Raw genomic sequence first — 57,671 nt, 5'->3', positions numbered from 1 at the left:
CGTCGTCCCAGCCACCCTGACCGGAGGTCTCGACGCGGTTGTCGACACGGACGGCCTGACTGTAGCCGAGGCTCTGAATCATGGTTTCGCCGTATCCCGGAGTGGCGTGGAACGTGACGGTACTCATGGCGCTCACTCACTCTCCAAGTTTGATTTCATGGTTGAATTCATGCGTGTAGTCACACTACCGCAACTTCACGCGTGAAGTCAGCGGCAGCGGCCCGTCACCCGATCGTGAGGTAGGACATGGCAGCCGAGAGGTCCGCGAACAGCGGAAGCGCTCACTGCGAAGGTGAAGAACTCCGATGGCTCGATGAGGACGAGAAAGAGGCGTGGACTGGCGCGGTCTCGCTAGCCATGCTGCTGCCGGGCAAGCTGGAGTCGCCGCTGCGCCAGAAGCACGGCCTCACACTGTTCGAGTACCTCGTGCTCAGCCACATGTCCGAGGCCCCGCAACGGCAACTTCGAATGGGAGAGCTCGCGTATCTCGCCGGTGGCTCGCCCTCGCGGCTGTCCAACGTGATGAAACGCTTCGAACAGCGTGGCTGGGTCGAGCGGTCACCCGATCCTGAGAACGGCCGCTACATCCTCGCCATGCTCACCGAAGAGGGATTCGCGGTCGTGCGTCAGGCAGCGCCCACCCATCTCCGCGCCGTACGCCGCATGGTCCTCGACCGGCTCAGCCCAGCCGACCAGAAGGCGCTGGCCCGTATCGCCGAGAAGCTTCAGATCCGCCCCGCCGACTTCACGTGAGGGGTAGCCGGGGTGTCGGTGGCGGCGCTACGGGCCGCCCGCGTATCGCACGCCATGGTGAACGGCGGTCATTGAGCCTCTTTCGAGCTGAACAGTCGCAGGTCAGCAGGGCGTGGATGGCTTGGACGGGCGCTGTCACGTTGTGGAGTGTGTGAGTGCCTGATGGCGCGTGGGTGTGGTGAGAGTCGGGCTCCGCGCCGGAGTTCAGGCCGCGACAGGCCGGCCGACGGCTCCGGTGATGTGGTCCCAGACGGCGAAGCGGGTGCTCATCTCGGTGCGGTATTCGGGGGCGGTCACCCGGTGCCGGCGTGGCCGGATGTGGGGTGAGAGGCCTCAACCTCGTTCGTCGGCCTTGGCGCCGGTCAGGACGAATACGACGGGCAGGCCCTGGAGGGTACACGCCAAGTGCAGCCGCATGCCCCAGAAGAAGCGGCTGTGACTGGCGCAGTACCCGTCCTCAGCCCGTCCAGCCAGGTCGGCGCGTTTGACGGTCTCGCGGGAGCGGCTGCATTCCACCGAGGTGGAGTCCACGATCCCCACGTCGTCGCTCCCCACCGAGGTATCGGCGGCCAGCAGCCGGGTGACCCGCCGCAGGTGACCGCGGGCGTGGCGGAGCCACCTGGCCTCGGAGGTGAAGCCGAGCATGGCCTGCATCATTGCCAGAATGACGAGTTCGGCGTCCGTGAGCTGCGGGGCCGATCCCGACGGCCGGACGCCATGGCGCTGATGCGGAGACGCTCTCAGCCGGTCGTCGGTCTTCACATAGAGTGCCGTCGCAAGGGTGTCCAGCTTGTTCGTCACATAACGATCGTGGACGCCCCCGTTTTCGTCTCCACCAGCACCCCTTGACCTTCATCACCCGGTGAGTCGTGTCCCGCCACCGGTACACAGGAAGGATCGTGGCATGTCCAGCGACCGTCTCATGCGCATCCGCAGCGCCGAGTTCCAGGCCATGGCCGAGAGGGTCCTGCGGGTCACCGAGCTCACCTCCCGCCTGAACGTCCTGCCTTTCGAAGACGAAGCGGGCAAGGCGGAACTGTTCGAGCAGATCCTCGGCAAGCCACTGCCGCCGAGAGTCACGATCTATCCGCCCTTCTATACGGACCATGGCCTGAACCTCGACCTCGCCGAGCGCGTCTTCATCAACCAGAACTGCACGTTCTTGGACTATGCCGGTATCCGGCTCGGCGAGCGCGTGATGATCGGACCGAAGGCCACGTTCATCACCAGCGGCCACCCGGTTGATCCCGAGGAGCGGCGGTCATACCTCACCGGCGCACCCATCGACGTGGCGGAGAATGTGTGGATCGGTGCCGGTGCCACGATCCTGCCCGGCGTCAGCATTGGCCGTGACGCCGTGGTTGCCTCTGGCGCGGTCGTGGCCGATGACGTTCCACCGGCAAGCTTGGTGACCGGCAGTAAGGCAACCGTGCACCGAAAGTGGTGACGGCCTCTTCGGGGCCACGCCGAGCCCAACTGTGGGCAGCCATAACCACATCGGAAGCCCGGAGTCTTCCCCGAAGCAACTGGCTCCAGTCCAAGGTGTGAGAGACCCTCCGCTCGCTCCCCGACCCCTTGGAATCGTGACCATCTAGGCACAGCGTCCAGTCCTTGAGCCAGTGGACGGGAAGGTGCTCCATCTCAGCGGCGGCGGGGCCGGGGTGAGCATCGTCTGGCACCCAGCTGTACTTGCCGACGACCAGATCGTTGGAGACCTCCCTCGAGTTGGGCCCGCTGTAGGCGGGCCGTCGCCCGAGCTGGGCAGCGCGCCGCACCGCCCGGGCCGTCGTGAAATGGCCGTGGGCCTGGCACCCCGCCCATCGCCTCAGCGTCCGCCGGAAGATAGGGATAGGCGCCGCGCAGCAGCGCCAGCACGTCCCGCTCGTCCGGCTCGGCGGTGCCCGCGACCAGTTCCGGTCCGAGGACGACCCGGTGCCGGTCGTCGCGGGTGTGGTCGGCGGCGTGCCGGGCGGCGAAGCGGGGAACGGCGAGCACGACAGCGTGGGCGGGTTCGACGCCGTCTCCGGCGCGGCGGCCACCGAACGGGACGGTGGGCCCGTGCTGCTCGAACCGGGCCAGATAGGCCAGTTCCGCATCCCGCTTGCTGTCAGCGGCCAGCCGCTCACCAGCAACAGCGGCCACCCGGCGCCGCCGTTGCCCGTGGCCGCCCTCAGGGCTTCCTTCAGCCGGACGCAACAGTCCAGCACGTAACTGCTGCCACCGGTGCTGGAACTCCGTATCAGCCCATTGCGCGGGAGAAGAGAACCCGGCACCCGTCACGAGGGCCGGCTTCGGCAGCGCCGTCACGTCACGCACCCGCAGCCCGCCCAAGCAGGCTTCCACCGCCCGCATGGCCGCCGTACGCGCCGCAGTCGCCTCGCCGCCCTGGGCCCCGGACGCTGCTCCACGCTCGCCGGACGGCCGCCCACACGTCGAACGGCTGCGCCTATGAGACCTGCAGTACCGTGGCCGTTAGTTGCAGCCCTTCCTGCTGCATGGTCCCGTCGGCGGCCACCGCATCGAACGCCCCGCTGACGGACGTCGCGGAGCGCGCAGCGGGCGCTGCCAGCCGGCCAGCACAGTCTCCGACCGCTCCAGCACTCCCGACCACTGCCTTTAGCATGCGCCGCGCGCCCGCACCAACCAAGGCGTCAGCCGTCCACGCCTAAGCCTGCGGCGAACCTCCGCATAGCGGTGCAGTGCCGCTTTCCACAGCACCCGCGCATAACTCTCCCAGGACCGCGGGCCCACCTCCTGCTCCTTCAGCTTGCGCGCCTTCGCCTTCGACGCCGGCCTCCCTGCCCTGAACTACCGACAGCTACGCGTCGTGGTGTACGAGGCCGCCGCCGCCCAGCTCGGACACGACCGGGCAGGCCTGGAGCACGCCGTCTGGTGCTCAAGGCGCAGGCCCACTAAGCAGGTTCTACACCGCGCTGGACCTTCTTCTTGATCGGATCACCAGTGTGCAGGACTGGCAGGTCAACCTGGGTCCGGATTACAAGGGGCAGCGCAGTTACTGAGCTGGTCGGCGTGATGTCGCGAGGCTGACAAGTGACGATTGTCGCGGCATGCCGGAACCACGAGGTATCCGCAAGGTGGGGGCCTGAGCGTCGAGCGGCGGGCGTTTCGCGAACGCATCCGTATGGAGGCGGCCGAGATGTTCGCTGAGGAACAGGACAATGCGGCGGTGCCGACAGACCCTGCACTCCAAGGGATCGGCTGCCCGTCCCAAGCTGGACGAGGCCTGTTCGTGGTTCTGGAGCAGGAGCTGGCCAAGGGGCCGGTCGCCCACGGCTGGCCGGACCAGACCTGGACCGCGGCCAGGATCAAGACGCTGATCGGGCGCCGGTTCCACGGGACCCTCACGCTCTCGGCCATCGCGAGGACGCTCCGGCGTCACGGGTGGAGCCACCAGGTTACGGCCCGACGGACGATCGAGCGTGACGAGGACGCGGTCACCGACTGGGTGAAGGAGACCTGGCCTCAGGTAAAAGGACCGGGGCGGCGCTCAGCGGCTGGATCGTCTTCGAGGGCGAAGCAGGCTTCTCGATGACGCCGCCCACCTCCCGCACCTGGGCAAGGCGCGGGCACAGGCCCGTGATCCGAGTACAGGGTCGGTCGCTCCCAGCGCCGGTTCTCGATCGCCGCCCTGGCCCGTTACAAGCAGGGCGAACGCTCACACCTGGTCTTCCGGCCCAAGCGGCACGTCGACCACAAGCGCGGTGGCCGGCGCAGCTTCACCTGGACCGACGACCGCGACCTGCTGAGCGCGGCCCACCAGCAACTCGGCGCCCCCTTCGTGCTCGTCTGGGACAGTCTCAACGTGCACTTGGACGCCCGGCTGCGGGCCTTCATCGGCACCCGCGACTGGATCACCGCCTACCGGCTACCGTCTTACGCACCCGACCTGAACCCGGTCGAAGGTATCTGGTCACTGGTCCGACGCCGGGGCCAGAACAACACCGCCTTCACCGACCCCGACCACCTGATGCACGTCCTGCGCCACACCCTCCGCGAACACCAATACCGCAGCGAAAACCATCGACGGATGCCTCGCCGCAACCGGTTGGTCAGCCGGCTCAGGGGGCCCCGCAGCCGCCGTACTCAAGGGAGCTCACTGCGTTGTCGAAGAGGAACAGAAGTTCCTGCTTCTCACCCGGCATTATGGTGTAGTGGTAGCCGCGGTAGTCGGCATCGGTATAGATGCAGACGGGCCCCACGGCACGGTTCCACACCGAGCTGGCTCGGTCGTTCCACGCCCAGCCGAGGTTGGGGATGTCCACCCGGTACTGGAGCTGCACGTTGCTCCCGGTGAGGTTGTGGCCGTCGTAGAGGCAGATCTGGCCTTCATCGCAGCGGGTCACCGGTTCATCAGCCGATGCGGTTCCCGGAGCTGCCAGTACGGCGGTGCAGGCGAGGACTGCTCCTACTACCGAGGTCTTAAAAGTCAGTTTCATGAGTACTTCTTCCCGTCGTTGCCCGTGGAAGCGCGGCCATGGTGCAGCCGCCTACCGCCCCTCTTCTTCAAGGGCATGCAGTCATAAACGGCTTGCGCACGCACACGGTTCAACCGCAAGCTGCCGGCCTGCGCAAGTTCGCCGAAACCCGGGACTGGCTGATCATCTCCTAACTGCCGCCCTGCGCACCCGACTTCAACCTCGGATCCGGTCGCTCCTGCGCCGCATCACCTTCGGTGTCGACGACATCCAGGACCCGCTGACCCTCCTCCGCTACATCAACATCCATCTCGCGGAGACCTGGCGCCGCACCGCTGGCTCAACCGGCTCAGCACCGAGGTGAGCGCCTCAGTTGGCGAGTACCGCCAAACTCTGGCGCTCACTGATCATTTCAAAATGAGTTCCGGAGGCGGCGGAGGCGTATGAGGCTGCAGGCCAGGTCGGGCAAGCCCTGGTGGAGATCGGCGCGCCGTTCGTAGCGAGCGAGTGCGGAGCCGTTTGAACTGGTGCAGCCAGGCGAATGGCGCTCAGCCACCCAGCGCACTTTGCCCAGTCCGGAGCCGTGGGCGACACCGCGTCGGGCGATCAGGGGTTTGATGCCGCGTTTCCGTAGCAGGCGGCGGTACTTGTCGAAGTCGTAGCCCCGGTCGGCATGCAGGCGCCGGGGTTTGCGGCGGGGGCGTCCCCGCAGTGCTCGGACCGGTGGGACGGCGTCGAGCAGCGGCAGGAGCTGGGTGACATCGTGCCGGTTGCCGCCGGTGAGCGTGACGGCGAGGGGGGTTCCATGGCGGTCGACGATCAGGTGGTGCTTGGAGCCGGGGCGGGCACGGTCGACGGGCGAGGGGCCGACGTGATCCCCGGGCCCGGACATGCGATCCGTCCCCAGAGCAGTCGTCCAGGTCGAGCAGGCCGGCGCGGCGAAGCTCGGCCAGCAGGGCGGTGTGCAGGCGTGGCCAGACGCCGCCCTCGGTCCAGTCCCGCAGCCGGCTCCAGGCCGTCACACCGGAACAGCCCACGGTTTCTGCGAGGAGATCGCGCCACGCGACACCGGTCCGCAGCACACACATGACGTCGGCGAGCGCTACTCGGTCGGGAACACGCAGTCGCCCGGGGTGGCGGCGGCGCCGTTCTGGAACGGGCGGCAGCAGTGGGGCCACCCGCTCCCACAGGTCATCTGGGACAAGATCAGCACGCACCTTGGACACCCTGCTGACCAAGATCGTCGAGCGCAAGACCACGGCTCATATCGCGCTCAGCCTGGCACAGCCTCCAGCGGGAGGTGGTCCCGGAAGTACTGCGACTCCAGCCACTCCTCCTTCACGAAGAGCGGGCGCGTGAGGCGAGCTTCCCCGACCAGCTGCGAACGCAGAAGAAGCCCGAGATCAGTCAGGGAAACCGAGTCGTCGGGCGTATAAAGCACCCAGTTTCCATGCTCCGCAGCGTGGTCCAGCAGGAACTGATGGCCCTGCTCGGGATCGCTCCCTGCCAGCGGGAAGCCTGACAGGAAGACTTGCGGACCGGTGACCGCATCCATCGCGACGCAGGCGAGCCTGCCCGCCTCGTAGAACGCCTTCAACCCATCTGGGAAGTCCTCCTGCTCATACGGACCACCGACCCGTTCCTGCGGTCCAGAGACACGCAGTGCCTTGGCAACCTCGGCTGGAGACATCCCGAAGCGCAACGGCCCCACACCTGCTCCGGGTCGCATTGCCCAGCACTCCCGCTCCACATCTACGCTCATCCACCCACTCCTACGTTCGACCGGATCTGCTGCTGCATGCGCAAGGCCAGGAGCCAAGGTTCCAAGTCGAATGCATAAGTGCCAACTGAAGCACTCGGTCAGGATCATTCTGAAACGATCAGTAAGACACACCGACACGGTCAGGAGCGCGCTCGCCTCTCCACCCATAGGCGGGCCGGCATCGGTACAAGTCAATCCATGAGCGGGGGAGGGCTTCCGGTCGGGGGTGTCCACACGTTCTGGGCGGGGCCGTGCTGTTCGAGGCCCTCGAGCACGGTGGCTCCCAGCGCCCCACCTCGCGGGCGAGCTCCGCGACCAGCGAGTGCTGGGCGGCCATCGCCTGCAGACTGCTGATCCTGCCTTGCAGCCGGGCTCCGCGGTGGCCCGCCGGCGCCGGCCAGCGGGCTGGGCCTCGTGCTGGTGCAGCCCCGCGTACCTGATCAATGTCACCGCCAAGCGCTCGGCGCTGATGATGGCGAGGTCGGCCTCCGTGAACGCGCGCAGCTTGCTGCGCTGTTTGCCGGTACAGAACGACGTTCGTTCAGAGCCGCCGCAAGCGATGCTGCGGCCAGCGAGTCAGCCGAACGTGCCTTCTGGGCCCCTGCAGCCAGCCTGGAGGACGGCACGCTAGGCCGGGCTTTCGACCACCGGGAAATCCTTACGGAAGCCCTGGAAGAGGTCCGCCGAAAGCTCGAGTACACCGCTGTGGCCACTGCCTTCTGCGGCGAGACATTCACGCTCACAGAGCTGCGGACGGTGTACCAAGTGATCTGGGGACAGACCCTCGACCCGAGCAACTTCCGCCGTAAGGTACTCAACACCACAGGGTTCGTACAGCCGACCGGACACCATCGGCTTCCTCCCACCGGGCGCCCGGCCGCTCTCTACCACCGCGGAGAAGCATGGCTGCTCAGCCCGCCCCTGCTGCGCGCCACCACGTCCGGTCGGTGAGACTGAGACGCTTCCGGACGTCGGCAGCGGTGAGCCATAGGCCAATTGCACGCGGATCCGGCCGCCCACCCGAGGGTAAGCGGCACCTCCTCCGCCTCGCAGTGGGTGCGCCTGTCGGACAGACCGGCCCCCGTGAGGTGTGCTGGCCGCGCGCCGCTGTCCCGTGAAGGCCAAGGGCGTCCGGAGCAAGGGCCGCCGCCGAGGGCAGGCCCGGGAGGACTTCGTGCTGGAGACCGTGTACTGGGACGCCGGCACCGCCCGGCTCCTGCTCCGGCTGCTGCGCGGCCATACGCGAGGGCCGGTGTTCGTCACCCCCCGCCGCCCGGGCCCGGGGGAAGGTGGTCAGCGCGTGCGATGTGCCCGGACACCGGTCTGGCCCGCCTCTCCTACGGGCAGGCCCGCGTCCTGCTGTACGAGCACACCGCGGTGCGCGGGCGGAGGACCGGCTGGGACCTGCACGAGTACCGCCACGCCACCCTGACGCATCTGGGTGACCAGGGCGCCTCCCTGCTGATGCTGATGGCGAGGTCGAGGCACAAGAAGCCGGAGTACGTCCGCCGCTGCTTCAAGCCGTCGCCGGAGTAGATCTCAGAGCTGACCAGTCTGCTCGCGCCGGGCAACGCGCACCGGTGAGCCGCTGTCGGGGCTGTTTTCCCGGGTCGGGGGGCACGCGGGTGGGCATGGTCAGGTGGATGCCGTCACTTCCCGGGCAGCGGCGGGCCGACGGGTGGCCGCCCGGCGGGATTCGGGGCGCCAGGTGACGACCAGGGCGACGGCCAGGAGCAGCTCGGCGATGTCACCGCCGTAGTACATGATCTCCGCGCCTGCCTGCACCTGGGGGATGGGGGCGTGGATGTCGACCCAGAAGCCACCGTACATCAGCTGGGAGATGACCGCGTGGGCTGCGATGGCGACGCCGAGGTAGACCAGTCGGGCGCGCACGGCCGGCCGGGAGGGGGCGGGGTCGGGGCCGGCGATGACGTAGGCGAACAGGCATCCCGACAGCAGGAAGTGTGCGTGCAGCAGCCAGTGCGCTGCCGGATTGCCCATGGTCGCGTTGTAGAGGGGGGTGAAGTAGAGGACCGCGAGGCTTCCCGTGGACAGGGCCAGTGCAACGGCTGGGTGGGCGATCACGCGGGCGGGCCGGCTGTGCAGCACGGCGGTCAGCTGCCGTCCCCGGGCCGCGGGCAGGGTGCGCAGCAGGAGGGTGACGGGGGCGGCCAGCACGAGCGCGAGCGGGGCGTACATGCCGATGAGCATGTGCTGGGTCATGTGGCCGCGGAAGTCCTCGTGGGCGAAGGGCGCCACGGGCGGCAGCAGCGCGACGGCGAGCAGGACGGTCCCGGCCAGGAACCATCCGGTCCGCCACCGGCTCCAACCCCGGGCGGGGTTGCGGCGACGGGCCCGGTGTACGAGCAGGAGGTAGGCGCCGGCAACGGCCGGCAGAACGAGTGCGGGCAGCAGCCACTGAAGGCTGCTGCCCGCACCGTGCCCGGGATCGTGCAGGTGGTGGTCCATCAGGCGCGCCGGGCCTCACGCCTAGTGGGGGCGGTCGGGTCGAAGGGCTGGCCGCTGCGCTGGAGGAGGTAGCCGCAGGCCACCAGCAGGGCGCCCAGGACGAGGAAGCCGATGTCCCACCAGAGCTGTCCCTCTCCGGCGTAGACGTGGTGGATGCCCAGGATGTGGTGGTCCAGGACGCCTTCGACCAGGTTGAACAGGCCCCAGCCGACCAGGACCCAGCCCCACAGCACCCGGGAGGTCCACACCCGGCGGCGGTTGTGGGTGACACGCGAGTACAGGATGGCCAGGCCGAGTAGGACGGCGATCCAGCACACGGTGTGGAAGATGCCGTCCCATACGGTGTTCATCTCCAGGCCGGACACCGTCTTCGGGTTGTAGTACTTCACCCCGATGTGGTCGTGGTTGGTGCTGGTGAGCATGTGGTGCCACTGCAGGAGCTGGTGCAGCAGAATGCCGTCGACGAACCCGCCGAGCCCCACGCCGAGCACGATGCCCGGCAACTGGATACTCGCCGGCTGTGCCGTGCCGGCACGGGCCTCGTCCGTCGTCGTGGCCATCACTCGTCTCCGCTCCTGTTTACGGGGTTCTGCTGAAAGAAGCCTCGGCCGCAGGTTCCCCTTTCTGCCGCGCTCACGCGCGCGTGCCCGCCATCCGGCCCAACCGGCCGCCTCCCAGGGAGGATGCCGTGTCGTGATCGTTCGGGGCACGCAGGGGCCGCAGCCCGCCGGGCAGGCCGGGCAGGCCGGGGAGCTGTAAGGAGTACCGGCCCAGCATGTTGATGTGGTGGCGCACGAACGGGGACAGGCGGGCGGCGTCCTCGTCACGGACCTCGAAGCCGTCGGCGCGCAGCTTGATCAGGGCGTCGTCCATGTAGCGGGTGTTGAACGGCACCAGGGCGTTGAGGACCAGACCCAGGGCGCCGATCTGGTCCTCCATGCCGCCCTGGTAGCGCTGGTGGAGCTGCCCGGCCCAGCCGTGGGAGATCTTCCGGGCGAGCGCGTGGGGGCCTTCCTGGAGGTTGGCCCGCACCTTGATCTGGCGGCGGTAGCCGGGCTCGTCGGCAAGGCGCACGATGTGCAGGGTCTTGGCGATCCGCCCGTAGGGGGCGATCGCGTCGCCCAGCGGGGTGGGCCGCCCGTCGCGCGACAGCATCCGGACGTCGTAGGCGCGGACGGCCCCGGTGTGGACGGAGCCGATGATCTGCGGGGTGTCCTCCTAGCGCCGCTCGATACGGGCGAGTCGATCCGGCCCCCGGGCCGCGTCCTGGATGGCGCCGTAGCCGGCCGTACGGTCGATGCGCACGTCTTCTGGTCGGGCAGGTCGGCGAGCTGCGGGGCGCAGGCGAACCCGGCCAGGATCAGCAGCCCGACACGATGTCGCTGTAGCAGGCGGTGTCGGTGACGATCATCTCCGGGCGGCGGCCGCCGTCACGGTCGTAGAGGACGTCCAGCACGTACAGCGAGTCGCGCGGAGTGCCGGCCACGACTTTTCCGCCCAGGCCCGCCCCCTGGTCGTTGGTCAAGTTCAGCCAGGTCGCGCCGCTCCGGCGCGCGAAGTACTTCGCGTTTGGCCGCGCATACACGGATGGCACGGGGACGACGAACCGCATCCCGTCCACCGAGGCGACCAGGCCCCCGCCCCAGCCTGTGCGAGGCCGATGGGCGCCTGGTGCTCGATGAAGGTCGCGTTCGCGGCCCGGTACGACGCCGCACGGCAGCCGCGGCCGGGTGGGTTCGGCGCGGGTGGCGACAGCGGCAGTGCTGGAAACTGACCCGCACCAAGACGGCGACGGTCAGACGCATGCTCCGCCGCCGGGGCCGGGTCGATTGCAGACGCTGCCGGTCTTCCGGGCGATTGCAGCGGTCACCTGTCGGTGATCACGTTGCCTTCCTCCTCCACGAGGAGCCCGGTCAGGCACAGGCGCTCGATCCTGGCCTATTGGACATCGGTCAGCACGCTCAACTCACGGCGGAGGAGGCCGAAGATCCAGGAGTCGGAGACATCGCCGTTGACGACGCAGTCCTCGCGGAGGGTGCCTTCGCGGACGAAGCCGAGTTTCTCCAGGACTCGGGCGGACGCCACGTTGCGGGTGTCGGTCTCGGCCTGGACGCGGTTGAGGTCCAGAGTGTCGAACGCCCACTCCAGGACGGCGTGTGCGGTCTCCGTGGCGTAGCCGCGGCCCCACGCGGCGGCGTCGAAGACGTAGCCCAGGGACGCGCTGCGAAAGTCAGGGTTCCAGTTGGTCAGGCCGCACCAGCCGATGAACACGCCGTCCAGGACCCGGTCGACGGCCACCCGCGCTCCCGTGCCTTCCTCCTCGATCGTCCGGCAGGTCGCGATGAAGCGCTGGGCGCGGGCCGGTTCGGTCCACGGTGGGGAGTCCCAGTAACGCAGCACGTGGGTGCTGCTGTGCAGCGCGTAGAGCGGCGCCGCGTCGGCGTCGGTGAACGGCCGCAGTCGCAGGCGGGCGGTGCGCAGCTCGGGGGTGGGCAATGTCATGCGGAGCATCCTGCCGCCTCACGCTCGCCCCCGACCATCGGTTTATCCGAACGGTCGGGGGGGTGCCTACGTCCCCGGTGACGCCGGACGCGCCGCATGGGCGGTGAGTCCGCGCAGACCCGTGCCGGCATGGCGAGCGAACGGCGGGCCGTACTGGCGCACCCTCGCGACGCCGACCCGCTTCCTCCTGTACCGGACCCCGGACGGATTCAGGTACGCCGTCCACTTCACCAGTCCGACTGGCATCGCCGACGGCCGCTCTCGCCGGTCCTCCGCCCTCGTCCGAGCCGGACACCATGCAGGCGGTCCTGGTTCACAAGGCGGAGGAACTCACCCGCCGCCTGGTTCGACCTCCTCTGGCACGCACGCGATCAACCGGACTGGTGGACGGCATGGTCACCGTCGCAGGGCCGCTCCACCTGCCTGAAGCCGGCGCACCGATGCGGTCGGGGCAGCAGGCCCCGACGTCGCCGGCCATTGCGCCCAGCAGCAACTTGTCCGTGCCCGTGCTGCTGTCGAAACCGGGCAAAATTTCGATTTCCTTTCGGGCGGCGGCTGCTTCCCGAACCGGTGTACATCCGCTGCCCGTTCTCGCGGCCGGAGCCCTCAGGGGTGTCCAAGGGTCATGTTGCCCGGATACGGCAGGGATCAGTGGCTTGCGACTGCCAGTCGGTCTCCTTGCCTGCTTGATCGGGGCTGGAGCAGGCTGGTGGCCTTTCGGTGGGGACTGCGGGAGGCGAGCGATGACCACGACGAGGAGCGGTACCGCATGGGAGGCGGACGGACAGCGGCCGCCTCAGCTGCGGGCCGGCCGGAACCTAGTGGTGGGTGCGGCACTGATCGTCGTGTCCGTGGCCGCCGTACTGACCTGCCATTTCGTCTTCACCAGCTGGCTGCCCAGCGATCGCGCCCAGTACCGGGATTACCACGCGGCCGAGGCGTGCCCCGCCCGCAGCGTGACACTGAGGGTGGAGGACTGCCTGCGGGATATCACCTTCACCGTTGAAGACACCTCGCTCGGCGCCAAGAGGACAACGGCGACCCTGCTCGGCCCGGAGCTCTTCCCGAGGATGGTCGTGCCGTTCGGCGACACGGAGCCGGTGCTGAGCGGGCTTCAGCGGGGGGACCGGGTCACGGGTACCGTGTGGCGCGGCGTCGTCGTGGTGGTTGCCGAGAGGGACGTCCGGCAGAACTCCAGCAACGCGCCCCGCGACGAGCCCCAGATGATCGTCGCCGTCGGCACGTTCGCGGGGCTGCTGGCAACGTGGGCGCTGATGTTCGGTGCGATGCATCTGGCCAGGCCGCGCGACCCCGGACTGTTCACCTGGCGCCCGTACGGCAAATGGCTGCTCATCGTCACGGGGGCAACCTGCGCCGTCGTGGGTCTGTCCGCCGTGTGGACGGGCCTGCCGTGGGTGCTCGTGCCCACGGTCTGCGGGGCGGTCGTCGCAGGCACGGCGTGGTTCCTCCACCGAGACCTGCGACTCGGACGGGTCGGCCGGTAGATCGGGCACGGCATGGCGAACGACAAACGTTCAGTACTTCGGCTCGTCATGGTGTCGCTGGTTCGTCGAGAGTCAGGCCGGTGCCGGCTATGAAGCTGTTCGCGGAACCCTGCCGTGCGGGCAGCTGCTACAGACACGGTGGCGTTGGACGGTGACGGGGCGGACATCGCCCGTGCCCGCCATAGGGCTGTCGGCTTCCTCGCCCGGGTGCAGACCGAGCTTGGCCCGGCCGTCTCCGCTCGCGCCTTGAACGTGACGCAGCTGGTGGTCAGCGAGCTGGTCTCCAACGCCCTTAAGTACGCGCCTGGTCCGGTCCTGCTGGACCTGCGTGTCATCGGGGGATTGGTCGAGGTGGCGGTAGGGGACTGCGCTCCGGCACTGCCGACGGCTTGGGCGGCGGATGCGGGCCGGGTCGGGCAGCACGGCCTGGAGATCGTCATGGCCGTCTGCCGGAGTTTCGAAACGCGGGGCGAGCCGGTCGGCAAGCGCATCACCGCCCGCCTCGCCCCTCTGCGACGACCCCGGCGGCCTCCCCTCGGGACGCCCCCTCTCGTGAAGGCCACAGAACAACAGGCACAGCACTTTCACACCCGTACCCCGTGGCCGGGCCGAGCACGGGCACCCGTTGGCGGAGCGCCGATCGTGAAGGGGGAGGAAAGTGCTTCTGATCGCGGGCCTGCTCCTGCCGGGCATCGCCGTACTGCTGTACCTCACAAGCCGCATCGAGGAATGGCTCGCCCGCACCACCGAACCGCCTCGCCACGCCCGTCGTCGGCACCTGCACCTGATTCCCGGAGGCAGGCAGCAGGCAAGCACGCACCGCACCCACTATCGGCGGCACCGGCGGCTCGACGCGGCCTGACCACTACCCCCGGCCGCGACCGCAGCATGAGGCCGGACAGGATGACCCCCTGGCCCCGGCCGTGACCGGTCAGCGCACCGGTGCCGTGTACGGACCGTCGCCGAGCGCGGTCCCCGCCCGTCATGACGGCCGTCTTGTGGCCACGGGTGATGTACCTCCAGCCGGGCCGGCTCCTGACCGGGAGGCGGTATCGGAGGTCATACCGGTGCAGCACGCAGGAAAGCGGGCGGGAGCTGCCTGGCAGCGGCGCGCAGGGCGTCTACGCGGTTGTTGGCTGCCTGTGGGGCCGGTGCCGTCGAGGACGAACAGTAGGCGGGGGAGGGGTTGTTGCCGCTGCCGCACGGCCGGTACGGGCGCGTAGTTGTGGCGGCGTGCGGAGCCGCCGAGTTCGGCGGCGAGGCGTTCGGGCCCCATGGTGCGCGGTCGACGTCGGCGAACGCTCACAGCATCACCCCGCCCCTGGCATCGGGTTCGTCTTCGTTGCCGCCGAGGCAGCACTTCGACACGGGTCTGGGAGGCGCTGAGCCGATGGCGTCGGAGCGGAATGTTCATGATCTTTGACGGCGCCCGCGTGCGGCGTGGGCTGGATCGCCGTGTGGTCAGCCCAGTGTCTGCACCGCGTAGAGCGAGCCTACGCCGGTCGCCAGGGCAGCCAGGAGGAGGCGAAGCGCGGTTTCGGGCAGACGGGGCTGGAGGTGGGCGCCGAGGTATCCGCCGAGGAGTCCGCCGGCCCCGCACGAGAGGCCCAGGAGCCAGGCGGGGGCGACGTCGCCCGTGGTGGTCAGGGCGAGCAGTGCGTAGGTGGCTGCGCCGACGATGGAGGTGACGAAGGTGGTGGCGAGAGCTGCGGGGGCGACGGTGACCACCGCAGTTCCGCGGCCGACGAGAACCGGGCCGAGCAGGGAGCCGCCGCCGATCCCGTAGATGCCCCCGACGACGCCGACGAGAAGGGCCAGCGTTCGTGTGACGCGTGGCGAGGGCGGCCGTGGGTCACGGGCCGGTGCCGGACGTACGGTTCGCAGCCCCAGCCACAGGCCGAGGGGCAACAGGAGGGCCGCGACGAGCAGGCGGAAGACGCGCGGCCCAGGGACGGCGAAGACGCGGATCAGGGCGCCCAGGACGACGCCGGGCAGGGTCCCGGCGATCAGCAGACGGGTCAGCGGCCCGCCGAGGCGACCGGCCCGCCAGTAGCGGAGGAGCGCACCGGGGCCGGCCACGACGTTGTAGAGCAGGTTCGTCGGTGTCACCGCCGGGCTCGGGACGCCCAGCACGCTCACCTGGACAGGCAGCAGGTAGACCGCTCCGGAGACGCCCACGGGCGCCGTGGCCATGGATATCAGCAGCCCCGAGGCGAAACCGAGCAGCGACATCGACCAGTCCACGACAGCCCCCTCCGGCGTTTCGCTCCCGGAGCGGGTGGAGGCTCCGGCTCAGGTGCCTCCCGTTTTCACGAACATCGGCCCCGCCCTGATCCAATCGCTTCCCGAAGCGGTGAACAACTGCTGTCCGAGCTCGTGAACAGAGCTGCGAGGTCGGAGGCCGGGTGGGTGGCGAGGTGGACGGCCTTGCGGGGTGGCTGTTGCAGGGCGGTGCGGATCTGCCTCTCCAGCAGGTCCATGTCGGGGCAGTCGTCCGGCCGGACGATGCCGGGGTCGGGGGTGGGCAGGCGGCTTTGTTCGCTCAGGTGGTCGGTGATCCGCCGGTGGCGTTCGAATGGCGGCTGTTCTGAGCCTGGCCCTGGCCCTGGCCGGTGAGAGCGGCGGAGACGGGAGACGGGGAAGGGCAAAGGCGGATGAGGGTGTGGATCGTGGCCATTGGAGGTAGCTGCCGGTGGCGAAGGGAATCGGATATCTGAGCCAGGGGTGACAACCCACCGTTCGGCCGGTCAGGGCCCTTCCATGCCGTCAGACTCCTGGGAGAGAACGCTGCGGTGGGGTGTGCGTATGGGGGATACGGGGTGGGCGTGACCGAGCGGGGCAGGGCCGACCACGCCGCTCCGGGCGAAACGGGGCCGGGTGTGACGGATCACGGCGTCCATCGCGCACGCACGGCAACAGGAGACGGGGCGGGTGGGCGACAGTACGGCAACGAGCAGCGGCGGGACGATGGGCCGGCGCGTGCGGTGCCGCGGCACGTAGCCTGCGTGATGGACGGCAACGGCCGCTGGGCTCAGCTGCGTTCCCTCCCACGAACGGCGGGCCATCGGGCTGCCGAAACCACCGTCATCGACATCATCGAGGCGGCCCGGGCGGCCGGAGTCGAGTGGCTCAGCCTGTACGCCTTCTCCACCGAAAACTGGAACCGCCCCGGCACCGAGGTCGACTACCTGATGCGCCTGGTCCGCCGGGTTGTGCGCAAGCACGCACCGCTGCTTCTCGCCCGCGGCATCCGCTGCCGCTTCCTCGGGGCCGCCGACCCGCGCATCCCCCGGGAACTGGCCCAGGACTTCGACGATCTGGCGACGCTGACCGCCGACAACCAGGGGATGACACTCACCGTCGCTTTCGACCACGGCGGACGCCGAGACATCGTCCAGGCCGCCAAGTCGCTGATTCGCAACGGGACACCCGCCGATGAGGTGACCGAGCGGCTCTTCGCAGACCACCTGCCGTTCCCCGACACCCCCGACGTTGACCTCGTCATCCGAACCTCCGGCGAGCAACGCATCTCCAACTTCATGCTCTGGCAGGTCGCCTACGCCGAGTGGGTCTTCCCCGACGTGCTCTGGCCAGACTTCCGGGCCCCCGACTTCCTCGCCTGCCTGCACACCTACCGGCGCCGTGACCGCCGCTTCGGCGGAGTGCCGCCCCAGACGAACGGAGACACGTCATGACGACCGGAACCACCGGGACGGCCGACCAGGCACCCCTGTTCCGCACGCAACCGCAGTTCCGCGCCTTCTTCGACGACCCGCGCTGGGCGCTCGCCATAATCCGCGCCACCGTGCTGGAGGCCGCCCACCCGCAGGTCGGCGCCGCCCTCGCCGAGAACTCCACCTTCGTCGCCCATCCCTGGCGCCGACTGCGCAACACCTTTCTCAGCATGCGGCGCATGTTCGACCCCGACCCGGCGGTACGCGAACGGGAGGCCGCCCGGCTCAACCGGCTGCACGCCCGCATGAGCGGCTCCGACTCCCGCGGCCGCGCCTACGACGCCATGGACCGCGCGGCCCGCGCCTGGGTGGTCGCCACCCTCTTCGAGAGCGCCGTCACCATGTGCCGGCTGAGCGGTCAGCCGCTCGACCAGGACACCATGGAGCGCATGTACGCCGAGTACCGCACCTTCCTCGCCGCGCTCGACGGCGACGCCGGCGAACTCCCCCTAGACCTGAACGACTTCTGGCGGTACTTCGACCGGGTTGTCGAGGACGAACTGGAGGACACCGAGGCGGCCCGCGTCATCCTCTTCCGGCTCTTCGACCACCTGCCCGCCCCGGCACTGCTCGACGGCGCGCCGACACTGTGGGCGGCCGGCCGGGCCCTCGTCGGCCCGCTCCTCGGCGCGATCACCGTCGCCTCACTCCCCGAGCCCTACCGGCGCAAGGCCGGCCTGCCCGAGACGCCCGGCGCCCCGACCCTCATGCAGGGCGCCTACCTCGCCGCCGGCCTCACCCGTTTCCTGCCCGAGGGCTGGATCGACGCCGAAAGCGTTATCGAGACCCTCTCCCTCCCGCCCGACAGCGACGACCCCCGCGCCCGGACCGTGAGCGCGCTGCGCGCCCGCGTGAAGCGGGCGTCGGCCCTGCTCCGCCTCGTCACACCACTGAGCGGTGACACCGGACCCGACCCGGCCCCGACCGCCACGGCGGCCACGGAAGGGGGCCGGCGCTCGGCGGAGGAGTTCTTCCACCAGGTGCTGGACCAGACCGGCGACGGCCACCTCGACTGGCCCGACCTCGCCGCCACGGCACGCGAACTGGCCACCCGCCTCGACCTGGACGAACCCGAGGAGACCCGGCTCTACGACGCCTTCGCCGCCTGGTGGCGCGAACTCCAGGCCGCCCTCGACACCGACGGCGACGGCCGTGTCAGCGCCGACGAGTACGCCGCCGCCGTACCCTCCCTCGCCGGTCCCGCGCTCATCCGCGTTGCCGAGGTGCTCTTCGACGCCACCGACAAGGACGGCAGCGGGACCATCAACGCGGACGAATACCGGGCGCTCTTCCGCACCGCCTTCCACCGTGACCTCACCACCACAGACGGCACCTACGGCCGCAGCGCCTTCGTGGGCGACTTCCTTTCCTTCATGTCCGGCCGCCGCAGGAACACCGCGTATGACCCCCTTCTCACCGACGCTTGACGAACTCGTGCATGTTGGCGGCCACGGCTGCATGCGCTTCATACCCACGTCCGGATTCATGGCTCAGGATTGTGGTGAAATCTCCTTGAGTGGCAGGATCTCCTAGGTGTTCTGTCTCGAGGTTGTGGCCGAGTGAGCCAGGTCTCGGCTGAGGGATCTTCAACAGGTGAGGGCCTTCCGGGTTCGGCGTGGATTGCGACGTCTACACCGACCAGAAAGGCCCTCGTGCCTCACCGTTAATGCACCCCTGACCGAGACCGAACGCCTGCGGCTGGCCCGCTGCGTCGTCGAGGACGGCTGGCCCCTGCGCCGGGCCGCCGAGCGTTTCCAGGTCTCACCGACCACCGCCCGGCGCAGGGCCGACCGCTACCGGGCCTTCGGCGAGGCCGGCATGCGCGCCCGCACCTCCCGCCCGCGCACCAGCCCACACCGGACCCCGACCCGCGCACCGGATCATCAAGGTCCGCGTCCTGCGCCGCTGGGGAGCGGCCCGCATCGCTCACGTGCCGCACCTGGTGCCCGCCACCGTGCACCGTGTCCTGACCCGCCTCGCCCTGGCCCGCCTCACACACCGGCGGTACGCAGGACGTGGCTGTGGCCGAGAGTCTCGATCAAGACCACAGCCCGGGCCAGGACGGCAGGGGAGGCAGCGGGACGCTGGCAGGCGAACCAGCGCCCCCCGAGGTGGCGCGGGTGAAGTGCGAGAGGGGCAGTGCGGTACCGGCAGGCGAACCGGCGCCGCACCCGGCGGCGCGGTGAAGAGCCGAGGGAAGGGGCTCAGGGGGCGACGTCGGCCGGGGTACGCGCGGCGGGGTGATGTCATCCGGTGGCCCGCCGCTGCTCCCAGCAGGCGGGCGGTCCGCCCGCCTGACCGGAGGCCGGGCCACCTGCGCTCACCCGGGCGGGCTGCGCCGCTGCGGGGCGGCGCAGTGAGTCGAGCGGGGCGTTGGTTTGCGCAGGGTGAGTGACTCGCCTGTGGGCGCGGGAGCCGGCGGGGCTGGCTTTCAGCGGGTGGTCAGGCGTGTCCGGAGCAGGTCGTGGGCGGCGGGCGTGAGGCGGGGCAGGTGCAGGCGGCTGGCGAGGTGGTGGACGAAGGCGGCCTGTTCGGCGCGTGGCAGGGGATAGGGGCAGGTGGTCGAGGGCCGCGGCGAGGATGACGGTTTCCGGGTAGGTGATCAGTTCCCGGCAGGTCAGGGCGGGGGACGCGGGCCCGGTGGGGATGTGGGGGTTGGCGGCGGTACGCCGGTTCAGGCGTGTGTGCCAGCGCTGGTGGGGGTCTTGATGTGGTCGTACCAGCGTGTGGTGATCGTTCATCTCCAGGAACAGCGTTTGTCGATGGGTTGCGGAGGCAGTTGGCGGTCAACCGGCTCGGGAATGTCGATGAGAGGTAACGGCACGTGTCCGGCCCCTGTGAAGGCTGGTCGATCTCGAGGAGTTGGCGATCGGTAGGTTGTGTCGTCGAAGGTTGAGTCGTCTGTCAGAAGGGGTGGGGCTGGGTTGGAAGAGCCAGAGGTCATCATCAAGCTCACCCGCGACGAAGCGACGATCCTGTCGGGCTGGTTGGAACGGTTGCAGATGACTGATCTCAGCAACACGGTCGACGATCCGGCGGCATGGGCACCAATCCATCGGATCGCCGGGCAGTTGGACAAGATGCTGCCCGCGCTGTTCTTCCCCGACTATGACGTGCGGCTGGAGGAGGCCCGGCGCTGCCTGCGTCCGCTCGATGACGACAGCCAAGACTGAGCGGATCGCATCGCGCGTGGTGCTTCGCGGTCTCGCGGCTGTCGTGGGGTGGTACATGCCCAGATGGTTCCCTGCTGGGAAGACGGCACACGGCACTTCACGACCGTCGGCACCGCCTCGCCGTCGACGGCGAGGCGCTCGCTGTGACCCCTTGGCGCGGGTCGGTCCACGCCTTCCCGCTCGACCCACTGAGACGTCTCTGGGGGATAACTGGGGGATAAGAAGTCACGTGGGACCACGAGTCTTGACCGCTGCCGAGGCCGCTGATGGGCTGGCCGACATGGATGATCTGGGACCTGTTGCGTGGCCGCCTGCACCGATCAAGACCGAGAGGCTCGTGCTGCGTGAGCCCGAGGCCCGGGACCGTGCGTCGTTCATCGAGCTGCACGCCTCGTCGGAGGTGCACAGCTATCTCGGCGGTCCCCGCCCGCGTGACGAGATTGAGCGTGAGTTGCCCGAGGTGCCCGGTTGGCGGCCTGGGAGTTTCGTCGTCGATCTCGACGGGTCGATGATCGGCCAGGTCCTGCTCAGGAGAGCAACGGAGCACCGATGCCCCGCTGCCGTGGGGAAGGTGGATCTCGGCTACCTGTTCCTGCCACGGGCGTGGGGATCCGGGTATGCCGCCGAGGCGTGCGCGGCGGCACTGGACTGGCTCGAAGACGTCCTTCCAGGTGAGCTGGTGGTGCTCGCCACTCAGACGGCCAACGTCCGTTCGATGCGTCTCGCTGCGAAGCTGGGGTTCACCGAAGTGGAACGGTTTCGGGCCTGGCACGCCGATCAGTGGCTCGGCCTGAGGTCTGCGGTGCCGGCCTCCGATTGAGCCCGACACCAGCCGGGATCATCTTTGAGCACCTGACGCTTCCGGAGACAGAGCCAGCGGCGCGAAGGCGAGTTGCTCGTCGAGTGGCTGCCAGGTCCGAAGGCAGTGGCGGAGGTGTCCGATCACCAGACGCCCCGGACATGGAATAGCGACCGAGAGCCATGAAGTTGACCCCAACATGTGGAGCAGCGAACACCTCGACCTCGACGCCTACCTCGCCCACCTCGGGTATGAGGGCGATCGGACGCCCACTCTCGAGACACTGCGCGCCCTGCAGCGTGCACACGTACTGACCGTGCGCTGGGACACCCTCGACAGTTTCCTGTACCGCCAGGTGCGGCTCGACGTTCCCTCGGTCCAGGACAAGCTGGTACGCCGGGGCCGGGGCGGCTATTGCTACGAGCACGTCGTGCTCTTCGCCGCCGCGCTGGAGAAGCTCGGGTTCCGCTTCACCGCCGTCTCCGGCCGGGTGCAGCTGGGCGCGGACTCCACCAACCCCCGCCCAGCGACCCACGCGATGCTGATCGTGGACCTGGACGGCACACGCTGGCTGAACGACATCGGCTTCGGCGACAGCCCTCTGGAGCCCATCGAACTGGTCGACGGCGGCCGCAGCCAAGCGGACCCGTGGCCGTACCTACTGCACTGGCAGGACATCACTCACGGCTCCCCAGGCTGGGCGGTGCACCATCGCAAGGACGATTCGAAAGGGCCAGAAGGATGGGTAGTGCGGCAGGTCTTCACCGAAACCCCCCAATACCCTGTCGACTACGCGGTCGGCAACCACTTCGTGGCCACGCATGACCGCTCCCCGTTCGTCACCCGCCCGTACATCCAGCGGCGGGGCACGGACCGGTACGACACGCTGGACGCGCTGGTCTGGACGACGGAACGCCCGGGCCGGGACCAGGTGACGGAAACCGTCAGGCCCCACGAGGTGCCCCAGCTGCTCGACGACGTCTTCGGGATCCGCACGGAACCTGAGGAAGCCGGCCTGCTGGTGACCCGGCTGAGGGAACTGGACTCCGTCCAGCACCGCCCCGAACGCACAGCCCGGTGAGGCGAATCCAATCAGCCGCCCAGCCGCCCAGGCGCTGCCACGGACGCAGCCGCCCGAGACGATAGCTCGCCGCGAGCGCGGCGACCCCGGTAACGACGACGCCCATCACTACCAGCGCATGCCGATGGCGGAGAGCTGTTCCACCCGATCCGGGGACAGGGCGGCGGTCCGGCTGCGCTGGTTGTTGATCCATGCCCCGGAGTCGGAGCTTCTGCTGTTCCTGGTCTTCGCCGACGCCGATCTGTCTGATTGGGGCTTGGGCGGGGTCTTGCTGGTTGTTGACGGGGGTGGGGGCTTCGAGGGCGAAGAGGACTGAGCGGCCGGGGCAGCCGGAAGGGTTGATCAGCCGCTGACCGTGCGCAGAAAGTGATCGGCGTCTTCCGGCTCGCCGAGTCGGCCCATCTCCAGCCAGGAACCGTCGGCGAACGCGAGCCGGAAGGTGGCGTACCCGCGCGGCTGGCCCGCCTCACTCTCGATCCGGGCTTGGCCGAGGGGGAACTCCGTGACGGTCCGGAAATCGTCGGCCTTGGTCGGCGACAGCCGACGGCGAGGGGACGCTGCCACGCAGATGCGGTCGCGGGTCAGCATGACCAGGCGCTTCGGGCTGGGCGAGTACCCGTACCAACGCAGCAGCAGCTGGCCCGCGGTCAAATTCCAGTCCCCGTCGAAGACCCCGTTGGTCGGGTCCTGCCCGCGATCCCTCTCACGAGAGCGGCCACGGCCGGAACGCTGTGTGTCGGGCGGAGTTCGCGGCTGTCCGGATTGTCCGCGACGGTTCCGTCCCGACAGCAGTTGGTCAAGTCTACGGCCGAGATGCCCCAACAAGATCATCGGTACGACCACGAAGAAGAACACCACAGCCCCGGCGTACCACAACCAGTGGTGGCGCGATTTCAGACGTCCTTTGCCTGCGGCACGGTGAACGTCCTTGGGCGGTACGGGGATGGGCTTGTGGATCTCACACCAGACCAAGGCCACGGGTTCCTCGCCCAGGATCTTCCGCGCCCGCCGCTGCACCTTGCCCTTCGCCATGCCGAAGATCCTAGTGCCGGCCTGCTACCAGTGGGCGGTGGGGCGGCAGTTGGTGGCTGAAGCCCCCCTCTCCCCGGCCAGTCCGGAGCCCTCATCGGGACCAGGCCGAAGACAGTTCCGCCGAAGCCTACGGACTACTCACTACCCAGATCGACGACCTCCGCGGCGACCTTCAAGTCGTCATCGACTACCTGGGCATCGTCGTCAACCTCTACGAATCCCGCCGCGGATACATCGCCGCGGACGGTCGAGTGCCGCATCTTGCCTGCTGCCCGTTCGGCGACGCGCTTGGGAATGATCGCGTCCTGCGCGACGATCTGGACCAGGGCCGGGCACGTGATGTTCCCGGCCCAACGCTGGGGGGAGTAGAAGCCGATCTGCAACGCGATGCGTGCTGCCACGGTGTGAGGGTAGGCGCCCTCCTTCAGCCCTGATTCACGCTGCACCCCGACGCCACCGGAGCCGACGGGGGCTTCATCTGCTCGGCTGCCACGGCGGCGGCTGGTACGACGTGATCACCCTCGGCGGCAGACGCACCGTCCTTGCCATTGGCGACGTCATGGGACGAGGCGTGCGGGCGGCGGCGGTCATGGGACAGCTCCGTACGGCCGTACGGGCCTACGCGCGCCTCGACCTCCCCCCGCACGACGTCCTCCGACTCCTCGACGGCCTCACCGCCGGGATTGATGCCGACCAGATCGCCACCTGCGTTTACGCCGTCCATCTGCCCATCCTCGTCCGCGACGAGCACGGCACCGTCCAGCGCGCCGACGAACCGACCGGACCCCCGCTCGGCACCGGCGGCTGGATGCACACATCCGGCTCGATCGCCCTGAGCCCCGGCTCCACCGCCGTCCTCTACACGGACGGCCTGGTCGCACGCCGCGATGAGGACTTGGAGGAGGGCATCGCATCCCTGGAGCGGGCGCTGGAGGACGCGACAGGCAGTCCCCAAGTGATCTGCGACCGACTGGTCCGCTCAGCAGGCGTCACGCCGGAATCCGACGACGATGTGGCCGTCCTGGTACTCCAGCACACGGGCACGGACAACTCCCGGTCAGCCCAATCGCGTTGAGGCGATCTTTCAGAAGCGAGGCCGCGACGAGAATCAACAGGCCCTAACACTCCGCTCAGTCAGTCCGGGTCGCGTGCCGCACACGACTAACTTCGCAGTTGAAGGACAGTGCCAGCCACCAGCCGGTAGCCGCCTGGAAACAACTGTTTCCAAGTCGTTCGATCCCCCTCGAACGCTGAGTGTCCCAGCCAGCAGCGGCCCGGACATTGAGCGCTGACACGTGGCCCCTACAGGCGCTGTCACGTTGGCTGACCGATGGGATGATCTTCGGGTTGATCGGGCTGGGAAGGATCGTCTGTGGGGAGTGCGTCGCTGTCGTACAAGGGGCACCGGTACCCGGTCGAGGTCATCTCCCACTGCGTGTGGTTGTACTTCCGCTTCCCGCTGTCGTTCCGCGAGGTCGAGGAGCTCATGCTTGAGCGCGGGATCGTCGTCTCCCACGAGACGATCCGCCGCTGGTGCGGCAAGTTCGGGCAGATTTACGCCAACGCCCTGCGCCGCCGGCAGCCCCAGCCCAGAGACAAGTGGCACCTCGACGAGGTCTTCATCAAGATCAACGGTCGGTCGCGGTATCTGTGGCGGGCCGTCAACCAGGACGGGCACGTCCTCGACATCCTCGTGCAGAACCGGCGGGACAAGGCCGCAGCCCGACGCTTCTTCCGCAGGCTCTTCAAGAAGACCCGCACGGTGCCCAGAGTGATCATCACCGACAATCTCCGCTCCTACACGGCGCCGCCCACCGTGAGGTCATGCCCTCCGTGGAGCACCGCTCACACAAGGGCCTGAACAACAGGGCGGAGAACAGCCACCAGCCAACGAGGCAGCGCGAACGGGCGGTGAAAAACTACCGCTCCGTGGGCGGAGCCCAGCGGTTTCTGTCCGCGTTCAGCGGCATCTCGCCTCACTTCCCGCCCTGCCGCCATCTGATGCCCGCATACCACTACCGCGCCGAAATGACCGTCCGCTTTGCAATCTGGGAGCAGATCACCGGAGTCGCCGGCCTCCCCGCCACGGCCTGAGCACCCGGAACCGGCTCCACCACACCACGATGCACCATCAGACAGCTACCCACCCAACAACGTAACAGCGTCCGGGTGGTCGCTTCTTCCGCTGCCCGGCGCGGCGCTTCTCGGCCGTTGCCTTGGCGTACAGCTCTTCCGCCTCCCTGAGGGAGACGCCCGGCCACACTCCGGCGCGCTTGATGCGCTCCGTGTCCCGGGCGCGGCGCTCCGTCTCGCTTAAGTCGTCGCGTAGCCGGCGGACGATGTGCAGGACTTGGAATGTGCGCGCCCACGGCTCGATCGCTATGGCCTTGGCCTCGTCCCGGTTCGCAGCCGCTTACGAGGACGGCACTCCCGTCACCTTGACCGGCAGTAAAAACGCCAGCGACATCGGGCAAGGTCACACGCCGGCGGAGTTCAGAAGGATTCGACCAGAGGGGCTGATGGCGTGGCGGGCGGTTTTTCCGTCTCGGGTGAGGCTGGTCAGTCCCGCCTTGCGCAGTACGCTCGCATGTTCGCTGGCGCTCGCGGGGGAGATGCCGGCGTGTGCCGCCAGTTGGGTGGTGGTACATCCGGTGTGTTCGGCTATCACCCACAAGACCGTTGCGCGGGTGCGGCCGAGCAGTGCGCGCAGGGACGACGGGGCGTTGCTCAGGGTTCCGGCGGTGACGACGGCCGGGGCTGTGGTGGCGTGCGCGCTGTCCCTGACGGGGAAGGTGATCCAGGGCTGGCCGTCGTCGGGATGGTCGTAGGCCGGGTAGTGGGCGCCGAACACTGTCGGAACGAGAAGCAGTCCGCGTCCCGCGAGGTGGATGTCGCCGTCGCGGTTGGAGGCCGTCGTCAGATGCAGCACGGGCGATGACCAGGTGATGTAGCGAGGGTTGAGCTCGCTCAGCAGGCGCTCGACGCCGTGTTCGGCCAACTGTCCCAAGCGCAGGGCCCGGTCCCCACTGGCGAGCTGCTCAATGCGAGGCCAGTACGGTGCGACGAGCAGCTCGTGCGCCGTGTGCACGGCCTGGGCCAGATGAGGGACGAGCGCGGCGTCCTGTCTCAGCTGCCGCACTGCTCGGGGCACGTGGGGAAGGCCTGAGACCCACAGCTCCAGGTCCTCGGCAACGCGGCGCGCCGGCGTCGAGCTGAGCCTTTCCCGGAAGTCGTCCGGGCTCTCGGGGCGGCTCAGGTCCAGGAAATCCGCGGACGGTCCGAGCGCCGGGATGAGGTCGAACAGCGGTGCCAGCTGCGGCTGCAGACGCGGCGCCGCCCGCCGTCGCCATGCGTCGAACCGCACGGGATGACTTCGTTCCTGCAACAACCGGATACCTATATCCAGTTCCAGCAGCGGTCGTATCCCCGAGGCCAGGCGGGTGCGGGTCAGGTCCTCAGCCGTGAAGTGGATCCGTAAGGTCACCCGAAGAAGTCTTGCCGACGAGGGTCGTTTCGGGTCAGCCCGAAACGAGTCGACCTGCCCGACCCACCGCCCGAACCTGGTGATGCAAGTACGGGGGAGCCCGACAGCCCCCGGGCCGGCTACACGGGCCCGGGGCTGTCGGACCGCGCATGCCTTCGCCGCACATAGTGCAGCCAGCACCATAAACTCGGTAGATGAGGAGTCGATCATGCGTACCCGTCACGCTCTGACTGGTGCGGCGCTGGGGGCCGTCATGGCCCTCGGCGTCCTCGGCGCACCCGCGCAGGCCGCACCAATCCAAGCCAAGCCGTCCGCCAGCGCCGCAGTCTCCATCAACACGCCATCGACCAGCCAGGCGTACGAATACTACGGCTCATACCGCTGGCAGTTCGAGTGCAACTTCGCCGGCAACCAGAGCGGGTACTCCCGCTGGTACTGCGCTTACTCGAACTACTCGGGCTTCTACGAGCTCTTCGTCGATTACCGCAGCTAGCCTCGACGCCATGACGGTCCGCCGACGGAGTCGGTGGAGGGAGTGTAAATCTAACGGCGGAGCCGACAGATCGGGCCCAGGGCCCGGACAGTGCCCGGACCAGGCCGGACACACGGCGCGCTGTCCGGGACGGCGACTTTCGTTGCTTCTTGCCGTTTTCAGGCCTCAGGCTTCGTGCAGCCCGGCCGATCCGTAGCCGCAGTAGCCGGCGTCTCGGACGGAGCAGGGACACCCAGCTGGAAAACACGTGGAGAGAATCATGACAGGAAGAATCAGAAAGATCGTCGGCACTGCCGCAGCGGCCACCGGCCTCGCTCTGTCCCCTCTCACCGCCAGTGCGGCGGAGGGACCGATCAGCGGTTCGAGTTACAACGGATGTGCCACGGCGTCCGGCACCTACGGCTGGCAACTCACCAGCCAGGCCGAGAAGCTGTACCGCACCTGGGGCAGCGCCCGGCTCTCCATGAACCTGAGCAAGTGCGCCAGCAGCGTCACTGGCGCCGTCCTGCAACGCTCGGAGACCTCGACCGCGGACCACAGCTACAAATACTGGGCGTCGACCGTACGGGGCCAGACCTTCACGGTTTCCCTGGAGGACACCAACGTGCGTGACGTGCGCTTCCGCATCTGCAACGTGCACAGCGGCGGCAAGATCGACGGCTGCGGCCGAGTCTAGTAACCGGGCGGTGCCCGCAGCTCCGTCCGACCGCCGACGAGCGGCCGGACGGAGGCGGACGATGACGGGGACGGCGCCACCGACGAATTAACCGCAACGACTGCGGCTGACCGCCGGCCCCGGATGCCAGGACCAGCGCACCGGGGCTTCCGGCGTCTGCGGCGACCGCGGCGGACGCTCGGCTTGGAGCCGGGGCAAAGCCGTCAGCGGCACCTGCGCCCGGCCGTGTACCGGAAGTGGCGGGCCATGCCCGCCGATTTCCCGCCCTAGTAGGGCTGGTGAGGTTCGTAGGGGTGTGGGTATGTCGCGGTGGTAGGTGGGGCAGGCGCCGGTCCAGGTGGCGAGGAGTGTCTGGAGCTCGCGGACGACTTGGTATCGGAAAGAGAACGGCCTCTAAGCTTGTTCTTTATCTACCAAGACCTTCCGGGCTTGCCGATGGCCTTGAGGGTCTCGGGGCGTTTGACGGTCTTGCCGACGTCGTAACGGGGTGCCCGGTGTTTGTTCTTGAAGCCGGGTGGCCGTCCGGGGCCGGCGCCTCGGGGTTTGGGAACACGGGGCGGGCAGGCCAGGTGAGCGCGGATGTTCCTGAACCCTCGGCGAACCCGGGCGGGGGTGAGCCAGCCGGAGGCAGCTGGCTTCTCCCAGGGCGGCGGAGGTCCTTGGCGAGGGGCCGGGCAAGCCGGAGCTGGGTGTGAGCGACGATCAGGATCCAGGTCCAGCGGTCCTGCCCTTGCCGAAAAGCTCATCCGCCGAGGTGGGAGCCGGTGTGCGGGATGCGCGGGTTCTCGAGCACGGACGCTGGAATCGGTGCTCTCGCGGGGCTGGCGATCAGCCCGGCATGATGGCTGGTCGTGCTGCTGCGACTGGCTTACCTGACCGTGACGAACGCGTTTGCCATGCTGCGCCTGCTGCCCATGAGCGACCGGGACATGGAAACGGAGATCCTCGCCTTCCGGCATCAGATCTCGGTGCTGGAGCGCCAACTCGGTGGCGAGAAGGTTCGGTTCTCCCCGAACGATCGCGCGTTCCTGGCGGCGTTGCTGCACCGCCTGCCCTCGCAGGTGCTGTGCAGGATACGGCTGGTGGTGCGTCCGGACACGGTGCTGCGCTGGCACTGTGATCTGGTCGCACGCCGCCACGCTGCGCGTTCCCGGCCCAAGCGCCCGGGAAGGCCGCGGACCGTGCGCTCCATCCGGCTGCTGGTGCTGCGGCTCGCCCGCGAGAACTCCAACTGGGGATACCGCCGCATTCATGGCGAACTCCTCGTTCTGGGCGTTACGGTGGCCGCCTCCACCGTCTGGGAAATATTGAAGGAGGCCGGCATCGACCCGGCGCCCGCGCGGACCTCGAGCACCTGGGCGGGCTTCCTGCGTTCCCAGGCCGACGCACTCCTGGCGTGCGACTTCTTCGAGACCGTCACCCTGTCCGGGGCCCGCTTGTCCGTGTTCGCCGCGATCGAGCACGCGAACCGCCGGATCCGGATCCTCGGCGCCACCCCGCACCCCACCGCATCCTGGGTGACGCAAGTCGCGAAGAACCTCGTCATGGACCTCGAGGACGCCGGCTGCCGTGCCAGGTTCCTGATCCGGGATCGGGACGGAAAGTTCCCGCAGTTGTTCGACGAGGTACTCAAGGACGCGGGTATCGAGGTGGTGCTCAGCGGCGTCCGGATACCGAGAATGAACTCGATCATGGAGCGGTGGGTGCAGACCTGTCGGCGCGAGCTGCTGGACCGCACCCTAATCTGGAACCAGCGACACCTGCTCCACGCGCTACGCGAGTTCGAAGACTTCTACAACTCCCACCGGCCCCATCAAGGCATCGCCAACGCCCGCCCGCTACGCCCCGATGCCGATGCCGATCAGCGATCCGGAGCAGATCACCCACGTCGACATACGACGACGCCAACGACTTGGCGGCATCCTCCACGAGTACCGACATGCCGCATGACCTGCGCGGATGAGCTTTTCGGCAGGCGCAGTACGGAAGCCTTTTGACCTCCCTTGGCGACGTGCTCGGTGTCCGCGGTGGTCGACTGGGCCACGGGCGCAGGACCCGTGTGCTTCCCGTTCGCGGCCGCGGCCTGTGCGACGGGCACCGGGCTTCCGCTCCGGGCGCTGGCCGGCTGCGACAGCAGGCCGACGCCCATGGCGATGGTCAGGGCAAGCGGCAGCGCCGCGCCTTCGCCGGACGAGTGCATTTCTCACTACACCTCCCATGAGGGTTGAGCCATGCGGTGCGTGGCCTGTAGGGATGAGGAGGTACTGGATCGGGCCACGCTGTCGATCACATGGGGCACGACTGACGTGGTTGGCATGACCACACCGATGAGATGTGCCATTGCACAGGTCACCTGGTGTATGGAAGGCATCCAGGTGAATCCAGGGTTGCCAATCGATCCATGGACGCCGGGACTTCATGCGCGGCAGGGGGAGGCATGCGGTCTCTGAGCAGCGGGTGTTGAGTCTGCGGGCGGGACTTGTGGGCGTCGGCTGACGGGGTGCCGGGTGGCTGGCGACGTCGGTGATCCGTCGGATTCATCGGGCCGACACCGCCGGAAGTGTCATCAGCGGGTGCGCCGACGGGCTCGATGGTGGACGCTGTCGCGCCGCGGAATCGTGAACTGCTCGAACAGTGGCCGCAGGTCCCGTCGACGGTGATCGCCGGGCGCATCGGCCCGGACCGCGGTCCGGCCGTGCTCGGGGATCGGGGCGGGGCGACCAGTGGGCCCGTGTCACTGTCCGCCGGCTCCCGCTCGGCTTCGGCCAGGGTGGGACGGCCGCCGGTGCTGGTGAGCGTCGCGGGCTGTTCGCGGCGGATCACCGCCAGGTCCCGCTTTCCGGGTCGGCGGTCCGGTCCGATCTACCGGAGAGAGGTAACCCGTTACATAGTAATGTGACATTTTATGGATCGGTCATCACCGGGCTGTCTCCTGCCCAGTAGCGACCAGTTCCGCGCCCCCTTGCCCCTGGCCGACCAACGAAGGAGCTCTCCGTGCCCCCCTACGCCACTGCCCGCCCGCATACCGGTAGTCACGACCTGCCCGCTTCCGCAGCACTGGACTCGTTCATGAGTTCCGGCTGGGCGCCCTCCCCGCTCCCCGCGGACACCCGGGTACCCGGCTGCACCAATCTGCAGGCCCGCCGAGACCGGCTCTCGGCCCGCTTCCCCGGTGAACGGCTCGTCGTACCTTCCGGTGTCCTCAAGGTCCGTTCCAACGACACGGACCACCGTTTCCGCCCGCACAGCGCCTACGCCTGGCTGACCGGCCTGACCGGCGAGGACCAGCCCGGCCATGTGCTGGTCCTCGAACCGACGGGGCCCGAGGGCCATGAGGCGGTGCTCTATGTCCGCCCCCGCTCGCCGCGCGACAGCAGTGGCTTCTACCGCGACCGCCGCTACGGCGAGTTCTGGGTGGGGCGCCGGCCCGACCTGGACGAAACGGCGTCGCTGACGGGCCTGCGCTGCGTGCACCTGGACGACCTGCCCGAGTTGTTCACCGGCCCGCGTCCACCGACCCGCCTGGTGACCGGCGTCGATCCGGCGCTGGATGATCTGGTGGCCCGGGAGAGCCGTACTCCGGCCGGAGACTCCGGGCTGGAGACCGCGCTGTCGGAGCTCCGGCTCGTCAAGGATCCCTGGGAAATCGGCCAGCTCCAACTGGCCGTCCATCACACCACGGTGGGCTTCGACGATGTGGTGCGGGCCTTGCCGCGGGCCCTGCGGCATCCCCGTGGCGAACGCTGGATCGAAGGTGTGTTCAATCTGCGTGCACGGGCCGAAGGCAACGGAACCGGGTACGAGACGATCGCCGCATCGGGCGCCCACGCCTGCGTCCTGCACTGGATCCGCAACGACGGCGCACTCGACCCCTCGCAGCTCCTGCTGCTGGACGCAGGCGTGGAGACCGACACGCTCTACACGGCCGACATCACCCGCACCCTTCCACTGTCCGGACGCTTCTCCGCCGCCCAGCGCGATGTCTACGAACTGGTCCTGGCCGCCCAGGACGCCGCTATCGCCGTCCTGCGGCCCGGCGCCCGGTTCCGCGACTTCCACCAGGAGGCGATGCGCGTCATAGCCGAGGGTCTGTATGAGTGGGGCATCCTGCGCATACCCCCTGAGAAGGCGCTCGCCGAGGACAGCGGTCTGTACCGCCGCTACACGCTCTGCAGCAGTGGGCACATGCTCGGCATCGACGTCCACGACTGCGCACAGGCACGCGCGGAGGCCTATCTGGACGGGGTGCTGGAGGAGGGCCACGTCCTCACCGTCGAGCCCGGCCTCTATCTCCAGCCCGACGACGAGACGCTGCCGCTGGAACTGCGTGGCATGGGTGTCCGTATCGAGGACGACCTGCTGATCACCTCGGACGGCGCGAAGCTCCTTTCGGACGCCTTGCCCCGTAACGCGACCGACGTGGAGGAGTGGCTGGCCCGGCTGCTGGAGCACTGACCAGCGGCCGTAACGGAAAACACGGCCCTCGGGGCCCCCGAGGGCCGTCGGCTCGCAGCTTCCTCTCCTCCGCCCGCGCTTCGCTGACCGGCCCTCCCCAGAGGGTTGCGGTGTGACATGTCACCCGCCATATTGTACCTTGTCATGTCCCCGACGTCGGGCGTTTCATGGCCGCGTCGAGTGAGGCGCCCCCGCCGTCCGGCGTTCGCTCCACTCACAGGGAGGTGCTCCATGCACGGTGTCCCATTACGGCTGTCAGGGCCGATAGCGGCGGCGGTGACCGCTCTGATCGCCACACTCCTTCTCGCGCCGACGGTGTCGGCCAGGGAAGACGTCCCGGCCCGGCCGGGCCCGAACGCGCAGCAGAAGGCCGCGGTGGCCCAACTGGTCGAGGACTATGGCGTCTCGGCGGCGGAAGGCGAGCGCCGCATCGCGCGACAGGACGACCAGGCCGCTCTGGCCACCGAATTGCGCGAGAGACTGGGAGCGCGCTTCGGTGGAGCGTGGGTGGACCACGAACGAGGGGGGAAGCTGAGGGTCGCGGTGACCGAGAAGTCCTCGGCATCGGTCGTGAACACCCTGGCGTCCGGGAAGACCGCGGTCGAGGCCGTGCTGGTCGAACGCGGCATGGACGAGTTGCGGAAGATGTCGGACGCGCTGGCCAAGCGGATCACCAAGGCGAACAAGGGGGCGCGACATGGCCTGCAGTCCGCGGTGGTGACCGAGAAGAACGTACTGCGGCTGGACGTTCCGCGAGGAAGGAAGCTGACGGACCAGCAGCGGAGCGTCGTGCGCTGGGCCGAGCGGAAGTTCGGGGACGCGCTGGTCGTCGACAGCTACCGGCACGCGTCCCGGCCGGTGTACTGCGGCGGCCAGTACTCGTGCGACCCGCCGCTGCGCTCGGGACTGGCCATCTACGGCGGCAACACCCGTTGCACCAGTGCCTTCATGGTTTATGACAGCTACGGCTACTACATGATGACCGCCGGGCACTGCACCGAGGCCGCCTCCTACTGGGAGGTACCGACCTACAGCTACGGCTACCAGGGTGTGGGAAGCACGGCGGACTACCACTTCGGCTACTACGGCGACTATGCCATCGTGCGGATCAGCGACACCGCCTTTTGGCAGCCGCGAGGCTGGGTCTACACCACTCAGCCCATCCGGAGCTGGGACTACGACTATGTGGGTCAGTACGTCTGCAAGCAGGGCTCCACCACCGGCTACACCTGCGGACAGATCACCGACGTCAACGCCACCGTCCACTACCCCGGACGCACCCTGACCGGCATGACCTGGAGCACGGCGTGCGTGGCACCGGGAGACAGCGGCAGCGGTGTCTACAACGGATCCACCGCCCACGGCATCCTCAGCGGTGGCCCCAACAGCGGATGCGGCATGATCCACGAGCCGATCAGCCGGGCCCTGTCCTCCCTGGGAGTCAGCCTGCTGGCCGGCTGACCAGGAAGACGCTGTCGCACAAGAAACGGAACGTGTGACGGCGCGCCCGGCCGAAGAGCCGGGCAAGCGTGGATGCCCCTGCATCCCGCCCACCTATCGGCGCATATGCAATGTCACCTGTCGCATTGTGTATCGCGCTGCCGGTGGCCCGGAGCAGCCCCCTCCGGGATTCCTCCGGGCCACTGGGTCCCATCCGGCCGTGTCTTCCGCACGGCCGCTCCCTCAGGAGGCAGTGCGTGAAAAGAAGACCCCAGCGACCACGTTTCGTGACACTGAGCGGGCTGATATTGACCCTGTGCCTCGGGACAGGGCTGCTCGCCGCTCCGGTTCCCGCCGTCCAGGAGGCGACCGGACAGCATGCCCGCGAGAATGTGCCGCCGCCCCAGGCGTCGCTGCAGGAAGACTCGGGAGGAGATCCTGAGCACGTACGCGGCGAGCCACTGAAGGTCGAGGAGCGGGCGCCGCTTCCGTCGACCACGGATGCGCTGCGGCGGGACTACGACGACCCGGCCTCCCCCGCACCCCTTCGGAGGCCGTCCATGCGGGCACTCCCGGAGGAAGCCGGGGGCAAGGCGAAGGCGCCCGCTGCCGCGGACTGCCGCCCCGAGGCCTTCACCAGCCGTTCGGGGCACGCCCTGGTCCAGCAGATCAAGGCGTCCACGACCGACTGCGTCGACACGCTGTTCGACCTCACCGGGAGCGACGCACACCGGGCCTTCCGCGAGGACCGGATGACGAGCGTCGCCTACGCACTGCGGGACGGCTCCGCCTCCTACCCGGGCGACAGCAGCACCGGCATGCCCCAACTCCTGCTCTACCTGCGCGCTGGCTACTACGCACACTGGCACGACGAGGCCACCGGGGGTGCCTACGGCCCGAAGCTGCGCACCGCCGTCCGTGCCGGTCTCGACGCGTTCTTCGCCAGTCCCCGCTCCCGGGACGTCACCGACGCCAACGGCGAGATCCTGGCCGAAGCAGTCACCCTGATCGACAGCTCCGAGGAGAACGCCCGCTACCTGTACGTCGTCAAGCGCCTGCTGGCGGACTACAACTCCTCCTGGAACCTCTCCCAGTGGATGCTGAACGCCGTCAACAACGTCTACACCGTTCTCTTTCGCGGCCATCGGACACCGGGCTTCGCCGACGCGGTGTCCTCCGACCGGAGCATCCTCCGGGCCCTGTACGACTTCGCCTCCTCGCACAGGAACCTCCTCGGCACCGACCGGAGCCATCTCGCCTCCAATGCCGGGCGTGAGCTCGCCCGGTTCCTGCAGCACGCCTCGTTGCAGAAGACGGTCCGGCCACAGGTGGCCGCGCTCCTGGGCAAGAGCTTCCTCAAGGGCGCCACCGCTCCGCTGTGGGTCGGCATCGCCGAAATGACCAACAGCTACGACAAGACCCAGTGCGGCTACTACGGCACCTGCGACCTCCAGCAGCGCCTGGCGAGCAGCGTCCTGGTCATCAACCACACCTGCAGCGCGAGCCTCCGCATCCGCGCCCAGGAGATGACCTCGGCGCAACTGGCGTCCACCTGCCGCAGCCTGGCCGACCAGGATGCCTACTTCCACAGCGTCGCCAAGGACAACGGGCCTGTCGCAGGTGACCGCAACACCAGCCTGGAAGTGGTCGTCTACAACAGCAGCACCGACTACCAGACCTACGCCGGTGCCGACTGGGGCATCAACACCAACAACGGCGGCATGTACCTCGAGGGGAACCCCTCCGCGGCCGGCAACCAGGCCAGGTTCATCGCCTACGAGGCCGAGTGGGTCCGCCCGGACTTCGAGATCTGGAACCTCAACCACGAGTACACGCACTACCTCGACGGCCGCTTCAACATGTACGGCGACTTCAACGCCAACGTATCGACTCCCACCATCTGGTGGATCGAGGGATTCGCCGAGTACGTGTCCTACTCCTACCGCAACCTGCGCTACGACGCGGCCATCACCGAAGCCAGCAGGCGCACCTATGCGCTGAGCACGCTGTTCGACACCACCTACAGTCACGACAGCACACGCGTGTACCGGTGGGGCTATCTCGCCGTGCGCTACATGCTCCAGTCCCACCGCGCCGAGATGGACACCGTCCTGGGGTACTACCGTGCCGGTAGCTGGAACACTGCCCGCGCCTACCTCACCGGGAGCATCGGAACACGCTACGACAGCGACTGGTACAACTGGCTGGCACGGTGCGCGGCCGGCGACTGCGGAGGCTCCACCACCCCGCCGGGCAACCAGGCTCCCACTGCGGCGTTCGCAGTGTCCGTCAGTGGTCTGACGGCCAACTTCACCGACCGCTCGACGGACTCCGACGGGATTATCGCCTCCCGTTCGTGGAGCTTCGGGGACGGAACCACCTCCACCGCGGCCAACCCGGCCAAGACGTACACGGCCCCGGGCACCTACACCGTGACGCTGAAGGTCACCGACGACAAGGGCGCGACCAGCACCGCGACCCAGAGCATCGCCGTCGGCGGCGCGGACGCCGCTCCTGAGTGCACGGGCGGCGACGCCAGGGAACTCGGCCGTACCTGCAAGCGAAGCAACCTGTCCGCGACTGCGGGGAACCACGCCTACCTCTACATCTACATCCCCTCCGGCGTCCAGCAGTTGCAGATCACCTCGTCCGGGGGCACCGGCAACGCCGACCTCTACTACAACAGCAGCACCTGGGCGACCACCTCCAGCTACACCAGCAGGTCCACAGGCGCAGGCAACAGCGAGACACTCACCGTCACCAATCCGCCCGCCGGCTGGAACTACATCAGTCTGGCCGCCGTGGCGGACTTCTCCGGAGTGACGGTCAAGACCGAGTACTGAGCCCTGATCCACCGCCGACCGCCGGGGCGGGCGCGATCCTCGCGCCCGCCCCGGCTTCCCCTTTTTCTCCCCGATAGAGGATTTGAACCTCCCCACTCAGGGCGACATGTGACATATTACTGTGGTGCTCGTGAGGCGCTTCGCGACGGCATCGCCATCAGTCCGAGGTGCGTCGGCACGGGCGTCCCCTTTACCCGCCGCGGAACCGATGTCGGCCCGAACAGACGGCCCCTGTGTCCGTCCAGAGGCCCCCTGCGCCATGACTTCATCCCGGAAGGCCCCTCCTGTGAACATCCACCCCGGCCCGATGGCCGACAGCGTGGTGATCTCCCGCAACCCCGCCGACCCCGGTGACGTGCTCGTCGAGCTGTACGGCTGCAGCCCCGACACCGCCGCACGAGCCGTGCAGCGGGCCGCCCGCGCCCAGGCCGCATGGCTCGCCGCCGGTGCGGCCGCGCGGTCCGCGGCCCTGCACCGTGCCGGAGACGCTTTGGAGGCCGCGTACGAAGAACTGGCCGGGCTCCTGGTCCGAGAAGTCGGCAAGCCGCTCACCGAGGCCCGCGAGGAACTCACACGCGCGGTGGCGATCTGGCGCTATTACGCCCAGCTACCTCAGGACGTCCCCGGAGCGGTGCACGAGCCGACGTTTGGACCAGGACTCCTGCTCACTCGCCGGCGTCCGCACGGCGTCGCCGGATTGATCACCCCATGGCAGTTCCCGCTGGCCGCGCCGTCCTGGAAGGCGGCTCCGGCCCTCGCGGCCGGCAATACCGTGGTCCTCAAACCCGCACCGGAGGCCACCGCGTGCGCCCTGCGCCTGGCGGAGATCCTCGGGCGAGCCCTCCCCGCGGACGTCCTGCAGCTCGCCCCCGGAGGTGTCGAAGTCGGGGCCACCCTGGCCGGCCTGGCCGATGTGGTCTCTTTCACCGGATCCCGCGCCGTCGGTACTGCGGTGGTACGCGCCGCGGCGTCCCGTGGCGTGCCCGTCCAGGCGGATATGAGTGGTTACAACACGGCCGTGGTCCTACCGGATGCCGACGTGGTACGCGCCGCCGCCGACATAGCCGTCGCGATCGCCGGCTATGCGGGCCAGAAGCGCACCGCCACCAAGAGAGTGATCGCCGTGGACAGTGTCCTGCCGAAGCTGCGCGAGGCGTTGAGACAGGCTCTGCGGGCTCTGCCCGCCCGTGATCCGAACGCGACCGACTCGGTGTGCGGCCCCGTCATCTCCGAAATGGCCCGTGACCGTGTCGTCCACGTCACGGACAGCGCTCTCGCCTTGGGAGCGGACCTACTGGCGGGGAATGCCCGGGGTGGCCGGAGAGAGGCGCCGGGCTGGTATGTCGACCCCACGCTGCTCGAGAATGTGCCCGGACACCATGACCTGAACCGCCGTGAGATCCACGGCCCCGTCGCGGTGTTATCAGGGGCGTCGGACTTCGACGAGGCGATCCGGGTCGCGGGCAGCGGCCGCCGCGGCGTGGTGTCCTCACTGCACACGAGCGATCTGGAGAAGGCGCTTTCGACGGTGGACCGCCTGAACACGGCGATGATGCGGGTGAACGCACCGACCACCGGCACCGAGTTTCTGCTCCCCTTCGAGCGGGAGAAGGATCCCTGCAGAGTGCGGGAGAAGGAGCGCGCCACGACGGATTTCTACACCTCCACCCGAACGGTGTTCCTTCTGCCCACCGCGTCGGCCTGAGCTCGTCACAACGAGGGAGCCCGGCCTCACCGGTCGCACCGGGCGGGGCGCATGGGTGGGGCACAACGTGACATTGTATAGTGGGGCAACAAATCCACGGAGGGGAATCCATGAGCGAGCTGAAGCCCCGCACACTCATCTCGGTACAGAAGCACCTGCGTGACCAGGTGGCCAATGCCCTCCGCGCAGCACTGATCGCGGGCGACCTGAAGCCCGGGGTCATCTACTCCGCACCCACCCTCGCGGCCGAGTACGGCGTCTCCGCGACGCCCGTACGCGAGGCCATGCTGGACCTGGCGCGCGAAGGTCTGGTCGAGGCCGTACGCAACAAAGGCTTCCGCGTCACCGAACTGTCCGAGCGCGACCTGGACGAGTACACCGAGATCCGTTCCCTCATCGAGATCCCGACCGTCGGTCGGGTCACCCGGTCGGCCTCGCGGGAAGAGCTGGAAGCCCTGCGTCCCGCGGCCGAGGAGATCGTGGCCGCCGCACGCGCCGGCGACCTCATCGGCTACTTGGAATCGGACCGCCGCTTCCATCTCGGCCTACTCGGCCTCGCCGGCAACTCCCGCCTCGTCGAGACCGTGGCCGACCTGCGCAAACGCTCCCGACTCTACGGCCTGACCGAGCTCGCAGAAGCCGGGGCACTGGTGGCCTCAGCGCAGGAACACACCGCACTGCTCGACCTCATGCTGGCCGGAGACTCCGCGGCGGCCGAGGACCACATGCGCCATCACCTTGCGCACGTCCGGACCCTGTGGGCGGCGCGGAAGCAGGAGAAGGCCGGGGAGCGCACCTCCTCGGTGAGGAAGCTGGGCACCCGCTGATCCCGTCGCCGCCGGCCGGCCACGGCTGACGGGGGGACGGAGTGATCGGTCCGGAGCATCCGTCAGGCCCTCGACCGCCCGGCACGGCACGGCCTTCTCCCAAGGAGCGCCGTGCGGAGACTGCCGGTGCGATGTCCACCGGCAGTCGGGCGGTCCTCGCAGCCTTCCCCACCAGGCAGGGAGCTTGATTTCACGGCGGAACGGCCATCGGACGGGCCACCCTCCGCCCTTCTCCGCTCATGCCTGCTGCCTCTGCCGGTATGCCGCGACGGCGACGACCAGGTCCTCCCACGCCATGCCGCTCGTCTTTACGACCATGGGGCGATCGGCGCGGACGGTTGCTCCCGAGCCGAGCAGTTCGGCCATGGTCACCAGTGAGCCCGGAGTGAGACTGCCCTCCCGGATCGCCAGAACGACATCGCCGGCCTCACGGAGAGCGACGTCCCGGCTCTCGACGACCACCGTCGCCCGCCCCATGAGCACGCCGTCGAGTTCGCGCGCCGACGGCTCATGGGAGCCGACGGCCAGCACGATCGCGGAGTCGCGCACGAGGTGCCCGCTGAGGACCGGTTCGCGGGCGGAGGTCGCCGTGACGACGACGTCCCCACGGCGAACGGCTTCGGCGACTGCCGTGTCCTCCGTCGCCAGACGGCGGTTCGCCCACACCGGGGACAGGCCGCCGCGACGCGTGACGACCGTCACATCGGCGACCGGCACATGGGCCCGGATCGTACGGACGTGTCCCTCGCCCTGCGGACCTGCGCCGAAGACCACGAGCCGCAGCCCTCCGGTGGGGGAGTTCGCGAGAGCGCGCAGCCGGTCCAGGCAGGCCCCGACCGAGACGGCAGGGGTGCGCAAGGTGGTCAGTGCGACCCCGTCGAGGAGGGCGCGGGGGGTCAGTGTCCCGCTGTCGTGCAGGAGATAGGTCGCGTTGATCCGTGGCAGGCCGCGTGTGGGGTTCCCGGGAGCGACCGTCGCGACCTTCACCCCGAACCAGCCGTCGGCCTCGGACGGCATGAGCAGTCCCTGGCCGTTGGTCAGCGAAACGACGGCGCGGGGCACGTCGTCATCCGGGTCGAGCCCCGCCGCCAGTGCGTCGCGGACCGCCGCGACGGCGGCGACCGGACCGAGCGCGAGGACGTCCTCGGCGTCGAGAACCGCGCTCACCGCAGCACGAACCCGGGAAGGAGCGCGTCGCGGGGATCGACGGTGAACCGGCATGTGCCGACCGCGTGAGCCGTGCCCGTCACCGCCGTGACGACCGCCGGGATTCCGTGTGCCGTGGTCTGCTTCGCGATCCGGGCGCGGAACACGGAGCCCACCACGGACTCGTGCAGCAACTCGTCACCGGGGAGCAGTTCGCCGGTGACGGCGAGGAGCGCGACCCTGGCCGACGTGCCGGAACCGCACGGGGACCGGTCGACCTCACCGTCGGCGAACACCGTGATGTTGCGCTGGTGCAGTTGCCGGCTGCTGTCGGCCCGGAGCGCCGGAGGGCGGCCCTCCTCGGTGAAGACCGTTCCGTAGACGCCGGACAGCCTGGCATCGTCCGGGTGCTCGGCGGCGCCGGCGGCGTTGAGGGCGTTGCGGATCTCGCGTCCCACCGCGATGAGTTCCGTGACGTTCTCCGGCCGGACCCGCAGGCCGACCGCCTCCGCCGGCAGCACGGCGTACATCGCGCCGCCGAAGGCGATGTCCGCGGCGACCGTTCCGCGTGCGGTCGCCACTTCGACTCCGCGGGCGTGGACGTGGCCGGCGACGTTCGTGAATGTCACGTCCTCGACCAGGCCCCCGCTGGTGCGGACACTCGCCGTGACGCGCCCCGAGGGCACGTCGATCACGACGTCGGTGACACCGTCGTCGGGGGCCGGGACCCGGCCCGAGACCACTGCCCAGGCCCCGAGAGCCATCGTGCCGTGACCGCACGCGGTCGGGAATCCGTCCTTGTGCCAGAAGAGGACGCCCAGATGGGCTCCGGTGTCGTCCGGTGGAACCAGGAAGCCGCCGTACATGTCCGCGTGGCCGCGGGGCTCGCTGCACAGCAGTGCCCGCATCCACTGTGCCTCGTCGCTCGCCATCGCGACGACCCGGCGCTCGGTGACGGTGAGCCCGTCACCGGTCACCGCGACAGGACCGTCCGGCACGATCCGGAACGGTTCACCGCCGGTGTGCCAGTCGATCGTCCCGATCGGCTCCGTGGTTCTCGTCACTCCCGTCACGCTCCCAGATATGCCTCGACGACCTGTGGGTCGGCGCGGAGTTCGGCGGCCGATCCGGTCACCGCCACCCGGCCGGATTCCATGACACAGCCGCGGTGGGCGACTTTCAGTGCGACCCGTGCGTTCTGCTCGATGAGCAGCACCGCGGTGCCTGCCTGGTTGATTGACACGATGGCGTCCATGACTTGGGCCACGATCAGGGGCGCCAGCCCCATCGACGGCTCGTCCAGCATGATCAGCTGGGGGCCGGCGACCATCGCCCGGCCGATTGCGAGCATCTGCTGCTCACCGCCGGAAAGCGTTCCGCCTTGCTGGTCACGCCGTTCGGCCATGCGCGGGAACAGGGCCTAGACTTGGTCGATCCGCTGGGCGATCGACGTGCTGTCGCGCACGGAGCCGCCGAGCTGGAGGTTCTCGTGCACCGTCAGCCGCGAGAAGATCCGTCGTCCCTCGGGGACGTGCACGATTCCGCGCTCGACGATCGACCAGGGCGTCGCCTTCGTGATGTCCTCCCCGAACGCCGTGACGGTCCCGGCCCGGGGCCGCACGAGGCCGGAGACCGCCGAGACGGTCGTGGACTTTCCCGCGCCATTGTTGCCCAGCAGGGCGACGATCTCGTTCTCGCGGACGGTGAGGTCGAGGCCTCTGAGGGCTTCCACCTTGCCGTAGGCGACTTGCAGTCCCTTGATGTCGAGGACGATGTTCACCGTTCACCTCCGTCGTGCCGCCCGGGCCCGCTTCGGCCGCGATGCGTTCGGCCTCCGCGTGAGCCTCCTCGTCCTCCGCTCCGAGGTAGGCCTCGATGACCGCCGGGTCCGAACTGATCTCCGCCGGTGTGCCGTCGGCGATCTCCCTGCCGTGGCTCAGTACGACGATCCGTTCCGACACCTCCATGACCAGCCCCATGTCGTGCTCGATCAGGACCACCGCGATCCCGAGGCGGGCGATGCGCCGCATGAGGTCGAGCAGGCGTGCCTTTTCCCCGTGGTTGAGTCCGGCAGCCGGCTCGTCGAGCAGCAGCATTCGGGGCTCGCGCGCCAGCGCCCGCGCGATCTCGACGCGCCGCTGCTCTCCGTAGGCAAGGGTGCGGATTGGTGCTGTCCGGTCGTACTGCAGGCCGACGAAGTCGAGCCACTGGTGCGCCTCGTCGGTGGCGGCGTCCTCGCCTCGCCAGTAGCGCGGGGTGTGCAGCATCGCGTCGAGGAAGTTCTGCTTGATGCGGACGTGCATGCCTGCCCGCACGTTGTCCAGCACTGTCAGGTCGCCGAAGAGCCGCAGGTTCTGGAACGTCCGCGCGATTCCGCTCGCGGCGATCCGGGCTGGCCGTTTTCCGGTGATGTCGACGCCGTGGAACGTCACCGAGCCGGCGGACGGTTTGTAGAAGCCGGTGATGCAGTTGAAGGCACTGGTCTTGCTGGCACCGTTCGGACCGATGACCGAGAGCACCTCTCCCTCATGGACGGAGAACGTCAGGCCGTCGACGGCACGCACCCCGCCGAACGAGACCGCCATGTCCTTCACGTCGAGGAGCACCCCGCTCACGACACACCTCCCTGTGCCCGGCGCCCGCGTCGCCTTCCCGGCTCGCCCGTACGGGCCGGCAGCAGCCCTTGCGGGCGGAATACCATGGCGACGATCAGCAGCAGGCCGAAGATGAGATAGCGCCAGTTCTCGGCTCCGCGCAGCAGTTCGGGCAGCAGCGAGATCGCGAGAGCTCCGACGACCACACCCGGTGTGGAGCCCATGCCACCGAGGACGACGGCCATCAGGATGAGCGCCGACCACAGGAAATTGAAGCTCGGCGGAGAGATCGCCGTCTGGTGTGCCGCGAACAGTACGCCCGCTATGCCGCCGAAGACCGCGCCGGCGATGTAGGCCGCGAACTTCACCTTGTAGGTGTGGATGCCCATCGCCTTGGCGGCGTCCTCGTCCTCGCGGACGAACCGCCACGCCCTACCGATCCGGCCGCGTCCCAGCCGGCTCGAGAACAGCACCGCGGCACACACGACGACCGTGGTGACCCAGTAGAGCGTGATGTCGGCACGCAGGCCGACATCACCGAAACTCGGGATGCCGTACAGCCCGTTCGGGCCGCCGGTGAAGTCGAGGTTGTTCGCCGTGATGCGGATGATCTCCCCGAACCCGAGGGTGACGATGGCCAGGTAGTCACTGCGCAGCCGGAGCGTGGGCCCGCCGATGACGAGCCCGCCGACGACCGCGGCGACCACGACCACGGGTACGGTCGCGATCATCGGCCACCCGAAGACCGTGGCCAGCAGCCCCGAGGTGTACGCGCCGATTGCGAAGAACGCGGCGTACCCGAGGTCGAGCAGCCCGCAGAAGCCGACCACGATGTTCAGTCCGACCGCGAGCAGAACGAAGATGAGCGCGTCCACGGCGATCCGGATGACGTAGGTGTCGGAGTTGAGATACGGCAGCGCCAGCGCGGCAACGGCCACGCCGAGGGCGAGCCACTTGCTCGCCAGGAAGTCCGACACCGCCTCCGCGGCCACCGCGCGGCCCGGTTTCGAGGGGCGGCCCCCTGGCCGGCGAGCGCGACGTTCGCGGGTGCGCGCTCCTCCACGACTGCGGCATACGCCGAGGCATCCGCGTCGGCGCGCAGGGTGGGCTCGTCGTTCATCACACACGCTCCGTGACTCGCTCGCCGAGCAGCCCTGTCGGGCGCACGGTCAGGAAGAGGATGAGGAAGCCGAACGCGAAGACATCGCGCCATTCGCTGCCGAGGTAGGCGACTCCGAACGACTCCAGCAGGCCGAGCACGATCGCGCCGAGAACGGCTCCGCGCAGGTTGCCGATACCGCCGATGACGGCCGCGGTGAACGCCTTGAGCCCGATGATGAAGCCCATCAGGAAGTCGATCTTCCCGTAGTACGCGCCGGCCATGACCCCCGCCGCGCTGGCCATGGCCGACCCGAGGAAGAAGGTCCGCGAGATGACCCGGTCGACGTTGACCCCCATGAGCAGGCACGCCTTACGGTCCTGGGAGACGGCTCGCATCGCGCGGCCCGCCCGGCTCCTGCGGACCAGAGCGTCAAGAGCGATCATGAGTACGACCGCGATCGCCATCATCGCCAGCTGCGCCTGGGTGATCTGCGCGCCGGCGATGTTCAGCGTGCCGCCCCGGACCTCGATCTGGTACACCTCCGGGGTCGGGCCGAGGGCGACCGCGATGCCGTACTCGAGCGCGAAACTCGCGCCGACGGCGGTGATGAGAACGGACAGCCTCGGCGCGCTCCGCAACGGCCGGTAGGCCACCCGTTCCATGACCATGCCGAAAGTACCGGTCGCGATCATTGCGACGATCATGATGGCGACGAGCGCGACGAGTCCGCCGCCGAGTGCACCGGCACTGACACTGAGCATGGTGAAGCCGGCGAACGCCCCGAGCATGTACAGGTCGCCGTGGGCGAAGTTGAGCAGCTTGATGATCCCGTAGACCATCGAATAGCCGAGCGCGACCAGGGCGTTAGAACGAGCCGACGAACAGGCCGCTGAGTACGAGTTGCAAGTGGTTCATGCGTGTTTCCCGATACGTGAGGGGAAGCAGCGACGCGGGGTGGCCGGTGCGGCCGGCCACCACCCGGCCGACGTCACCTGTTGAGGGCGAAGTTGTCGCCCCCGACGACGAGGATGGCGAAGCCGCCCGTCTTCAGCGTGTGCTGGATGGTGAAGTCCAGCGGGCCCGAGAAGATCTTGAATCCGTCGATCTGCTCGAGTGCCTCGATGACGGCCTGACCGTCGGTGGAGCCGGCGACCTCGACCGCCTCCGCGGCGACGCGCACCGCGTCGTACGCCTGCGTCGAGTACGGGCCGGGGTCGGAGCCGAACTTCTTCTTGTACTTGGCGATCCACGCCTGCCCGCCGGGGATGGTCTGCGGCGTCTGGGTCATCGTCGCGAACACGCCCTGCGCGTTGTCCCTGTCGGCGATCTTGATCAGCTTGCCGTCGACCGAGCCGTCCGCGACCATGATGCTGCCCTGGTAACCGGCGGCCTTGAGCTGCTTGATGAGCAGGCCGCCCTCCTGGTAATACCCCGTCCAGTAGACGAAGTCCGCCTTGGAGTCCAGCACGGTGTTGACGGCGCCCGAATAGTCCGTTTCCCCCGCGGTGACCGACTGATGGTTGACGACCTTCGTGCCGAGCAGCCCCAGCTCGTCCCGGGTGCGCTTGGTGATGTCGGTCGAGTACGAGGTGTTGTCGTCGACCAGGGCGACTCTCTTGCTGCCCTCCGCCTTGATGAACTTCGCGGCGGCCTGGGCCTGCTGGATGCCGGTGCCGTTGATCAGAAACACGTTCCGCCGCTGTTCCGCCAGCAGGTCCGCGGAGTTGGCCGCCGGCACGATCATGGGAATGTGTGCCTTGTCGAAGATGCTCAGCGTGGGCAGGGTCGCGGAGGAGCAGTAGCCACCGACCGAGATCCTGACGCCTGCGCTGACGAGCTTGGCGGCACCGGCGGCGGCTGTCTTCGGATCGCACGCCTCGTCCTCGACGGTGAGCGAGAGCTTACGGCCGTCGACACCGCCCTTGGAGTTGATCTCGTCGACAGCCAGCTGAGCACCGTCCCTCATGTAAGGGCCGATGGCGGCCGAACTGCCGCTCAACGGTGTGAGCATGCCGAGCTTGATGGTGCCGGAACTGTCACTTCCGGAGCTTTCCTGAGTGAGGTCGCCGCCACACGCGGCAAGGCCGAGCCCAAGCGTCATGGCGGTTGCCGCCATGAAGGCGCGACGAGCGATGGTCATGTCATACTCCGTCTCTCGCGTTGTCCGCCGCCGGGCGGTTGCCCTGACGGCTGAAGTGGCTCCTCGGGCACGTAGCGACGCAGAAATGCAACGTGTGACATTGCACCGACGAGTCTGCTGATGCCCGTGGAGCAGGACTTGCCCATGGCATACGCAAGCGACATGCGCGCCGTTCCGGCTGCGCGTTTGTCACATGCTGAGTGCTCTGTACGGTGATGCACGAATGCCACACAGCGCAATGTGTGACATTGCACTGACAATAGCCATCGGCCTTGTGAGACGGAAGCTGCGGCGGCACCTGTGATGTATGTGTGACTTCTAGCCTTCTCGTATGCCGCGTGGGCGGCATACGAGAACGCTCAGAGGGAGAAGCCCGCCGGGTAGGGGTCCGACGGATCGAGCAGGTACTGCGCGGTGCCTGTGATCCAGGCGCGGCCGGTGACGGACGGCAGGACGGCCGGCCGGTCCCCGACCGTCGTCTCACCGAGGATGCGGCCGATGAACCGGGAGCCGATGAACGACTCGTTGACGAAGTCCCGGCCGACCGGCAGCTGCCCACGGGCGTGCAACTGCGCCATCCGGGCACTGGTGCCCGTGCCGCAGGGCGACCTGTCGAACCAGCCCGGATGGATCGCCATGGCGTGCCGTGAGTGCTCCGCGGTCGATCCCGGGGCTTCGAGATAGACGTGGTGGCACTCGTCTATGTCCGGGTTCTCGGGGTGGGAGACCGGGTTCTGCTTGTTGATCGCGTCCATGACGGCCAGTCCGGCGTCGAGCAGCCGCTGCTTCTCTGCCCGGTCGAAGGGGATGCCGAGGTCCTCGGTGCGGACGAAGGCGTAGAAGTTGCCGCCGTAGGCGATGTCGTAGCGCACCGCCCCGTGTCCGGGGACGTCGACGACCTGGTCGAAGTCGTGGCAGTACGAGGCGACGTTCTCCAGGGTCACCGATTCGGCGTGGCCGTCGCGTACCCGCACGCGGGCCGTGACCAGTCCCGCCGGTGTGTCGAGTCGGACCAGGGTCTCCGGCTCGGTCACCTCGACCATGCCTGTCTCCACGAGGACCGTCGCGACGCCGATGGTGCCGTGTCCGCACATCGGCAGGCAGCCGGAGACCTCGATGAAGAGCACGCCGTAGTCGGCGTCCGGCCGGGTCGGCGGCTGGAGGACGGCGCCGGACATCGACGCGTGCCCGCGCGGCTCGCACATGAGCAGGGTGCGCAGGTGGTCGCGTTCGGCGACGAACCGCTGCCGTCTCTCGAACATGGTCGCGCCGGGAAGGACGCCCACACCCCCCGTGATCACGCGGGTGGGCATCCCCTCGGTGTGCGAATCGACGGCGTGGTAGCAGACGGTCGAGCGCATCGTCAGTTCACCCCGGCGTCGATGAGGACCTGGGTGGCGGCGCGCACGACGGCCTCCGTCTCCGGGCCGAGCGGCTGTCGCGGCGGGCGGCAGACGCCGCCGCGGCGGCCGACCATCTCCTGGCCGAGCTTGATGGCCTGGATGAACTCCGTCTTGCTGTCCCAGCGCAGCACCGGGTGCAGCCGGCGGTAGAGCGGCAGGGCCGTGCCAAGATCGCCGGCGACGGACGCCTCGTAGAGCGCGAGGCAGGCTTGGGGGAAGACTTGCGGGTAACCGGCGACCCAGCCCTTGGCGCCGGCGATGCCGACCTCCAGCACGGTGTCGTCGGTGCCAATCATGAGGTCGAGGCCGGGGGCCAGTTCGGAGATCTCGTAACAGCGCCGGACATCGCCGGAGAACTCCTTGACGCCGACGATGAACCCTTCGGCGTGCAGCTTGGCCAGCAGGTCCGGGCGCAGGTCCACCTTGGTGTCGATGGGATTGTTGTACGCCGTGACGGGCAGCCCGGCCGAGGCCACCAGCTCGAAGTGCTCCAGGATCGCGCGGTCGTCGGCGCGATAGGCGTTGGGCGGCAGGCACATGACGGCCTGGCAGCCGGCGTCCTTGGCAAACTGGGCATGCCGCTTGGCCTCGGCACCGCCGTAGGCCCCGACACCGGGCATGACGGTGAACCCGTCGGAGGCGTTGGCGACGGCCGTCTCGACAACACGGTCGCGCTCCTCGTACGTCAGTGTCTGGTACTCGCCCAGCGACCCGTTCGGCGCGACACCGTGCATTCCCTGCTCGGCGAGCCAGGCGACGCTCTCACCGTAGGCGTCGAAGTCGACGGTGAGGTCGTCGTGGAACGGCAGGCTGGTCGCGACGATGACGCCGTGCCAGGGCATGCGGGTCTCTGTCATGTGTGCTCCTTGGAAGTTGTCAGTGTTCTTCATCAATGTCGGCAAGCGCCCCGAGGCTGATGGGCGTTGCGACAAGCCGCTCTGCGGGCGTATAGGCCTGCTCCTGAGCCGTGAGGCAGTGCACGGCAGGACCGCACATCCGCCCCTGGCACCAGCCCATCCCGGCGCGGGTCAATTGCTTGACCTGCCGGTGGTCGTGGGCCCCGCCCCCGGTGCAGGCGCTGCGGACCGCGCCCGCGGTGACCTCCTCGCAGCGGCACACCACGGTGTCATCGCTCAGCCACGCCGGCCAGGCCGGAGGGATCGGGTGGGCCAGGGCCATCGCCCGGGCGAAGCCGCGCTGCCGGGCCACCGCGGAGCGCACCGCGGACAGCCCCCTGCGCCCCAGCACGGGAGCGGCGCCGGAATCGGCGAGGACCGATTCCGCGGCCAGACGGCCCTCGCCCACCGCGAGTGCCGCCCCGCCCACTCCGCAGGTCTCCCCCGCGGCATACAGACCGGGGACGGTGGTGCGCTGTCCGCCGTCGACCGCGACGACCGCGTTCCCGTCCGGCGCGTCCGTGAGGGCGCAGCCGAGGGGGACGAGCAGGTCGAGCTGCGGTGCGAATCCCCAGCCGACTCCGACGGCGTCGACCTGGACCTGTCGTTCGGTGCCGAGCCGGGGGCTGCCGTCCGGCCTCAGCGAGGCGATCCTGACCGCTGTGACGCGGTCGCCTCCTTCGGCGCGGGTGATCGCCGTGCGTGGATGGACCCGGATGCCGTGGCGCGCGAGCGTGGCGCCGTACCGGGCCCCTTCCGTCCACTTGGCGGGGTTGCGCAGCAGCGGCCCGGGGTGCCGCAGCCACGCCAGCGGGTGGGCGGCCTCGCACACCGCGACGACGTCGACTCCGCGCGCCGCGAGGCCGGCGGCGACCGGAAGCAGGAACGGGCCGGTACCGCCCAGCGCCACCCGGCTCCCGGCCGCGACCCCGCCGCCCTTGAGCAGCGCCTGGAGGCCGCCGATGGTGAGCACTCCGGGCAGGTCCCATCCCGGGAAGGGCAGTTGGCGGTCGTAGGCCCCGGTCGCCACGAGGAGTCTCGGTGCACGCAGGACCCCGGCGGTCTCCCGCGGTGCGTCCCGGCGGTCGACCACGTGGACCGCGAATCCGTCGTCCTCGCGGACGGCGGACCACACGTGATGCGCCAGGCGCAGATCCAGCCGGCCCCTCCGTGAGTGCGCCGACAACGCCTGGCTCAGGGCGCGGTATTCGCGCAGTCCGTGGTGCAGGTCGTCGGTGGGGATCGCCGCCCGCGCGTGCTCCGGCGGGTGCCGCCAGTACTGACCGCCGACGGCGGTGCCCGAGTCGACCAGCACCACGCGCAGCCCGCCGGCCAGAGCCGTGACCGCCGCGGCCATACCGGCCGGGCCCGCGCCCACGACAATGAGGTCGGTCGATTCACTCATCGTCATCCTCCTCGGTCGTGACGGTCATACCCGGGCGCGCCGGTACCAGGCAGGCGCGCTGCCCGCCGGCGCCGTCGATCGTCACAAGGCAGTCGAAGCAGACGCCGATCCCGCAGAAGACACCGCGCGGACGGTGCCCGACGCGGCTGGTGCGCCAGGACAGCCGGCCCGCGGCGACGAGTGCCGCGGCGACGGTCTGTCCCTCGATGAACGGCAGTGGCTCGCCGTCGATGATGAGCTCGCTCACTCCGGCGCACCTCCAGAGGTGAGGAATCGGTTCGGCAAAAGTCCGGTGTGCGCGGCCGGATCGGCGCCGCGCCAGGGACGGCCGAGCAGGTGGGCCGTCACGAGCGCACCGGTGGCGGGCGCGAGACCGATGCCCGCGCCCTCGTGGCCGCATGCGTGGATGACGCCGGGGGCCCGTGGGTCGGGGCCGACGACCGGCAGGTGGTCCGGGCAGTACGGGCGGAAGCCGCGGTAGCTGCGGATCAGATGGGTCTCGCGCAGGAAGGGGAACAGCCGGCATGCCTGCGCGGCGAGCCGGGTGATCACGGCGGGGTTCATCGTGGTGTCGAAGCCGACGCGCTCCCGGCTGGCACCGATGAGGATCGTGCCGCCGCGCGTGCCCTCCACGACGCACGAGGTCTCCAGTCCGGCGTCGGACGAGGCCACGTTGGCGACGTAGTCGGCCGAGTAGACCTTGTGCCGGACCATCGGCGGCAGTGGTTCGGTCACCAGGACGAAACCCCGGCGGGGAAGTACCTCGACGGGCGCGCCGAGCCGGCGGCCGACCTCGCCGCCCCAGGTCCCGGCCGCGTTCACGATGGCGTCGGCGGGCAGGACGTCACCAACCGCCGTACGCACACCGGCCACCCTGCCCTCCCGGCCGGTCACTGCGCCGGTGACCTCACCCGGGTGGAAGCGTGCGCCGCGTTCCACGGCGGCACGCAGCAGCACGGCCGCCGCGAGCACGGGCTGCACCTGCGCGTCCTGCGGATAGCGGATGCCGCCGGGGAGTCCGGGGGCCAGGTGGGGTTCGACGTCCCGCACCTCACCGACCGGCTCGACGCGGACACCGGCCGCCTCCTGGCGCGCGGCGAACCCGCCGAGCGCGGCGAGGCCTTCGGTCGTGCTCGCGACGACCAGTCCGCCCTTACGATCGAGTTCGAAGGAGTCCGGCCCGAGCTCCTCGCCGACCTCGTCCCACAGGGCACGGCTCAGGCGAGCGAGATCGAGTTCGGGACCTGGCTCCTTGTCGGAGAGGAGAATATTGCCCTCTCCTCGACTCGTCGTCCCCGAGCCGACGGCTCCGCGGTCGACGACCGTGACGTCCAGCCCTGCCGAGGTGGCGTGGAAGGCGCACGCCGCGCCGACCACGCCCGCACCCACGACGACGACTTTCAGGGTCATCGACCCTCCCCCTGTGCAATGTCACATGCCATTGTCTAGGCTATACATCCAACCGACGTGAAGACAACGCCAACGGCAGTACGACTTTCTGCAACAGGAGACGGAGAACTGTGCACCTGACCGGAACCTCCATCGTGGCCGGCCGTGACATCCCCGGCACGGGCGCCCCCTGGCGTGCCGTCCAGGCGGCGACGTCCGAGCCCCTGGGCCCACCGTTGCGTGACGCATCACCCGACCAGGTCGCGCAGGCGGCCCGTCTGGCCGCCGCTTCCGCCCGCGAGTACCGCGCCTTGCCCGGGCACCACCGGGCCGCCTTCCTCGATGCCTGCGCGGAGGAGATCGAGGCACTCGGCGACAGCCTCCTGGAACTCGCGGCAAGTGAGTCCGGACTGCCGCGGGACCGTCTGACCGGCGAACGCGGACGTACCTGCGGACAACTGCGCATGTTCGCCGATCTGGTCCGCAGCGGGGACGCACTCGGTGTGCGCGTGGACCCCGCGCTGTCCGAGCGTCTGCCGCTCGCCCGAGCGGACCTGCGTCTGCGCAGGATGCCCGTCGGCCCTGTCGCCGTGTTCGGCGCGGGCAACTTCCCGCTGGCCTTCTCCGTCGCCGGCGGTGACACCGCATCCGCACTGGCCGCGGGCTGTCCCGTCATAGCCAAGGCGCACCCGGCGCATCCGGGCACCTGCGAACTCGTCGCCCGCGCCGTCGTCTCCGCCGCCCGGCGCACCGGCATGCCTGCCGGTGTCTTCTCGTTGCTGGTCGGCCGCGGTACCGAAGTCGGTCAGACCCTCGTGCGCGACCCACGGATCACGGCCGTCGGATTCACCGGGTCCCGGGCCGGAGGCCTGGCGCTGGCCAGGGCCGCGCACACTCGGCCTGTGCCCATCCCCGTCCATGCCGAGATGTCGGCGGTCAACCCGGTGGTCGTCCTCGACGGAGCCCTGGCCGACCCTGCCGCACTCGCCGCCGCGTATGTGGCGTCGCTGACCAATGGATCAGGCCAGTTCTGCACGAATCCCGGCCTGGTGCTGCTGCCGACGGGTGCGGCAGGTGACGCCTTCCGCTCGGCAGTAGCCCGGGAAGTGGCCGAGACGACAGGACGGGTCATGCTCACTTCGGGCATCACGGAGGCGTACGTCGAGGGGTCGAGACGGTGGGCGGCCGTCGACGGCGTCTCGTTGCTGGCTCAGGGAAAGCCCGGGGAGAGCCCGTATGCACCGGCCCCTGTGGTGCTCGAATGCGATGCTGCGACTTATGCGGCCCATGAACTCCTCTCCGGTGAGGTCTTCGGGGCGGCCGGACTCATCGTGCGGTGGTCCGGTGTCGAAGAACTCCTCGGCCTGCTGGAGAACATGGAGGGGCAGTTGACGGCAACCCTGCACGGCTCCGATGCCGACCTGACGACGGCTGCGCGCCTCCTGCCCATTTTGGAGGAGCTCGCCGGACGCATCCTGTGGGGCGGCTGGCCGACAGGGGTCGAGGTCGGTCACGCCATGGTGCACGGCGGACCGTGGCCCGCGACGAGCTCGCCCGGTACCAGCGTCGGAACCCTGGCGATCGAACGCTGGCTCCGCCCCGTCTGCTACCAGTCGTTCCCCGACGCCCTTCTCCCCGATGAACTGCGCGCCGACAACCCGCTGGGGATCACCCGGCTCGTCGACGGCACGCTCGAACCGCGGCCGAGGTAGCCGCTGCCGGCCGCACAAGCCGCCTCGCCGAACGGATGACGGGGCGCCCCTCCCGTGCCTCCGTCAGCCGGGCCCGAGGCGGGGCCCGGCTGAGCGAACCTACGGGGTGAGGCCCCGCAGGATCGCCTCGACCTGCCGTGTGCCTCCGAACTGTGCCCAGCCGAGGGCGGACGAGTCATGTTCCGTGTCTTTGATCCTAGGATCCGCACCCAGCTCGATGAGGGTCCGCACTGTCTCCACGTCGTCATTCCACACCGCTTCGTGCAGCGGCGTGCAGTGCAGGAGGTGGTTCACATCGAAGTCGAGCTCGGTCAGCAGCCGAACTGCTGCCGCACTGCGGTGTTCAGCCGCGTAGTTGATCAGTTCCGGGGTTGTGGTCAGCGCCCGGGTAAGGGGCTCAGGTCCCAGGGCCGCGAACCGCGTCGGCATCCGCGCGCATACTGGCGGCGACGAAGGCATCCGTTGTGTCCAGCGTCGTCGAGGCGCCGGCCGAGGCGAGAACCTCCGCGACTTCAGCGTGTCCGTGCCGCAACGCCAGCCGGTAGGGAGTGTGCCCGCCGTATACCGGGTGCGCGCCGATGCCGTTGGCCTCGGCACCATGAGCCAGCAGCAGTCGAGCTCTGTTCGGGCCGCCCCGCAACGCGGCGGTGGAGAGCTCGTCGCGTAGCAACTGCCGGGGAGAGTGAAGTACCGGGCCCAGCGGGGCTCGCCACGGCCCTCCGTTACCGCTGCCCAGCCCATGCTCCAGCAGGAGCTCGAGATGTGTTATGTCGTCGGTGAAGACCTCGTCGCCGAGACCGCGGTTGTAGAGGCTCTGGCCGTCATTGGGGTCCGCCGGACCGCAGCAGTAGCCGAGCCAGTTCCAGTGCCTGCGGATGAGCCGGTTCATCACGCTCGCCGCCGCCGAATGCGCCGGTGAGAGCGGTGAACGGTGAAGTCAGCCCTTCCCACAGGTAACCGGAGTTGGGGTCGGCGCCGCACTCGAGCAGGAGCCGCGCCGACTCCACCCAGCGACCGGGAGCGCGGAGGCGTGCGTACGACAGATACAGCAGCGGCTCCCCACGCGAAGGGGCCGCCCTGGCGAACAGCGAGGTCCGGTTCTTCGGTCAGGAGATCGTCGAGTGCCTCGTAGGATCCGGTGGCCGCCATGGTGAAGACATTCGCGACAGCCAGCCGTGGGTGTGTGTCGAGCATCAGGTCGGCCTGCCGTGTACGGCCCGGGACGTCGGTTTCGTAGGTGAGTCAGGCAAGAGGCAGGAACTCGTCCGCCAACTCGCCACCGGCCGCTACCTGGTGGGGGGAGCGCGAGTAGCGCCTGATGGTATCGAGATGCTGCTTCAGCCGGGGCCAGCTCGTGAAGCCGTACATACGGGCGGTGACAAGCTGTGCGTCCGACAGGGTGAGTGATGCCGACGGCCTGGGATGAATCTCCGCAACGAGACCCAGTGCGTGGGCCACTCCGGCTCGTGCATCCCGCCGCAGCGACTTTGCCTGCTTGCGCAGCCGCTCCAGAGGACGCGATGCCGAAGTGTCTCCCGGTGAAGCGTCGGACAGGACTCGGTAACGAGATGATTCTCGCGGAGAGTTATAACATTTCACATTACTATGTGGCCTGTCACACCCCTCTGAGGTGGGTGTGCGTGGCGGCCCTTGAGGGCCGGGAAGGAGGGGACCGGTGTCATCGGTTCAGAAGCGAAGACTCGCGTGGCTGCTCGTGCTCGCAGTCGTAGGGGTGACCGGCTGGATTCTGCTGCCGGAGGAGACATCAGGCAGGACCATCAAGGTCGGCACGACAGATGCCGCTACCTCGCTGGACCCGGCCGGGGCCTACGACGCCGGCTCCCTGGCCCTGTTCAGCAATGTCTTCCAGACGCTGCTCACTGTCGAACCAGGCGGTGCCGAGCCCGTACCGGACGCGGCCAGAAGCTGTGCCTTCACCGGCGCCGGCCTGCGTACCTACCGCTGTGAACTGCGCGACGGGCTCACCTTCCCGAGCGGGCGCGAAATGACAACCCAGGACGTGAAGTTCTCCTTCGACCGCGTCAAGAGGATCAAGTCCGACGTCGGCCCGTCATCTCTGCTGGACACTCTCCACTCGGTGCGGGCGAGCGGACAGACCGTCACCTTCGCTCTGTCCTCACCCGACGCCACCTTCCCGTTCAAGGTGGCCACCGGGGCCGGATCGATCGTCGACTCCACCAAATACCCGGCCACCTTCCTCCGCAGCGGCGAGCTGGTCGACGGCACCGGACCGTACACACTCGCGTCGTATGTGGAAGGAAAACGGGCTGTCCTATCACCCAACGGCGACTACCGGGGAGCCGCCAAGCAGAGCAGACAGCCTGTCGAGCTTCGGTATTACGAGGACACCATCAGCCTGAACGACGCGTGGAACGACCGCCGGATCGATGTCGCCGCCCGCCAATTCCCGCCGAAAATCCTCGCCGAACTGGACCCCAGCGACCCCGACCAACGAGTGTTTGAGGCGAACAGTGCCGAGACCCGCAACCTCTACTTGAATACACGTGAAGGCAAGCCGCTGCATGACCCGCGAGTCCGGCAGGCCATGGCCTGGCTGATCGACCGCGAGCGGCTCGCGGTCATCGTGCACGAGAGCACTGTCGTTCCGCTCTACTCGTTGATCCCGACGGGCATCACCGGGCACACCACCTCGTTCTTCGACCATTACCCCGAGCTGAATGCCTCAAAGGCGCGCCGACTGCTCACCGAGACCGGTGTGAGCCTGCCGGTGCATTTCACTTATGCCTACTCCGAGGGCCGCGGTGCCGCTGCCGAGGAGGCCAAGGAGCTCGAGCGGCAGCTCGAGGAGAGTGGGCTGTTCGAGGTGAACCTCGTGGGCTACGACTGGGGCGAGTTCCAGAAGCGCTGGGCGGAGGGCAGGCTCGACGCGTACGCCGTCGGTTGGGTGACCGACTTCCCCGACCCGGACACCTTCGGTGGGCCGCTCGTTGGCACGGAGGGCACCATGAACACTGGTTACAGCAGTAAGGCCGTGGACCGGCTGATCGCGGCGAGCCAGCGCTTCGCGGACCGCGGCAAGGCAGGCGCCGACTTGGAGGCCCTCCAGGAGGTCATCGCCGAAGACGTTCCAGTCATTCCCTTGTGGCAGGCCAAGGAATATGTGGTCACCAGCGACGACGTTGGCGGCGGTCAGTACCTGTCGGACGGCACGGGTGCGTTCCGTCTGTGGCGCCTGACTTGGATCTGACGCTTCCGGTTACTCAAGCGTCCCAGGTCTGATCAACGCCCCTATCAGGCCATATGGAGTGAAACGTTGCTCAGCGCCCAAGCTCTCGGACCTTCGCTGCGAAGATCATTCGGTTGGAAGGTTGTTCCGGGACTCGTCACGGGCGTCGCGTGTGGGGTCCTGTACCGGCGGATGCTCCTGGAGGGAACCCGGAGCGGCCCGGTTCGGGGCGGCTGTGCGGGGACTGCTGGAGCGGTGGCGGCCGGCGGTCGCGGGGCGCCCATACCGGCCTCGGGTAGCCGCAGCGCGAGCAGGGCGACATCGTCGCCGCTGGGCTTGATGCGCTTCCAGTAGTTCGTCGCAAAAGTCGTCTACGGGCTGCTCGGCCAGCCGTTGAGCCAGGACGGAGGCGTGGTGGCGGAGCTTGGCCCATACCGAGGTCGATCGGGCGGCCGCGGCTCTCCACCAGGCCGTCGGGTGTAGCGCAGCAGAGTGGACTCCGGTCGGTGGTCCTCGTGCGCGTCGGGCCACTCCAGGCCCAGATCCAGGGCGGCGCTCATGCCGATCAGCGGTCCGTGCCCGCCCGTGAGGTAACAAGTGTCTCCCTCGTGGCTGACCAGCAGGGGTGGGGATGTCCGGCGTTGACCCAGTGCAGTTGCCAGGGCCCGCCCTCGGGACCTTCGATGCGGGCGAGGACGAGGATGGCCATGGGGGCGTCGCTGGTGTTGGTGACGGCCTCGTCGAGGCGGCGCACGATGAGGCTGGGCGGCTCCTGGTGGTCCCAGGCCAGGGCGCGCAGCATGTTGCGCACCTCGGCCATGTGCGAGGCCGTCTCCAGGTCGTGGCCGACCACGTCACCGATGATCAGAGCCATGACGCCGTCGGCAAGCACCGCCTACCGTGCACGGGCTTGTCAGGAGTCGCCGACGCCACGTCGGCTTCGGGCGGCGATGGTTGAAGAGTGACGCGGTGTGTGGACAGCCGTAGGGCCGTCGGCAGTTGGCTACGAGGGCGTTGTCGGAGGGGTGTTCTACCGTGTTGATCAGGCATCGGGCCCGCTCGCACGGTGCCGGTCACCGATCCCTCGTCAGAAAGCGACTTCGTGGACAACTGGATCAGCACCGCCGGCCCCTCCGGAGATCCTGTGGGGCAGACGTCCCGCAGCAGCGCCTTTCGGGCCTTTGCCCGGCGGCACGGGGTCTCCGACGACGCCATCACCCGCCTGCTGTGGAGCATGGAGACGGCTGTGTACTTCGATTGGAAGGCCACGGGGAGCGTCCGGCCGGATGACCGGGTGATCGGTTACATCGGAGGGGCGCCGGAGCTGCCCCTGGACATGGAGTGGCGCATGGGCGACGTCTTCGTCGCCTCCTTCGACCTTGCGGCGGTGCCCCGGACGTTGATTGACGACGGGCTGCCCCGGGAGGGGTATCTCCTGCTGTTCACCTGGTCGGACGCGGGCGGCGGCAAGGCGCTCTACATACCGCCCGGGACCGAGACGGCTGTG

The 57,671-nt window shown here is 68.8% G+C and carries 45 protein-coding genes and 13 pseudogenes (1 of these 58 running past the window's edge); 28 read left to right on the top strand and 30 right to left on the bottom strand.

The window, feature by feature from the left end; genetic code table 11:
• On the bottom strand, window positions 1–127 hold the start of the coding sequence (locus IE172_RS24890; RefSeq protein WP_190099537.1) for a Rid family hydrolase. 299 nt of this gene lie to the left of the window's left edge; the window shows 127 of its 426 coding nt (coding positions 1–127); the start codon lies at window positions 125–127; its stop codon lies off the left edge, out of view.
• A 119-nt stretch (window positions 128–246) separates the two neighbouring features.
• On the opposite strand from IE172_RS24890, the gene IE172_RS24885 reads away from it, so the two are divergent.
• Window positions 247–753 carry a MarR family winged helix-turn-helix transcriptional regulator gene (locus IE172_RS24885; protein ID WP_190099536.1) on the top strand — a complete coding sequence of 169 codons (507 nt, stop codon included), beginning with the start codon at window positions 247–249 and terminating at the stop codon, window positions 751–753.
• 204 nt (window positions 754–957) lie between these two features.
• Here IE172_RS24885 and IE172_RS24880 read toward each other — a convergent pair.
• A pseudogene (locus tag IE172_RS24880) lies at window positions 958–1,086 on the bottom strand (IS6 family transposase); the annotation flags it as partial.
• Between the two features lie 6 nt (window positions 1,087–1,092).
• Window positions 1,093–1,554: pseudogene (locus IE172_RS24875) on the bottom strand (transposase family protein); the annotation flags it as partial.
• A 103-nt stretch (window positions 1,555–1,657) separates the two neighbouring features.
• Here IE172_RS24875 and IE172_RS24870 point away from each other — a divergent pair.
• The 3 genes and pseudogenes from IE172_RS24870 to IE172_RS35480 form a co-directional block, all read left to right on the top strand.
• On the top strand, window positions 1,658–2,200 hold the full coding sequence (locus IE172_RS24870; RefSeq protein WP_190099535.1) for a DapH/DapD/GlmU-related protein: 543 nt from the start codon (window positions 1,658–1,660) through the stop codon (window positions 2,198–2,200).
• Between the two features lie 341 nt (window positions 2,201–2,541).
• Complete coding sequence (locus tag IE172_RS24865) at window positions 2,542–2,964, top strand: hypothetical protein (protein WP_190099534.1); 423 nt, start codon at window positions 2,542–2,544, stop codon at window positions 2,962–2,964.
• An 847-nt stretch (window positions 2,965–3,811) separates the two neighbouring features.
• Window positions 3,812–4,820: pseudogene (locus tag IE172_RS35480) on the top strand (IS630 family transposase); the annotation flags it as partial.
• A 12-nt stretch (window positions 4,821–4,832) separates the two neighbouring features.
• Here the strand turns inward: IE172_RS35480 and IE172_RS24850 are convergent.
• The 3 genes and pseudogenes from IE172_RS24850 to IE172_RS24840 form a co-directional block, all read right to left on the bottom strand.
• Window positions 4,833–5,210 (bottom strand): peptidase inhibitor family I36 protein, encoded by a 378-nt coding sequence (locus IE172_RS24850; RefSeq protein ID WP_190099532.1) that lies wholly within the window; start codon window positions 5,208–5,210, stop codon window positions 4,833–4,835.
• A 391-nt stretch (window positions 5,211–5,601) separates the two neighbouring features.
• Window positions 5,602–6,406 (bottom strand): annotated as a pseudogene (locus tag IE172_RS24845) (IS5 family transposase).
• 56 nt (window positions 6,407–6,462) lie between these two features.
• Complete coding sequence (locus tag IE172_RS24840) at window positions 6,463–6,951, bottom strand: hypothetical protein (RefSeq protein ID WP_190099531.1); 489 nt, start codon at window positions 6,949–6,951, stop codon at window positions 6,463–6,465.
• 414 nt (window positions 6,952–7,365) lie between these two features.
• Between IE172_RS24840 and IE172_RS35275 the strand changes: the two genes are divergently transcribed.
• Both IE172_RS35275 and IE172_RS24830 read left to right on the top strand, forming a co-directional pair.
• A complete protein-coding gene (locus tag IE172_RS35275) occupies window positions 7,366–7,902 on the top strand; it encodes an NrtR DNA-binding winged helix domain-containing protein (RefSeq protein ID WP_306432807.1) in 537 nt (178 codons plus the stop codon).
• Window positions 7,903–8,044: 142 nt separating this feature from the next.
• A pseudogene (locus IE172_RS24830) lies at window positions 8,045–8,487 on the top strand (site-specific integrase); the annotation flags it as partial.
• Window positions 8,488–8,586: 99 nt separating this feature from the next.
• Here IE172_RS24830 and IE172_RS24825 read toward each other — a convergent pair.
• The 4 genes and pseudogenes from IE172_RS24825 to IE172_RS24810 all read right to left on the bottom strand — a co-directional run bounded on the left by IE172_RS24825 (window position 8,587) and on the right by IE172_RS24810 (window position 11,922).
• A complete protein-coding gene (locus IE172_RS24825; RefSeq protein WP_190099530.1) occupies window positions 8,587–9,420 on the bottom strand; it encodes a cytochrome c oxidase assembly protein in 834 nt (277 codons plus the stop codon).
• Complete coding sequence (locus IE172_RS24820; RefSeq protein ID WP_190099529.1) at window positions 9,420–9,980, bottom strand: DUF2243 domain-containing protein; 561 nt, start codon at window positions 9,978–9,980, stop codon at window positions 9,420–9,422. Before IE172_RS24820 ends, IE172_RS24825 begins: the two co-directional genes overlap by 1 nt.
• Window positions 9,981–10,053: 73 nt before the next feature.
• Window positions 10,054–11,136: pseudogene (locus IE172_RS35360) on the bottom strand (Tn3 family transposase); the annotation flags it as partial.
• Between the two features lie 222 nt (window positions 11,137–11,358).
• Window positions 11,359–11,922 carry a GNAT family N-acetyltransferase gene (locus IE172_RS24810; RefSeq protein ID WP_190099528.1) on the bottom strand — a complete coding sequence of 188 codons (564 nt, stop codon included), beginning with the start codon at window positions 11,920–11,922 and terminating at the stop codon, window positions 11,359–11,361.
• A gap of 743 nt (window positions 11,923–12,665) precedes the next feature.
• Here IE172_RS24810 and IE172_RS24805 point away from each other — a divergent pair.
• Together IE172_RS24805 and IE172_RS24800 are read left to right on the top strand one after the other, a co-directional pair.
• On the top strand, window positions 12,666–13,427 hold the full coding sequence (locus IE172_RS24805; protein WP_229886343.1) for a hypothetical protein: 762 nt from the start codon (window positions 12,666–12,668) through the stop codon (window positions 13,425–13,427).
• A 658-nt stretch (window positions 13,428–14,085) separates the two neighbouring features.
• A complete protein-coding gene (locus IE172_RS24800) occupies window positions 14,086–14,289 on the top strand; it encodes a hypothetical protein (RefSeq protein WP_190099526.1) in 204 nt (67 codons plus the stop codon).
• Window positions 14,290–14,888: 599 nt separating this feature from the next.
• On the opposite strand, the gene IE172_RS24795 is transcribed toward IE172_RS24800, so the two are convergent.
• Window positions 14,889–15,671, bottom strand: coding sequence for a TSUP family transporter (locus tag IE172_RS24795; protein ID WP_190099525.1), 783 nt, complete (start codon window positions 15,669–15,671; stop codon window positions 14,889–14,891).
• A gap of 740 nt (window positions 15,672–16,411) precedes the next feature.
• On the opposite strand from IE172_RS24795, the gene uppS reads away from it, so the two are divergent.
• From uppS to IE172_RS24765, 6 genes and pseudogenes are all read left to right on the top strand, one after another.
• Complete coding sequence (uppS, locus tag IE172_RS24790; protein WP_268253489.1) at window positions 16,412–17,122, top strand: polyprenyl diphosphate synthase; 711 nt, start codon at window positions 16,412–16,414, stop codon at window positions 17,120–17,122.
• Complete coding sequence (locus IE172_RS24785) at window positions 17,119–18,588, top strand: oxygenase MpaB family protein (protein ID WP_190099524.1); 1,470 nt, start codon at window positions 17,119–17,121, stop codon at window positions 18,586–18,588. Before uppS ends, IE172_RS24785 begins: the two co-directional genes overlap by 4 nt.
• Before the next feature lie 193 nt (window positions 18,589–18,781).
• A pseudogene (locus IE172_RS24780) lies at window positions 18,782–19,154 on the top strand (helix-turn-helix domain-containing protein); the annotation flags it as partial.
• 931 nt (window positions 19,155–20,085) lie between these two features.
• Entirely contained in the window at window positions 20,086–20,334 is a 249-nt protein-coding gene (locus tag IE172_RS24775) for a hypothetical protein (protein ID WP_190099523.1), read from the top strand.
• A 280-nt stretch (window positions 20,335–20,614) separates the two neighbouring features.
• Complete coding sequence (locus IE172_RS24770; protein WP_190099677.1) at window positions 20,615–21,154, top strand: GNAT family N-acetyltransferase; 540 nt, start codon at window positions 20,615–20,617, stop codon at window positions 21,152–21,154.
• Window positions 21,155–21,332: 178 nt separating this feature from the next.
• Window positions 21,333–22,214 carry an arylamine N-acetyltransferase family protein gene (locus IE172_RS24765; protein ID WP_190099522.1) on the top strand — a complete coding sequence of 294 codons (882 nt, stop codon included), beginning with the start codon at window positions 21,333–21,335 and terminating at the stop codon, window positions 22,212–22,214.
• 108 nt (window positions 22,215–22,322) lie between these two features.
• On the opposite strand, the gene IE172_RS35575 is transcribed toward IE172_RS24765, so the two are convergent.
• Both IE172_RS35575 and IE172_RS24755 read right to left on the bottom strand, forming a co-directional pair.
• Window positions 22,323–22,373, bottom strand: a complete 51-nt coding sequence (locus IE172_RS35575; RefSeq protein ID WP_498067191.1) for a hypothetical protein — start codon at window positions 22,371–22,373, stop codon at window positions 22,323–22,325.
• A gap of 183 nt (window positions 22,374–22,556) precedes the next feature.
• Window positions 22,557–23,246, bottom strand: a complete 690-nt coding sequence (locus tag IE172_RS24755; RefSeq protein ID WP_190099520.1) for a hypothetical protein — start codon at window positions 23,244–23,246, stop codon at window positions 22,557–22,559.
• A 72-nt stretch (window positions 23,247–23,318) separates the two neighbouring features.
• On the opposite strand from IE172_RS24755, the pseudogene IE172_RS34725 reads away from it, so the two are divergent.
• From IE172_RS34725 to IE172_RS24740, 3 pseudogenes are all read left to right on the top strand, one after another.
• Window positions 23,319–23,485 (top strand): annotated as a pseudogene (locus IE172_RS34725) (ParA family protein); the annotation flags it as partial.
• Window positions 23,486–23,739: 254 nt separating this feature from the next.
• A pseudogene (locus tag IE172_RS24745) lies at window positions 23,740–24,294 on the top strand (PP2C family protein-serine/threonine phosphatase); the annotation flags it as partial.
• 324 nt (window positions 24,295–24,618) lie between these two features.
• Window positions 24,619–25,340: pseudogene (locus IE172_RS24740) on the top strand (IS6 family transposase).
• Window positions 25,341–25,722: 382 nt separating this feature from the next.
• On the opposite strand, the gene IE172_RS24735 reads toward IE172_RS24740, so the two are convergent.
• A complete protein-coding gene (locus IE172_RS24735; RefSeq protein ID WP_190099518.1) occupies window positions 25,723–26,730 on the bottom strand; it encodes an ArsR/SmtB family transcription factor in 1,008 nt (335 codons plus the stop codon).
• 208 nt (window positions 26,731–26,938) lie between these two features.
• Between IE172_RS24735 and IE172_RS24730 the strand changes: the two genes are divergently transcribed.
• Together IE172_RS24730 and IE172_RS24725 are read left to right on the top strand one after the other, a co-directional pair.
• A complete protein-coding gene (locus tag IE172_RS24730; protein WP_190099517.1) occupies window positions 26,939–27,223 on the top strand; it encodes a hypothetical protein in 285 nt (94 codons plus the stop codon).
• Window positions 27,224–27,482: 259 nt separating this feature from the next.
• Window positions 27,483–27,899 carry a hypothetical protein gene (locus IE172_RS24725; RefSeq protein WP_190099516.1) on the top strand — a complete coding sequence of 139 codons (417 nt, stop codon included), beginning with the start codon at window positions 27,483–27,485 and terminating at the stop codon, window positions 27,897–27,899.
• A 410-nt stretch (window positions 27,900–28,309) separates the two neighbouring features.
• Here the strand turns inward: IE172_RS24725 and IE172_RS34720 are convergent.
• Window positions 28,310–28,632: pseudogene (locus IE172_RS34720) on the bottom strand (NF041680 family putative transposase); the annotation flags it as partial.
• Window positions 28,633–28,750: 118 nt separating this feature from the next.
• On the opposite strand from IE172_RS34720, the pseudogene IE172_RS24720 reads away from it, so the two are divergent.
• The 6 genes and pseudogenes from IE172_RS24720 to IE172_RS24695 all read left to right on the top strand — a co-directional run bounded on the left by IE172_RS24720 (window position 28,751) and on the right by IE172_RS24695 (window position 39,169).
• Window positions 28,751–29,849, top strand: a pseudogene (locus IE172_RS24720) (integrase core domain-containing protein).
• A 1,119-nt stretch (window positions 29,850–30,968) separates the two neighbouring features.
• Window positions 30,969–32,354 (top strand): aminopeptidase P family protein, encoded by a 1,386-nt coding sequence (locus tag IE172_RS24715; protein WP_190099515.1) that lies wholly within the window; start codon window positions 30,969–30,971, stop codon window positions 32,352–32,354.
• A gap of 276 nt (window positions 32,355–32,630) precedes the next feature.
• Window positions 32,631–33,815, top strand: a complete 1,185-nt coding sequence (locus IE172_RS24710; RefSeq protein WP_190099514.1) for a S1 family peptidase — start codon at window positions 32,631–32,633, stop codon at window positions 33,813–33,815.
• A gap of 236 nt (window positions 33,816–34,051) precedes the next feature.
• Window positions 34,052–36,637 (top strand): collagenase, encoded by a 2,586-nt coding sequence (locus IE172_RS24705; RefSeq protein WP_403382444.1) that lies wholly within the window; start codon window positions 34,052–34,054, stop codon window positions 36,635–36,637.
• 259 nt (window positions 36,638–36,896) lie between these two features.
• On the top strand, window positions 36,897–38,342 hold the full coding sequence (locus tag IE172_RS24700; protein ID WP_306432812.1) for an aldehyde dehydrogenase family protein: 1,446 nt from the start codon (window positions 36,897–36,899) through the stop codon (window positions 38,340–38,342).
• 110 nt (window positions 38,343–38,452) lie between these two features.
• A complete protein-coding gene (locus IE172_RS24695) occupies window positions 38,453–39,169 on the top strand; it encodes a GntR family transcriptional regulator (RefSeq protein WP_190099511.1) in 717 nt (238 codons plus the stop codon).
• Between the two features lie 237 nt (window positions 39,170–39,406).
• Here IE172_RS24695 and IE172_RS24690 read toward each other — a convergent pair whose 3' ends face one another.
• The 12 genes from IE172_RS24690 to IE172_RS24635 form a co-directional block, all read right to left on the bottom strand.
• Complete coding sequence (locus tag IE172_RS24690) at window positions 39,407–40,336, bottom strand: ornithine cyclodeaminase family protein (protein WP_190099510.1); 930 nt, start codon at window positions 40,334–40,336, stop codon at window positions 39,407–39,409.
• Window positions 40,333–41,379, bottom strand: coding sequence for a proline racemase family protein (locus IE172_RS24685; protein ID WP_229886341.1), 1,047 nt, complete (start codon window positions 41,377–41,379; stop codon window positions 40,333–40,335). Before IE172_RS24685 ends, IE172_RS24690 begins: the two co-directional genes overlap by 4 nt.
• 5 nt (window positions 41,380–41,384) lie before the next feature.
• Window positions 41,385–41,720, bottom strand: a complete 336-nt coding sequence (locus IE172_RS35475; RefSeq protein WP_431994846.1) for an ATP-binding cassette domain-containing protein — start codon at window positions 41,718–41,720, stop codon at window positions 41,385–41,387.
• Window positions 41,704–42,930 (bottom strand): ABC transporter ATP-binding protein, encoded by a 1,227-nt coding sequence (locus tag IE172_RS35470; protein WP_431994847.1) that lies wholly within the window; start codon window positions 42,928–42,930, stop codon window positions 41,704–41,706. Before IE172_RS35470 ends, IE172_RS35475 begins: the two co-directional genes overlap by 17 nt.
• Window positions 42,927–43,886: a branched-chain amino acid ABC transporter permease gene (locus tag IE172_RS24670; protein WP_229886339.1), complete on the bottom strand. Its 960-nt coding sequence runs from the start codon at window positions 43,884–43,886 to the stop codon at window positions 42,927–42,929. The genes IE172_RS35470 and IE172_RS24670 overlap by 4 nt, the downstream gene beginning before the upstream one ends.
• A gap of 142 nt (window positions 43,887–44,028) precedes the next feature.
• The gene (locus IE172_RS24665; protein ID WP_229886337.1) at window positions 44,029–44,850 is read right to left on the bottom strand and encodes a branched-chain amino acid ABC transporter permease; all 822 of its coding nucleotides are present in this window, start codon (window positions 44,848–44,850) and stop codon (window positions 44,029–44,031) included.
• A 149-nt stretch (window positions 44,851–44,999) separates the two neighbouring features.
• Window positions 45,000–46,112, bottom strand: coding sequence for a branched-chain amino acid ABC transporter substrate-binding protein (locus IE172_RS24660; protein WP_268253488.1), 1,113 nt, complete (start codon window positions 46,110–46,112; stop codon window positions 45,000–45,002).
• Between the two features lie 398 nt (window positions 46,113–46,510).
• Window positions 46,511–47,512, bottom strand: coding sequence for a proline racemase family protein (locus IE172_RS24655; protein ID WP_190099507.1), 1,002 nt, complete (start codon window positions 47,510–47,512; stop codon window positions 46,511–46,513).
• A 2-nt stretch (window positions 47,513–47,514) separates the two neighbouring features.
• Window positions 47,515–48,411 carry a dihydrodipicolinate synthase family protein gene (locus tag IE172_RS24650; RefSeq protein ID WP_190099506.1) on the bottom strand — a complete coding sequence of 299 codons (897 nt, stop codon included), beginning with the start codon at window positions 48,409–48,411 and terminating at the stop codon, window positions 47,515–47,517.
• 19 nt (window positions 48,412–48,430) lie between these two features.
• Window positions 48,431–49,855: an FAD/NAD(P)-dependent oxidoreductase gene (locus tag IE172_RS24645; RefSeq protein ID WP_190099505.1), complete on the bottom strand. Its 1,425-nt coding sequence runs from the start codon at window positions 49,853–49,855 to the stop codon at window positions 48,431–48,433.
• Window positions 49,848–50,102 (bottom strand): (2Fe-2S)-binding protein, encoded by a 255-nt coding sequence (locus IE172_RS24640; RefSeq protein WP_190099504.1) that lies wholly within the window; start codon window positions 50,100–50,102, stop codon window positions 49,848–49,850. Before IE172_RS24640 ends, IE172_RS24645 begins: the two co-directional genes overlap by 8 nt.
• On the bottom strand, window positions 50,099–51,265 hold the full coding sequence (locus IE172_RS24635) for an NAD(P)/FAD-dependent oxidoreductase (protein ID WP_190099503.1): 1,167 nt from the start codon (window positions 51,263–51,265) through the stop codon (window positions 50,099–50,101). Before IE172_RS24635 ends, IE172_RS24640 begins: the two co-directional genes overlap by 4 nt.
• Before the next feature lie 110 nt (window positions 51,266–51,375).
• On the opposite strand from IE172_RS24635, the gene IE172_RS24630 reads away from it, so the two are divergent.
• A complete protein-coding gene (locus IE172_RS24630) occupies window positions 51,376–52,956 on the top strand; it encodes an aldehyde dehydrogenase (NADP(+)) (protein ID WP_190099502.1) in 1,581 nt (526 codons plus the stop codon).
• Window positions 52,957–53,055: 99 nt separating this feature from the next.
• Here the strand turns inward: IE172_RS24630 and IE172_RS24625 are convergent, their stop codons facing one another.
• Both IE172_RS24625 and IE172_RS24620 read right to left on the bottom strand, forming a co-directional pair.
• Window positions 53,056–53,385, bottom strand: a complete 330-nt coding sequence (locus tag IE172_RS24625) for an ankyrin repeat domain-containing protein (RefSeq protein WP_190099501.1) — start codon at window positions 53,383–53,385, stop codon at window positions 53,056–53,058.
• The gene (locus tag IE172_RS24620) at window positions 53,354–53,845 is read right to left on the bottom strand and encodes an ankyrin repeat domain-containing protein (RefSeq protein WP_190099500.1); all 492 of its coding nucleotides are present in this window, start codon (window positions 53,843–53,845) and stop codon (window positions 53,354–53,356) included. The genes IE172_RS24625 and IE172_RS24620 overlap by 32 nt, the downstream gene beginning before the upstream one ends.
• A gap of 786 nt (window positions 53,846–54,631) precedes the next feature.
• Here IE172_RS24620 and IE172_RS24615 point away from each other — a divergent pair.
• Window positions 54,632–56,185 carry an ABC transporter substrate-binding protein gene (locus IE172_RS24615; RefSeq protein WP_190099499.1) on the top strand — a complete coding sequence of 518 codons (1,554 nt, stop codon included), beginning with the start codon at window positions 54,632–54,634 and terminating at the stop codon, window positions 56,183–56,185.
• A gap of 544 nt (window positions 56,186–56,729) precedes the next feature.
• Here the strand turns inward: IE172_RS24615 and IE172_RS34715 are convergent.
• Window positions 56,730–57,038 carry a PP2C family protein-serine/threonine phosphatase gene (locus IE172_RS34715; RefSeq protein ID WP_229886332.1) on the bottom strand — a complete coding sequence of 103 codons (309 nt, stop codon included), beginning with the start codon at window positions 57,036–57,038 and terminating at the stop codon, window positions 56,730–56,732.
• A gap of 228 nt (window positions 57,039–57,266) precedes the next feature.
• Here IE172_RS34715 and IE172_RS24605 point away from each other — a divergent pair.
• Window positions 57,267–57,671, top strand: a pseudogene (locus tag IE172_RS24605) (hypothetical protein); the annotation flags it as partial.

The organism is Streptomyces griseoflavus (genome assembly GCF_014649995.1).
Classification (GTDB): Bacteria; Actinomycetota; Actinomycetes; order Streptomycetales; family Streptomycetaceae; genus Streptomyces; species Streptomyces griseoflavus.
This window is presented reverse-complemented; position numbering and strand designations above follow the sequence as displayed.

Bases quoted from the DNA above. Each gene is read 5' to 3' on its own strand.
- IE172_RS24885 (WP_190099536.1), top strand. From the start codon at position 247: ATGGCAGCCGAGAGGTCCGCGAACAGCGGAAGCGCTCACTGCGAAGGT.
- IE172_RS24870 (WP_190099535.1), top strand. From the start codon at position 1,658: ATGTCCAGCGACCGTCTCATGCGCATCCGCAGCGCCGAGTTCCAGGCC.
- IE172_RS24850 (WP_190099532.1), bottom strand. From the start codon at position 5,210: ATGAAACTGACTTTTAAGACCTCGGTAGTAGGAGCAGTCCTCGCCTGC.
- IE172_RS24840 (WP_190099531.1), bottom strand. From the start codon at position 6,951: ATGAGCGTAGATGTGGAGCGGGAGTGCTGGGCAATGCGACCCGGAGCA.
- IE172_RS24825 (WP_190099530.1), bottom strand. From the start codon at position 9,420: ATGGACCACCACCTGCACGATCCCGGGCACGGTGCGGGCAGCAGCCTT.
- IE172_RS24820 (WP_190099529.1), bottom strand. From the start codon at position 9,980: ATGGCCACGACGACGGACGAGGCCCGTGCCGGCACGGCACAGCCGGCG.
- IE172_RS24810 (WP_190099528.1), bottom strand. From the start codon at position 11,922: ATGACATTGCCCACCCCCGAGCTGCGCACCGCCCGCCTGCGACTGCGG.
- IE172_RS24805 (WP_229886343.1), top strand. From the start codon at position 12,666: ATGACCACGACGAGGAGCGGTACCGCATGGGAGGCGGACGGACAGCGG.
- IE172_RS24785 (WP_190099524.1), top strand. From the start codon at position 17,119: ATGACGACCGGAACCACCGGGACGGCCGACCAGGCACCCCTGTTCCGC.
- IE172_RS24770 (WP_190099677.1), top strand. From the start codon at position 20,615: ATGGATGATCTGGGACCTGTTGCGTGGCCGCCTGCACCGATCAAGACC.
- IE172_RS24765 (WP_190099522.1), top strand. From the start codon at position 21,333: ATGTGGAGCAGCGAACACCTCGACCTCGACGCCTACCTCGCCCACCTC.
- IE172_RS24755 (WP_190099520.1), bottom strand. From the start codon at position 23,246: ATGGCGAAGGGCAAGGTGCAGCGGCGGGCGCGGAAGATCCTGGGCGAG.
- IE172_RS24730 (WP_190099517.1), top strand. From the start codon at position 26,939: ATGCGTACCCGTCACGCTCTGACTGGTGCGGCGCTGGGGGCCGTCATG.
- IE172_RS24725 (WP_190099516.1), top strand. From the start codon at position 27,483: ATGACAGGAAGAATCAGAAAGATCGTCGGCACTGCCGCAGCGGCCACC.
- IE172_RS24715 (WP_190099515.1), top strand. From the start codon at position 30,969: ATGAGTTCCGGCTGGGCGCCCTCCCCGCTCCCCGCGGACACCCGGGTA.
- IE172_RS24700 (WP_306432812.1), top strand. From the start codon at position 36,897: ATGACTTCATCCCGGAAGGCCCCTCCTGTGAACATCCACCCCGGCCCG.
- IE172_RS24695 (WP_190099511.1), top strand. From the start codon at position 38,453: ATGAGCGAGCTGAAGCCCCGCACACTCATCTCGGTACAGAAGCACCTG.
- IE172_RS35475 (WP_431994846.1), bottom strand. From the start codon at position 41,720: ATGGCCGAACGGCGTGACCAGCAAGGCGGAACGCTTTCCGGCGGTGAG.
- IE172_RS24665 (WP_229886337.1), bottom strand. From the start codon at position 44,850: ATGGTCTACGGGATCATCAAGCTGCTCAACTTCGCCCACGGCGACCTG.
- IE172_RS24660 (WP_268253488.1), bottom strand. From the start codon at position 46,112: ATGACGCTTGGGCTCGGCCTTGCCGCGTGTGGCGGCGACCTCACTCAG.
- IE172_RS24655 (WP_190099507.1), bottom strand. From the start codon at position 47,512: ATGCGCTCGACCGTCTGCTACCACGCCGTCGATTCGCACACCGAGGGG.
- IE172_RS24650 (WP_190099506.1), bottom strand. From the start codon at position 48,411: ATGACAGAGACCCGCATGCCCTGGCACGGCGTCATCGTCGCGACCAGC.
- IE172_RS24645 (WP_190099505.1), bottom strand. From the start codon at position 49,855: ATGAGTGAATCGACCGACCTCATTGTCGTGGGCGCGGGCCCGGCCGGT.
- IE172_RS24635 (WP_190099503.1), bottom strand. From the start codon at position 51,265: ATGACCCTGAAAGTCGTCGTCGTGGGTGCGGGCGTGGTCGGCGCGGCG.
- IE172_RS24625 (WP_190099501.1), bottom strand. From the start codon at position 53,385: ATGCCGACGCGGTTCGCGGCCCTGGGACCTGAGCCCCTTACCCGGGCG.
- IE172_RS24620 (WP_190099500.1), bottom strand. From the start codon at position 53,845: ATGAACCGGCTCATCCGCAGGCACTGGAACTGGCTCGGCTACTGCTGC.
- IE172_RS34715 (WP_229886332.1), bottom strand. From the start codon at position 57,038: ATGGCTCTGATCATCGGTGACGTGGTCGGCCACGACCTGGAGACGGCC.